Origin of the sequence: Photobacterium frigidiphilum (assembly GCF_003025615.1) — a bacterium.
In the GTDB taxonomy this organism is placed as follows: domain Bacteria; phylum Pseudomonadota; class Gammaproteobacteria; order Enterobacterales; family Vibrionaceae; genus Photobacterium; species Photobacterium frigidiphilum.
Genome location: NZ_PYMJ01000036.1, coordinates 1 through 57,671 on the forward strand (window position 1 = coordinate 1; position 57,671 = coordinate 57,671).

The 57,671-nt window shown below is 39.2% G+C and carries 53 protein-coding genes (1 of these 53 running past the window's edge); 25 read left to right on the forward strand and 28 right to left on the reverse strand.

Annotated features, from left to right (window positions below):
• Positions 1–117: 117 nt before the first annotated feature.
• Together brnQ and yjjG are read right to left on the reverse strand one after the other, a co-directional pair.
• The gene (gene brnQ / locus C9J12_RS24195) at positions 118–1,302 is read right to left on the reverse strand and encodes a branched-chain amino acid transport system II carrier protein (RefSeq protein WP_227876444.1); all 1,185 of its coding nucleotides are present in this window, start codon (positions 1,300–1,302) and stop codon (positions 118–120) included.
• Positions 1,303–1,737: 435 nt separating this feature from the next.
• Positions 1,738–2,412, reverse strand: a complete 675-nt coding sequence (gene yjjG / locus C9J12_RS24200) for a pyrimidine 5'-nucleotidase (protein WP_107245043.1) — start codon at positions 2,410–2,412, stop codon at positions 1,738–1,740.
• A gap of 225 nt (positions 2,413–2,637) precedes the next feature.
• On the opposite strand from yjjG, the gene ribA reads away from it, so the two are divergent.
• From ribA to C9J12_RS24220, 4 genes are all read left to right on the forward strand, one after another.
• Complete coding sequence (ribA, locus tag C9J12_RS24205; protein WP_107245044.1) at positions 2,638–3,690, forward strand: GTP cyclohydrolase II; 1,053 nt, start codon at positions 2,638–2,640, stop codon at positions 3,688–3,690.
• Between the two features lie 389 nt (positions 3,691–4,079).
• Positions 4,080–4,589, forward strand: coding sequence for a porin family protein (locus C9J12_RS24210; RefSeq protein WP_107245045.1), 510 nt, complete (start codon positions 4,080–4,082; stop codon positions 4,587–4,589).
• 557 nt (positions 4,590–5,146) lie between these two features.
• Complete coding sequence (locus C9J12_RS24215; RefSeq protein WP_107245046.1) at positions 5,147–6,355, forward strand: NupC/NupG family nucleoside CNT transporter; 1,209 nt, start codon at positions 5,147–5,149, stop codon at positions 6,353–6,355.
• 195 nt (positions 6,356–6,550) lie between these two features.
• Complete coding sequence (locus C9J12_RS24220) at positions 6,551–6,862, forward strand: hypothetical protein (protein WP_146150110.1); 312 nt, start codon at positions 6,551–6,553, stop codon at positions 6,860–6,862.
• Positions 6,863–6,955: 93 nt separating this feature from the next.
• Here C9J12_RS24220 and C9J12_RS24225 read toward each other — a convergent pair whose 3' ends face one another.
• Complete coding sequence (locus tag C9J12_RS24225) at positions 6,956–7,840, reverse strand: NAD(P)-dependent oxidoreductase (protein WP_107245048.1); 885 nt, start codon at positions 7,838–7,840, stop codon at positions 6,956–6,958.
• A gap of 482 nt (positions 7,841–8,322) precedes the next feature.
• On the opposite strand from C9J12_RS24225, the gene C9J12_RS24230 reads away from it, so the two are divergent.
• The 7 genes from C9J12_RS24230 to C9J12_RS24260 all read left to right on the forward strand — a co-directional run bounded on the left by C9J12_RS24230 (position 8,323) and on the right by C9J12_RS24260 (position 15,603).
• A complete protein-coding gene (locus tag C9J12_RS24230; protein WP_170111873.1) occupies positions 8,323–9,255 on the forward strand; it encodes a SphA family protein in 933 nt (310 codons plus the stop codon).
• Between the two features lie 434 nt (positions 9,256–9,689).
• Positions 9,690–10,010, forward strand: a complete 321-nt coding sequence (locus tag C9J12_RS24235; protein WP_107245050.1) for an EF-hand domain-containing protein — start codon at positions 9,690–9,692, stop codon at positions 10,008–10,010.
• A gap of 235 nt (positions 10,011–10,245) precedes the next feature.
• On the forward strand, positions 10,246–10,860 hold the full coding sequence (locus tag C9J12_RS24240) for a hypothetical protein (protein ID WP_227876445.1): 615 nt from the start codon (positions 10,246–10,248) through the stop codon (positions 10,858–10,860).
• 272 nt (positions 10,861–11,132) lie between these two features.
• Positions 11,133–12,956 carry a protein translocase subunit SecD gene (gene secD / locus C9J12_RS24245; protein ID WP_227876446.1) on the forward strand — a complete coding sequence of 608 codons (1,824 nt, stop codon included), beginning with the start codon at positions 11,133–11,135 and terminating at the stop codon, positions 12,954–12,956.
• A 4-nt stretch (positions 12,957–12,960) separates the two neighbouring features.
• Positions 12,961–13,860 (forward strand): protein translocase subunit SecF, encoded by a 900-nt coding sequence (gene secF / locus C9J12_RS24250; RefSeq protein WP_107245052.1) that lies wholly within the window; start codon positions 12,961–12,963, stop codon positions 13,858–13,860.
• Between the two features lie 307 nt (positions 13,861–14,167).
• Entirely contained in the window at positions 14,168–15,178 is a 1,011-nt protein-coding gene (locus C9J12_RS24255; RefSeq protein ID WP_170111874.1) for an alpha/beta hydrolase, read from the forward strand.
• A 182-nt stretch (positions 15,179–15,360) separates the two neighbouring features.
• Positions 15,361–15,603: a hypothetical protein gene (locus tag C9J12_RS24260; protein WP_107245054.1), complete on the forward strand. Its 243-nt coding sequence runs from the start codon at positions 15,361–15,363 to the stop codon at positions 15,601–15,603.
• A gap of 140 nt (positions 15,604–15,743) precedes the next feature.
• Here the strand turns inward: C9J12_RS24260 and C9J12_RS30840 are convergent, their stop codons facing one another.
• The 7 genes from C9J12_RS30840 to C9J12_RS24290 all read right to left on the reverse strand — a co-directional run bounded on the left by C9J12_RS30840 (position 15,744) and on the right by C9J12_RS24290 (position 24,386).
• Positions 15,744–15,908, reverse strand: a complete 165-nt coding sequence (locus C9J12_RS30840; RefSeq protein ID WP_170111875.1) for a hypothetical protein — start codon at positions 15,906–15,908, stop codon at positions 15,744–15,746.
• 285 nt (positions 15,909–16,193) lie between these two features.
• On the reverse strand, positions 16,194–16,493 hold the full coding sequence (locus tag C9J12_RS24265) for a YfcZ/YiiS family protein (RefSeq protein WP_107245055.1): 300 nt from the start codon (positions 16,491–16,493) through the stop codon (positions 16,194–16,196).
• 194 nt (positions 16,494–16,687) lie between these two features.
• Complete coding sequence (locus C9J12_RS24270) at positions 16,688–18,586, reverse strand: TRAP transporter permease (RefSeq protein WP_107245056.1); 1,899 nt, start codon at positions 18,584–18,586, stop codon at positions 16,688–16,690.
• 219 nt (positions 18,587–18,805) lie between these two features.
• Positions 18,806–19,735, reverse strand: coding sequence for a TAXI family TRAP transporter solute-binding subunit (locus tag C9J12_RS24275; protein ID WP_107245057.1), 930 nt, complete (start codon positions 19,733–19,735; stop codon positions 18,806–18,808).
• 393 nt (positions 19,736–20,128) lie between these two features.
• Entirely contained in the window at positions 20,129–20,479 is a 351-nt protein-coding gene (locus tag C9J12_RS24280; RefSeq protein ID WP_107245058.1) for a DUF3316 domain-containing protein, read from the reverse strand.
• A gap of 225 nt (positions 20,480–20,704) precedes the next feature.
• Positions 20,705–22,630: a RecQ family ATP-dependent DNA helicase gene (locus C9J12_RS24285; RefSeq protein WP_107245059.1), complete on the reverse strand. Its 1,926-nt coding sequence runs from the start codon at positions 22,628–22,630 to the stop codon at positions 20,705–20,707.
• Positions 22,631–22,829: 199 nt separating this feature from the next.
• Entirely contained in the window at positions 22,830–24,386 is a 1,557-nt protein-coding gene (locus C9J12_RS24290) for a methyl-accepting chemotaxis protein (protein WP_107245060.1), read from the reverse strand.
• A gap of 309 nt (positions 24,387–24,695) precedes the next feature.
• On the opposite strand from C9J12_RS24290, the gene C9J12_RS24295 reads away from it, so the two are divergent.
• Positions 24,696–26,339, forward strand: coding sequence for a methyl-accepting chemotaxis protein (locus C9J12_RS24295; RefSeq protein WP_107245061.1), 1,644 nt, complete (start codon positions 24,696–24,698; stop codon positions 26,337–26,339).
• A 135-nt stretch (positions 26,340–26,474) separates the two neighbouring features.
• On the opposite strand, the gene C9J12_RS24300 is transcribed toward C9J12_RS24295, so the two are convergent.
• A complete protein-coding gene (locus C9J12_RS24300) occupies positions 26,475–28,169 on the reverse strand; it encodes an AMP-binding protein (RefSeq protein WP_107245062.1) in 1,695 nt (564 codons plus the stop codon).
• A 340-nt stretch (positions 28,170–28,509) separates the two neighbouring features.
• Here C9J12_RS24300 and C9J12_RS24305 point away from each other — a divergent pair, with 340 nt between their 5' ends.
• From C9J12_RS24305 to C9J12_RS24330, 6 genes are all read left to right on the forward strand, one after another.
• Complete coding sequence (locus tag C9J12_RS24305; RefSeq protein WP_227876449.1) at positions 28,510–29,208, forward strand: L,D-transpeptidase family protein; 699 nt, start codon at positions 28,510–28,512, stop codon at positions 29,206–29,208.
• A 278-nt stretch (positions 29,209–29,486) separates the two neighbouring features.
• Positions 29,487–29,948, forward strand: coding sequence for a TetR family transcriptional regulator (locus C9J12_RS24310; RefSeq protein WP_107245064.1), 462 nt, complete (start codon positions 29,487–29,489; stop codon positions 29,946–29,948).
• A gap of 320 nt (positions 29,949–30,268) precedes the next feature.
• Positions 30,269–31,675 carry a TolC family protein gene (locus C9J12_RS24315; protein ID WP_107245065.1) on the forward strand — a complete coding sequence of 469 codons (1,407 nt, stop codon included), beginning with the start codon at positions 30,269–30,271 and terminating at the stop codon, positions 31,673–31,675.
• Positions 31,672–32,649 (forward strand): HlyD family secretion protein, encoded by a 978-nt coding sequence (locus tag C9J12_RS24320; RefSeq protein ID WP_107245066.1) that lies wholly within the window; start codon positions 31,672–31,674, stop codon positions 32,647–32,649. The genes C9J12_RS24315 and C9J12_RS24320 overlap by 4 nt, the downstream gene beginning before the upstream one ends.
• Positions 32,650–32,653: 4 nt before the next feature.
• A complete protein-coding gene (locus tag C9J12_RS24325) occupies positions 32,654–33,862 on the forward strand; it encodes an ABC transporter permease (RefSeq protein ID WP_107245067.1) in 1,209 nt (402 codons plus the stop codon).
• Positions 33,859–35,031 (forward strand): ABC transporter permease, encoded by a 1,173-nt coding sequence (locus C9J12_RS24330; RefSeq protein WP_107245068.1) that lies wholly within the window; start codon positions 33,859–33,861, stop codon positions 35,029–35,031. The genes C9J12_RS24325 and C9J12_RS24330 overlap by 4 nt, the downstream gene beginning before the upstream one ends.
• Positions 35,032–35,131: 100 nt before the next feature.
• Here C9J12_RS24330 and C9J12_RS24335 read toward each other — a convergent pair whose 3' ends face one another.
• Entirely contained in the window at positions 35,132–36,049 is a 918-nt protein-coding gene (locus C9J12_RS24335; protein WP_107245069.1) for a LysR family transcriptional regulator, read from the reverse strand.
• A 102-nt stretch (positions 36,050–36,151) separates the two neighbouring features.
• Here C9J12_RS24335 and C9J12_RS24340 point away from each other — a divergent pair, with 102 nt between their 5' ends.
• Complete coding sequence (locus C9J12_RS24340; protein WP_107245070.1) at positions 36,152–36,634, forward strand: DMT family transporter; 483 nt, start codon at positions 36,152–36,154, stop codon at positions 36,632–36,634.
• On the forward strand, positions 36,631–37,095 hold the full coding sequence (locus tag C9J12_RS24345; RefSeq protein ID WP_107245071.1) for a DMT family transporter: 465 nt from the start codon (positions 36,631–36,633) through the stop codon (positions 37,093–37,095). The genes C9J12_RS24340 and C9J12_RS24345 overlap by 4 nt, the downstream gene beginning before the upstream one ends.
• 116 nt (positions 37,096–37,211) lie before the next feature.
• On the opposite strand, the gene C9J12_RS24350 is transcribed toward C9J12_RS24345, so the two are convergent.
• Together C9J12_RS24350 and C9J12_RS24355 are read right to left on the reverse strand one after the other, a co-directional pair.
• Positions 37,212–37,679 (reverse strand): CreA family protein, encoded by a 468-nt coding sequence (locus C9J12_RS24350; protein WP_107245072.1) that lies wholly within the window; start codon positions 37,677–37,679, stop codon positions 37,212–37,214.
• A 94-nt stretch (positions 37,680–37,773) separates the two neighbouring features.
• Positions 37,774–38,673: an AraC family transcriptional regulator gene (locus C9J12_RS24355; RefSeq protein WP_107245073.1), complete on the reverse strand. Its 900-nt coding sequence runs from the start codon at positions 38,671–38,673 to the stop codon at positions 37,774–37,776.
• 192 nt (positions 38,674–38,865) lie between these two features.
• Here C9J12_RS24355 and C9J12_RS24360 point away from each other — a divergent pair, with 192 nt between their 5' ends.
• Both C9J12_RS24360 and C9J12_RS24365 read left to right on the forward strand, forming a co-directional pair.
• Positions 38,866–39,807: a DMT family transporter gene (locus C9J12_RS24360; protein WP_227876447.1), complete on the forward strand. Its 942-nt coding sequence runs from the start codon at positions 38,866–38,868 to the stop codon at positions 39,805–39,807.
• A 353-nt stretch (positions 39,808–40,160) separates the two neighbouring features.
• Positions 40,161–40,490, forward strand: coding sequence for a hypothetical protein (locus C9J12_RS24365; RefSeq protein ID WP_107245075.1), 330 nt, complete (start codon positions 40,161–40,163; stop codon positions 40,488–40,490).
• Between the two features lie 123 nt (positions 40,491–40,613).
• On the opposite strand, the gene C9J12_RS24370 is transcribed toward C9J12_RS24365, so the two are convergent.
• The 6 genes from C9J12_RS24370 to ovoA form a co-directional block, all read right to left on the reverse strand.
• The gene (locus C9J12_RS24370; protein ID WP_107245076.1) at positions 40,614–41,681 is read right to left on the reverse strand and encodes a hypothetical protein; all 1,068 of its coding nucleotides are present in this window, start codon (positions 41,679–41,681) and stop codon (positions 40,614–40,616) included.
• Positions 41,682–41,737: 56 nt separating this feature from the next.
• Positions 41,738–42,556, reverse strand: a complete 819-nt coding sequence (locus tag C9J12_RS24375) for a mechanosensitive ion channel family protein (RefSeq protein ID WP_107245077.1) — start codon at positions 42,554–42,556, stop codon at positions 41,738–41,740.
• A 211-nt stretch (positions 42,557–42,767) separates the two neighbouring features.
• A complete protein-coding gene (locus C9J12_RS24380) occupies positions 42,768–43,211 on the reverse strand; it encodes an META domain-containing protein (RefSeq protein WP_107245078.1) in 444 nt (147 codons plus the stop codon).
• A gap of 68 nt (positions 43,212–43,279) precedes the next feature.
• Positions 43,280–43,510, reverse strand: a complete 231-nt coding sequence (locus C9J12_RS24385; protein WP_107245079.1) for a hypothetical protein — start codon at positions 43,508–43,510, stop codon at positions 43,280–43,282.
• 237 nt (positions 43,511–43,747) lie between these two features.
• A complete protein-coding gene (locus C9J12_RS24390; protein ID WP_107245080.1) occupies positions 43,748–44,056 on the reverse strand; it encodes a cysteine-rich CWC family protein in 309 nt (102 codons plus the stop codon).
• 139 nt (positions 44,057–44,195) lie between these two features.
• On the reverse strand, positions 44,196–46,310 hold the full coding sequence (ovoA, locus tag C9J12_RS24395) for a 5-histidylcysteine sulfoxide synthase (protein WP_170111877.1): 2,115 nt from the start codon (positions 46,308–46,310) through the stop codon (positions 44,196–44,198).
• Positions 46,311–46,576: 266 nt separating this feature from the next.
• Between ovoA and C9J12_RS24405 the strand changes: the two genes are divergently transcribed.
• Positions 46,577–47,140, forward strand: a complete 564-nt coding sequence (locus C9J12_RS24405; protein WP_227876450.1) for a hypothetical protein — start codon at positions 46,577–46,579, stop codon at positions 47,138–47,140.
• A gap of 46 nt (positions 47,141–47,186) precedes the next feature.
• Here C9J12_RS24405 and C9J12_RS24410 read toward each other — a convergent pair whose 3' ends face one another.
• Both C9J12_RS24410 and lhgO read right to left on the reverse strand, forming a co-directional pair.
• Entirely contained in the window at positions 47,187–47,495 is a 309-nt protein-coding gene (locus C9J12_RS24410; RefSeq protein WP_006229263.1) for a hypothetical protein, read from the reverse strand.
• Positions 47,496–47,968: 473 nt separating this feature from the next.
• Positions 47,969–49,162, reverse strand: coding sequence for an L-2-hydroxyglutarate oxidase (gene lhgO / locus C9J12_RS24415; RefSeq protein WP_107245083.1), 1,194 nt, complete (start codon positions 49,160–49,162; stop codon positions 47,969–47,971).
• A gap of 223 nt (positions 49,163–49,385) precedes the next feature.
• Between lhgO and C9J12_RS24420 the strand changes: the two genes are divergently transcribed.
• Positions 49,386–49,883: a GNAT family N-acetyltransferase gene (locus C9J12_RS24420; protein ID WP_107245084.1), complete on the forward strand. Its 498-nt coding sequence runs from the start codon at positions 49,386–49,388 to the stop codon at positions 49,881–49,883.
• Between the two features lie 59 nt (positions 49,884–49,942).
• Here C9J12_RS24420 and C9J12_RS24425 read toward each other — a convergent pair whose 3' ends face one another.
• The 4 genes from C9J12_RS24425 to C9J12_RS24440 all read right to left on the reverse strand — a co-directional run bounded on the left by C9J12_RS24425 (position 49,943) and on the right by C9J12_RS24440 (position 53,964).
• A complete protein-coding gene (locus tag C9J12_RS24425) occupies positions 49,943–50,482 on the reverse strand; it encodes a GNAT family N-acetyltransferase (protein ID WP_107245085.1) in 540 nt (179 codons plus the stop codon).
• Positions 50,483–50,758: 276 nt separating this feature from the next.
• Positions 50,759–51,202: an SRPBCC family protein gene (locus C9J12_RS24430; RefSeq protein ID WP_011220613.1), complete on the reverse strand. Its 444-nt coding sequence runs from the start codon at positions 51,200–51,202 to the stop codon at positions 50,759–50,761.
• 1,018 nt (positions 51,203–52,220) lie between these two features.
• Complete coding sequence (locus C9J12_RS24435; RefSeq protein WP_107245086.1) at positions 52,221–52,799, reverse strand: hypothetical protein; 579 nt, start codon at positions 52,797–52,799, stop codon at positions 52,221–52,223.
• A gap of 406 nt (positions 52,800–53,205) precedes the next feature.
• Positions 53,206–53,964 carry a substrate-binding periplasmic protein gene (locus C9J12_RS24440; RefSeq protein WP_107245087.1) on the reverse strand — a complete coding sequence of 253 codons (759 nt, stop codon included), beginning with the start codon at positions 53,962–53,964 and terminating at the stop codon, positions 53,206–53,208.
• Between the two features lie 100 nt (positions 53,965–54,064).
• Here C9J12_RS24440 and C9J12_RS24445 point away from each other — a divergent pair, with 100 nt between their 5' ends.
• Positions 54,065–56,596 (forward strand): response regulator, encoded by a 2,532-nt coding sequence (locus C9J12_RS24445; RefSeq protein ID WP_227876448.1) that lies wholly within the window; start codon positions 54,065–54,067, stop codon positions 56,594–56,596.
• Between the two features lie 88 nt (positions 56,597–56,684).
• On the opposite strand, the gene C9J12_RS24450 is transcribed toward C9J12_RS24445, so the two are convergent.
• Entirely contained in the window at positions 56,685–56,969 is a 285-nt protein-coding gene (locus C9J12_RS24450; protein ID WP_107245089.1) for a hypothetical protein, read from the reverse strand.
• A gap of 155 nt (positions 56,970–57,124) precedes the next feature.
• Positions 57,125–57,671 carry the end of an FMN-binding glutamate synthase family protein gene (locus tag C9J12_RS24455; protein ID WP_107245090.1) on the reverse strand. The gene runs 935 nt beyond the window's last position, so only the last 547 of its 1,482 coding nucleotides appear in the window; its start codon lies beyond the right edge, outside the window; it ends in the stop codon at positions 57,125–57,127.

A 57,671-nucleotide genomic window follows, 5' to 3' on the forward strand; every position in this document is an offset into this window, starting at 1 on the left:
ATGCGAAAAAGATTAAATAAATTGACGCAAGCCGATCACGTCAGTTAGATTTTACGAAGGTCTACAATCGAATGAGATTGTGATCGCCATCGATGTTATAGAGCGATCGGCATCATGTTAATACGCATCAATAACGGTAAGTGGCAATTTGTCTAAAATACTCAGGGCATCAATCGTACCAAAGAGGGTTGCTATCAGCACAATGACAGTGTGAATCGTTGATGGTTTATTGGGTAACGGCAAAGAAACTGTTGCTAATATTAAAGCGATAGCAATAGGGCATAAGATTAAAATAGCAGGTAAACTTACTTCAATAATTGTCTCTAAGCCGAAGTTAGAAACAATCGCAGTTAATCCCAAAATAAGCGTCGCACTGATTTTAAAAGGTATACGGTAAGTGTTTTTATAATACTGGGCATTTGCATTGGTTAAACCAATCGTGGTTGTTAAACATGCCATTAACGTTATAGCCGCGAGTAATACTTGTCCTGCTTGTCCAAATTCACCTGCTGCGTAACGGGTTAAAATTTCACCGCCGTTTAATGCATTGGGTGCAATGTTTGAAGATGTAGCCCCTAAATAGCCCATCGCAAGGTAACAACTAGACATCAGTATTGCATAGATTCCCGCAATCCATCTGCTGTATTTTGCAATGGCCTTAGTCGATGTAACCCCTTTACTTTTAATGGCTTGAATGATCACCCAGCCAAATGCAACCGCAGCGATAGCATCTAATGTCATGTAACCTTGAACTAGCCCATTTACGGTTGGGGCTTGTTTATATATCTCTGTTGCAGGGCTTGTTGAGCCAAGGGGGTTAATAATGGCAGCAATAATGAGTAATGCCAGCATGCTAATGAGTGCTGGCGTCATCACTTTTCCAATGTAATCTACTAAACGGCCCGGTTTTAATGCCAATAGCAATGTAAGGGCGCAGAAGCTAATAGAGAAAATGAAGAGGTAGTTACCATTTACAAAAGGTTTTATCCCCATCTCATAGGCGACAGTAACAGCCCTAGGCAATACGAAAGCAGGCCCTAACGTTGTAAGCACTAAAATCCAAAATGAACGATCCATCCATTTGGGTAAGCTAGCGGTAAGTTTATCTGCCGATGATAAACGGCCAAGCACAATAATGGTAAGAGCAGGTAACCCAACAGCGGTTAACAAGAAGCCTGCTATAGCAAGTAACCAATACTCACCAGCTTGTTGTGCCATTAGTGGTGGAAAAATGAGATTTCCAGCACCAAGAAAAAGTGCAAAGGTCATAAACCCGATGGCGATAAGATCTTTTCTATTCAATTGACTAAACCCTTATGGTTGTTGTCAGCTGAGCTAGAGGATATGGAGAAGAGGTAATCAGTATCCGCCAGCTAAGCTGACGAAATACATTATCTGTCAGCGTAAGTGTGTGACTACGACGACGACAGAGACGACAGAAAGAATGGAATGAGATACTGAAGGTAAGTATCTTTCCATGTTGCGCGTACAAATTGTATGTTTAAGAGAATACGGCATTATTCATTTCTGTGTAAAAGTTGATAGACTTTAAACTAATGGGATATTCCGCCATTGTAAAGCCTTAATTTGGGGCTTTTAATTGTGAATGGTCACTTTATGTGGCTTTTTATATGGATACAATGAATCAGGCAGTCAATATTTCTGCCTGATTATACCTTCTTAGACAAGCCTCTGAGTATTGGCTTATTTAGATGAGGAATATCAATTTTAGGCTGCTTATTTGTGAAGCAGTGTTTGTAATTCACCTAAAGAACTAACTTGATAATGAGGCGTAATGTTCTCTGGTGTATCGTGGCCATCGACATTCAGCCAACACGTATCAAAGCCTGCATTTAACCCCCCTAAAATATCAGAATGCGGGTTATCACCCACCATAAGAACATGATGTTTTTCAGGTTGCCCCATATGTTCTAACGCATGTTCAAAAATCCCCACATGTGGCTTAGCAATACCGACTTGCTCAGAGATAATAAGTGGCGAGAAGTACTCTTTGAACCCAGTGCGTTCAAGGCGTATTTCTTGTAGTTCAGTAAAGCCATTAGTGATTATGCCCATACCCACTTTACCGTGTAGTGATGCAAGTAGCTCTTTAGCACCAGGTAGTGGGGCACAAATATCCGCCATTGCCGTTAGAAAAGCACTGTTTAATGTTTGAGTCGTCACCTCTAGTTTTTTAGCCCAGCCTTCAAAGCGGATATTCTGAAGTTGTTCTGCTGAAATTATTCCATCTTGATAGTCAACCCAAAGCGGTTTGTTTGTCGTTTGGTAAACGCCGTAATCATGTGAAGTGAAATCGACACTAAAGCGTGAAAACATCAGTTGCAAGCCTTTGAAGGCATCAAAGTGGAATAATGTTTCATCCGCATCGAACAGGATCCATTTGTACTTCATATATCTCTCCATCAGGCAATTTTTACGTATATTAATCTAGATGGCGCTTAATCCCAAATATGAATAATTTATGATATTAGCATCTACTTATTTATGACTAAGTGGTAATTATTTACCGGCTAAATGTTTATTTTTTGTTAATGTAACTATACTTCACTGTAGGAAATGAAAGGCAAAGTGTGCGCAGAGGTGCACAGGCCCGTTTAGCATCATGGAGTATAATAAATGGTTGAAGAAATAAAATTTTATGAGCCAGAAGATAATCACGGTTTTTTATCTAATTTTGCTTTAAGTCCTATAACACTGAGTGATGTAGTGTGGCCGAGTAGTGAACATTATTATCAAGCTCAAAAATTTACAGATTTAAGTATTCAAAATAAAATATTAAATGCAGAAACACCGGATGACGCTTTTAAAATTAGTCGTGATTTTGCTGATCAGGTAAAAGATGATTGGATGGAGGTTCGTGGTGCTGTAATGCGATTTATTGTATTTGAAAAATTTCGTCAGAATACATATTTTACGCACCTATTAGTCAGCACTGGTGATCATTTTATTAAAGAGCACTCGCATAAAGATGATTACTGGGGAGACGGTGGCGACGGAAGTGGCAGAAATGAGTTAGGTAAAATTCTCATGGATGTTCGAGAGTATTTTGCTAAAAAAGAACCTTTTAATCTTGTTCATTTTGTTGATAGTGCAAAATTGCCCACTCAGTGGGGTACATTTCAAATGTATGGCTTTATTGAGGTGAAGACGGGGAAAGAACATCTTGCACTTGTTTATGGTCAACCAACCCCCGACGAACCCACTCTTATCCGCTTACATTCTGAATGTTTAACGGGTGATGCATTATTTAGTCAACGTTGTGACTGCGGTTTTCAACTTGCTCGAGCAATGGAAAATATCGTCAAGAAAGGGTCCGGCGTCTTATTATATTTGAAGCAAGAAGGGCGGGGCATCGGTTTAATTAATAAGATTCGTGCTTATCATCTGCAAGACGAAGGAGCAGATACAGTAGAAGCTAACGAAAGGTTAGGCTTTGCGGCTGATATGCGTGATTATGCCTTCTGTCGAGGCATGCTAAGTTTTCTCAATATTGAATCTGTTAGTTTAATGACAAATAACCCACGTAAGATTAATGCACTGACTGATAACGGTATTAATGTTGTCGAACGTGTCACCTTGCAAGAAGGTAATAACCCTTTTAATGAAGGTTACCTTAAAACAAAATCAGCCAAACTAGGCCATATGTTTGATGCGGAATTCATCAAGTAACGAAGATCTGTAGTTAGATGGAAAAAGACGATAACTGTACAGTGTTTTATTCAGAAACATGAAAAGAAGAGCCTTTTATCGATATAAAGGCTCTTTTTTATGCGTGTTGTTTTTGAATGACATACCTTTTAAGTAAAGTTACGAGTTGATAATGAGTTCTTAATTAGAGATGAGTATTTTTTTAATCGTTTTAATGGGAATTGATTAATTAATTCGTTAATTATCCTCTATATATCATCATGGTATTCAGCGTCAATTCAGCTATAAAACATTGTTTTTTATGTTAAGGTTTGGTTCAGTTTTAAGGTGTAGAGTAGTTGTTATTGAAACGGAGCACAGCAATTTACATATTGCTTTAACTTACAATAATAATACTTAGGAGTTTCCCCATGAATAAATTTACAGTACTTTCAACTCTGATTTTAGCGTCTTCTGTTACTCTTCCCGCGTTCGCTGCTGATACTGATTGGTTTGTTGGTGGTGGCGTTGGTTATCAGCAAGACACCATTAAAGGTGCCAATGAACAAAATGGCGAAGACGCCACTTACCAATTGCGTGGCGGTGCAATCATTAATGACCACCACCGTGTAATGGGTACTTACAGCTACATGGATAAATCATCTCAAAATATGTTTCTCGCTTCTTATGATTATTTAATTCCTGTCGCTCAGAAAGTGAATTTATTTGCAGGTGTATCTGCTGGTTTAGCTGATAACAAAATTAACAATGACAGTTCTACAGATTTTGTATGGGGCGGCCAAGTAGGTGCTATGTACGAAATAAATGATAGCTGGTCTACTGATCTAACTTACCGTTACCTTGATCAAGACTACAGCGAGCAAGCAACAAAGCTTGATTATTCTCAGCAGGTTGTATGGTCTGTTGACTACAAATTCTAAACAAACGACTTATTGTGTCTGATTAACTAAAACGTTGAAGTTATTAAGAAGGGAAAATGGGCTTTTCCCTTCTTACTTTTCATTGCTTACACATATAGGATATTTCATTAGAGCAATAATCTTTCGTCTACATTGCTTATCTATACCTCTGCTCACTCTCTCACTTATAGAAAATCACCATTTTTATCATATCCGTCTATATTTTACCCAAACAAACCAAGATCACAAAAATAAGCGGTAATAGGGTTGTTAATGCGATCTATATCTCTATATACTCCGCATCCGGTCAGAACCATTGAGTTCCAGCCACCTTAGTTACAAGCTGTCACCACGGAAATGTGAACGACCCACGGAGTTGGACCGGCATGATTTTAGCTTGTTATCAAGGTGACTTGTATGTTGTTTTTATTGACGGATAATCTTTTATTTTCTAGGCTTGTTAGCTTAGTTCCTACCTATTTTGCTTTCTTCTTGAAGGCTAATGATCCCCAATGGCAGCATTCAGTAACACCTTCATTTTTCGACATCTATTTTAAAAAAAGCAGCAGGACGAAATAATGCAGTTGTTAATTAGTTTAGCCGGTATTTTGGTACTGGTTTTGTGCGCATGCGCAATTTCTGAAAACCGTAAAGCAATCAATTGGCGTACAGTCGGTGGGGCATTGTTTTTACAAGCAAGCTTCGCTGCATTGGTATTGTATGTACCCGTGGGGCAGATGATGTTGGGGGCAATGAGTAGTGGCGTTGCGAGTATATTGGGTTTTGCTGATGAAGGAATAAAGTTTTTATTTGGTGATTTAGCAACAACAGGTTTTATCTTCGCAGTTCGTGTTCTTCCTCTCGTTATCTTCATTAGTTCTCTTATTTCTCTTCTTTATTATCTTGGTGTGATGCAGTGGGTCATTAAAGTGATCGGTGGTGGCATCCAGAAATTCCTAGGTACAAGTCGTGCTGAATCATTAGTGGCGACAGGTAATATTTTTCTTTCTCAAGGTGAATCCCCACTTCTTGTTAGACCTTTCCTTCCTAAGATGACGCGTTCTGAACTATTTGCCGTAATGACAGGTGGTATGGCATCAGTTGCGGGTAGTGTATTAGGCGGCTATGCGGGTTTAGGCGTTGAATTAAAATACCTAATTGCTGCAAGTTTCATGGCTGCTCCTGGTAGTTTGTTAATGGCTAAAATTTTAGTACCAGAACAAAGCACGCCTGTAGAGCAAACAGATATCGAAATGGCGACCAGTGAACACAGTAATGCGATTGATGCATTAGCGGCTGGTGCGATGAACGGTATGAAAGTGGCTGTTGCTATCGGTACTATGCTTATTGCTTTTGTCAGTGTTATTGCAATGGCAAACGCAGGACTGGGCATGGTAGGTGAGTGGTTCGGCTTTGTTGGCTTAACAATGCAAGGTATTTTGGGCTACATTTTCTCACCATTAGCATTCATCATTGGTGTACCGGCAAATGAGATGCTGCAAGCGGGTTCATTTATCGGTCAGAAGATGATTCTAAATGAGTTTGTGGCTTTCCTTGATTTCGTCAGTATTAAAGAAACCCTGTCATCTCAGAGCCAGATTATCATTACTTTTGCACTGTGTGGTTTTGCAAATATTGGTTCAATTGCAATTCAGATCGGTTCAATCGGTATCATGGCGCCAGAGCGTCGCGGTGATGTGGCTAAGTTAGGCTTTAAAGCGGTACTTGCTGCAACACTTGCTAACTTAATGAGTGCGGCCTTAGCGGGTATCTTCATCTCGTTATAACAATGACGGCTTGATTCACCATAAGTAATAGAAGCACAAAAATGCCACACAGTACTTTCGGTGTGGCTTTTTTTATGATAAAAATTGAACATTGTTTTAAATTTCTGTTGAGATCGTATGCTGAGAAGAAAGATAACAATCCTTATTTCGATGATATTGTTCAGTTCACTGACAAGCAGCGTCGTAGCAGCAGAAATGCCGATAAGTGATCTGTTTCTGAATGCTTTGAATGAACCCGTATTGTTACTATCTGAATCGACGGTGTTCTCTAAAGAGAGTGTTTTGATTGATGACAGGTCTCGTGAGACTGACGCTAGTAATATGCTAATAACAGACTCATTCCAGAATATGTCATCGATATATACGAGTAATACACGATTCTTTGATAAGCAATTTGAAAGTAACAATAAAAACAACGCTTATGATGGTGTTGAATGTGAAGGAGAAGAGTGTGCTGTTCCTGTTGCATTGATGGCACTTGATTTTATGTTAACCAATAACCAATAACCAATAACCAATAACCAATAACCAATAACTCAAGCTAAAAAAGGCATGATATTGACCATGCCTTCAGGTTGAATATAGCGTGTGTCGCAGTTATTAACTGAAATCGGGCTTATCGAATTGTTTAATCAATACTGAAGTATCTGAACGGTTGTGTCCTCGTTGCTGTAAATCAGCATATTTGGCATCAACTTGCTTAGCCAATGGTAGCTCGACGCCTAGCTTGTCTGCTGCATCAAAACAAATACCTAAATCTTTACGCATCCAATCGATAGCAAAACCAAAATCAAATTTATCTTCAGCCATTGTTGCTGCTCGGTTTTCTAACTGCCAAGAGCCAGCTGCACCATGTTTTAATACATCCGTCATTTTTTCAATGTCTAAACCTGACGATTTAGCCAAAGTAATGGCTTCAGATAAACCTTGTAGAATACCGGCAATACAGATTTGATTCGCCATTTTTGTTACTTGACCATAGCCCACATCACCCATTAATGTCGTGGCTTTAGCAAAGCAATCAATAATCGGTTTTGCTTTCTCAAACACTGCTGGATCACCACCTACCATAACAGTTAGGCAGCCATTTATTGCACCAGCTTCGCCACCAGAAACAGGGGCGTCTAAGAACTCTGCGTGTACGGCATGTGCAGCTGCTGCGATTTCACGTGCCACTTCAGCAGAAGCTGTGGTGTTATCGACCAAAATAGCGCCCGATTTTACCGTAGAAAGAATCCCATTTTCACCGGTGTAAACATGGCGAACGTCATCATCATTACCGACACAAGTAAAAATAATGTCGGCATTTTTTGCCGCTTCTGCGGGTGTTAAAGCCAGTTGACCTTTATAGCTATTAATCCACTTTTCAGCTGTGGCTGTTGTGCGGTTATAAACGGTAACGTTGTGACCTGCATTGGCTAAGTGACCCGCCATCGGGAAGCCCATAGTGCCAAGTCCGATGAATGCGATATTGTGTGTTGTCATTGTTATTGTCACCTCGTTACATGTAACTAATACATAAAATATTGATTTTATATAATTTGAAAAAGTTACATTTTTTAAAATTTCCCAGTGTTTTTGCTATCAACACTGATAGAAGAGGCCATCAAGTCATGGCTAATTTATTGTCTGACTAAACTTTATCATATCCATCATGCATATAGGAAGGTAGTGGTAGAACGGCTTTCGTTAACACGGAACTGGAAAAAGTGAGTTAGACTCTTTACTTTATTTTAGCTTGTTATCGTTAAGTGCTTCTCACCAATAACACTTCCTTTCATTTTTCTTGTGCTAAATTTTATTATGATGACTATTTACCCAAGCTACCTCTGGATTCAGAGTGATCTCAGCGAGTTTTGTTGGGCTCTATGCGGTGTTATAAAAAGGTTTTTGATGATTAACGTATTAAGAATAGAGCAGTCGTTACTAACCCTTAACAGTTTTAAGCAGCATAGGTAGTTATGTTTATGCGCTTTATTATTATTTTCATCTTCATTGTGCATTTTTTGAATCAAAATACCATTGCTGCTGAAGGGGGATATAGTAACTATCTTCCTGGAAGTTATGGCGACTTTGGTATGGCACTTTCCCCGACAGAAACGTGGACTATACGAAATGATACATACTATTATGATGCCAGCACCAGTAGAGCTGTACAGGGAGGTAATCTCGTAACAGATTTAGATTTACAGTTTCTTATGAACTTTACCACGTTATTGTATAAACCTGAGTTCAAAATTTTTGGTGCACAATATACCACTGGTATATTTATTCCTTTTGTAAATCTTAATACTGAAGCAAGCTTAAAGGTAAAGGAGGGGAGTGGGAGTCAGGTATTAAATGCCAGAGATAGTGCCACGGGATTGGGTGATGTATCTCTGATCCCTTTTGCGCTCTTTTGGAGTGAAGGCAACATCCACAGTTCATTCGCTCACTATGTAATCATTCCAAGTGGTGATTACGACGTTAATAACTCGATTAACAATGGCTTGAACTACTGGAGTTTCGATACCAATCTCGCGATAACGTATCTGAACTTAGAAACAGGTCATGACTTTTCCTTCAATCTTGGTCATATTTATAATACTGAGAATGAAGATACTAACTATCAAACTGGTCAAGAAATACATCTTGATATAGCTCTAAACCAGTTTTTCTCCGATAGTTTTGCTGTCGGTATCCATGGTTTTTACCTCAATCAATTTACGGGTGACAGTGGCTCTGGTGCACTTTTAGGGGATTTTAAAGCAGAGGTCGTTGGCGTTGGTCCTGCCTTATTATGGAATACAAAAATATCTAATCAGGATGTTTCGTTTATCGCTAAATGGTTACATGAAGTGAAAGCTGAAAACAGATTAGAAGGTGATCATTTATTCCTAAGTTTTGCGTTTGATTGGTAAAGTATGTGGTAATTAGTCTCAATCCGCTTTAAAGCATTTAATATTAGTTCAAGTAAAATCAGAGACTAGTAATGTAGCTCTAACTTACATAAAAAATGGCACTTTAGATATTGAACTGGAGTTGCTAAATAAAGTGACGATAAGTTTTTGGGGGGAGGTCTTTATTTCTGACGTGCAACACAAAGCTATTAATAAGCAGTTAATATCAAAGAAACAATAACTAATAGACTGTAACTCATCATTTATTTGTTCGTAATTCTTCTTTTCTCCAATAAATATATGATAAGTCAAAGGTACTTAGCGCATCGAATTTGCCATGTTGAATGTTAATTGATAGTTCAGTATACAGGTGATTTAACAAAACATGATTTAACCTGACATCCATACCCCCTAAAGTGTTATTATTTAAGTGAATTACTAAGGAGGGTACTATTATGATAAACACAAAACTTGCTATTATTGCAGTTATCGGTATTAGCCTGATATCTGGCGCAAGCATGGCTGGAATGAACGAAAGGATGCAATGGAATATGCCTGAGTTCAACCAAATAGATCTCAATCATGATGAAACCATTAGCCCTGTAGAGTTCGAACAATTTCGTCAAAAAAGGATTAGCGAACGTAAGGCTGAAGGGCGTCAGATGAAAAATATGAACCAAACTAACATGTTTGATGTTATCGACCTAAATCAAGATGGTTTGGTCGATGCTGAAGAATTTAGCCTGCATCAGGCCAATAAGCGTATGACTTGGTGATAAGCATAATTGAACATAAAACTCGTTCTATGCACTCGGAATGAAAGCCTACCATTAATAGGCTTTCTGCTCTGTATTTTTTGCAACGGAATCCTGCAATATAACGGGCAGTTATGATTGATTCAACGCAGTTAAAGTGAGGTTATGCTAATTATCACTTGTATCAATTGTAATTGAACATTATTATGCGTTTGTCTCAACTTTTAATGACTAGCCTTGTCTTGATTTGTAAAATATGTTCATAAATTTATTTCGTGTATTAATGATGGTGATCTGTTTAGGAGCTTCTTTTGTCGCTCACGCTGACGCTCGTCTATTAAATGATGAAATAAATGCTGTGATTGTTTCAAGTCAAAGTGAGCGTAGTGTTTTCAATCAGGAAATCAACAGTAATGTTTTATCCGTTGTAAACACTTTTCATATTGTGACTGAAAAAATTGATGAATCATCAAACATTGAGCCTTTGTTTACTAATGCACATGGCGCAACAGAAAATGATCTTGCACTAAAAACGCATGACACGTTATTGGTTTGGAACTTCTCTCAACCGATTGAAAAAACACAGCGTAAACATTCATCTGAAGGTCGTACCTATCATCTTGGTTTAGCTAATTCTTCACGTCAGGCGAATGTTATCCGTCATGATCCCGAAGAAGTTCAGCCATATTATGAATTAGCAATAGAACTACCAGTACCGCCTGCACCTAGCTTGGTTATTGGCTACACAATACAATTTAGTGATGCATTAAACTGGATGTTAAATACTAATTCTCCCTCTTCTCGTATATCCGGTTGGAAAGAGAGTAATCTCACCTATACGCGATATCAGCAACAACTTTCTCACGCCTAATTTGTGATTGCTTATTAAGAGCATGATCCAATTGCAATCCAATATCGATCGAAAAACAACTTAATCTTCATCGATGTTGTACGTAATGACGCATGAATGTAAACCAACGGAATGATCCTCTAAAGGGTGAGTATTTCTGAGTTAACCAATATTTAGTGAATTAGCACGCTATTGGTTTTTATATTCTTATTCATGACGTCACTATTAAAACCTCAAATCACCCGATGTTGATTGTTGAACAATAATCGCGTCAGAGTGAATTGTATGGCGACTTGAGAATGAAAAAACAAATTAAACAAAAACAAATTTTTAATCATTATTCGGCATGGAAGTATATCGTGTTGGTAGTGATGGTACTTGTGATGCTGCTAAGTGCGATTCCGACTTGGTATGGTGAAGATGCCGCTGTTCAGATTAGCGCCAAAAATGCACCTGCTCCTTCTGTTTTGGCTATTCAACGCCAGTTAGAAGCGAGTGGTATCACGGTAAAACGTATTGACCAACAAGCTGATAAAACAGTTATCGTACTGGAAAATGACAACCAGCAAACGCAAGCTAAAAAAGTGTTATCCAATGTCGTGAAAGACAAATCAACACTAACGCTAGCGCTTGAACCTGCTGCGCCATTATGGCTACAAAATATGGGTTTCGAACCGATTAAACTTGGTCTTGATCTTCGTGGTGGTGTGCAGTTTTTACTTGATGTAGATATTGACCAAGTTTACAAGGCGCAAGGTGCAAGCTTAGCGGATGAATTGCGTCAATTATTCCGCAAAGAAGGCATTCGAGGGGCACGTGTTGAGCAATCGGATGCTGACCACCTAACGGTAAAGGTGAATAACTCTGAGGCAAACAGCGCTGTTCGTAAGTTTGTCAAAACACAATACCCACAATGGCAAGCAACCAATGGCGATGGTAACAGCGTTCGCTTAGCCATGAAAGATGCAGAAAAAACAGAGTTACGTAACTTAACCGTTCAGCAAAACTTACAAACAATGCGTAGTCGTATTGAAGAGTTAGGTATTACTGAAGCATTGGTTCAGCGCCAAGGTGAAAACCGTATTCGTATCGAGCTACCTGGTGTGCAAGATCCTGCTGCAGCGAAGAATGTTATTGGCGCAACGGCAAGCTTGGCTTTTTATGCTGTGAAAGAGCAGGGCACTGGCAGCACGATGGAGCTGAAAAACAAACAAGGCCAGCCTGTACGAGTAGGGCGCAATCCTATCTTAGGTGGTGACCATATTGTTGATGCCCGTGCGAGCTTTGGCGAAATGGGTATGGCTGAAGTAAATATTACCCTCGATTCATCGGGCGGTAAGATCATGTCTGACTTCTCTCGCGATAATGTTGGTAAGCCAATGGCTACCTCATACAGTGAGTACGGACGTGATAGCGAAGGCAAAACAACCCAAACCAATGAAATTATCAGTGTTGCAACGATTCAATCTCAGCTTGGTATGCGTTTTCGTATAACAGGTACTGGCTCAATGGAAGAAGCACAGCAGTTGGCGTTGTTACTGCGGGCGGGTTCACTAACTGCTCCTGTAACGATTGTTGAAGAACGTACAATTGGTCCTACATTAGGGGCTGAAAATATTGAAAATGGGTTTGCTGCGCTTGGTTTAGGCTTGGGCGTTACGTTGTTATTTATGGCAGTGTGGTATCGCCGTTTAGGCTGGGTTGCGAACGTAGCTTTGATTTCCAATATGATCATGTTATTTGGCTTATTGGCATTAATTCCTGGTGCTGTTTTAACCTTGCCTGGTATTGCAGGGTTAGTACTTACTGTTGGTATGGCCGTTGATACGAATGTACTTATATTTGAACGAATTAAAGATAAGCTAAAAGAAGGGCGCAGTATGGCTCAAGCGATTGATCGCGGCTTTAGTAGCGCTATCGGTACTATCTTTGATGCCAACTTCACCACTATGATCACAGCGGTTGTGTTATACGCCATTGGTAATGGTCCTATTCAGGGCTTTGCATTAACACTCGGTTTAGGTCTTTTAACCAGTATGTTCACTGGTATTTTTGCTTCTCGCGCCATCATTAATTTGGTGTGGGGTCGTGATTCTCGTCGTAATATAAGAGTGTAGTGCCATGATTATTAATATGAAAAATGCAACAAAGTGGCGTTACTTTACGAGTGCCGTGTCTATAACATTGATGCTTGTCTCTATTCTTTTAGTGGCGACTAAAGGGCTAAATTGGGGTTTAGACTTCACTGGTGGTGTTGTCAGTGAAGTGCAATTAAGCAGCAAAATTACCAGCAGTGAAATCGAACCATTATTGAAGGCTGGTCTTCATCAAGATGTCGCTGTTATCGCATCGGGTGAACCAGGGCGTTGGGTACTTCGTTATGCAATACCAGAAGCGGGCCAAGAATTGCCATCAATAACAGAAATGTTGGCACCTATTTCAACCGATATTACGGTTCTGAACACCAGTATTGTTGGGCCGCAGGTAGGGCAAGAATTGGCAGATCAAGGTGGATTAGCATTACTCGTATGTATGCTGTGTATTCTAGGTTATTTAAGCTACCGCTTTGAGTGGCGCCTCGCATCAGGGTCTTTGTTTGCGTTGCTACATGACGTGGTTTTTGTGTTGGGTTTCTTTGCATTAACCCAAATGGAATTCAACTTAACGGTATTAGCTGCAGTGCTGGCGATTTTAGGTTATTCATTGAATGATTCAATTATTATCGCCGACCGTATTCGTGAATTGTTGATTGCGAAACCTAAATGGTCGGTTCAAAAAATAAATAATGAAGCGATTGCTGCAACATTCTCACGCACTATGGTGACTTCAGGTACAACGTTAATGACTGTGGGCGCACTATGGTTACTAGGTGGTGGACCGCTAGAAGGGTTCGCAATTGCTATGTTCATCGGTATTATTACAGGTACATGGTCATCCATCTCTGTGGGTACAACGTTGCCTGAATTGTTTGGCTTGAAACCTGAGCATTACTTACCAAAAGTGGTTACAGAAGAGCCCTAGTAAGATGAATTAGTCTGATGGCTAATCAGTATTAATTAATTATTTTTATGTGAATGCCAGTTAGTTAATCTGACTGGCATTTTTTATACCCACCCCAAACATCCTGAAGATGCTCGTCGAGATAGAGAGTGACAAAGATCTTATATATGAATGTAATACTTGTTGCATATAGGTTCATATTCGTAATCACCTCTACAAATAATCGAATTCGAACGTTATTGTGCTCATTCGAGCTGATTTGTGAGTGGTTGCCATGCTAAGTTACCCCTAGCTGTTGTGTTGAACAGTTTTAATAAGGAGGTTAATTTTGACAAAAATCTTGGGTTTTATTCTATTTTCTTTTAGCTTTCTGAATATCGCTTATGCGACAGATTGGGTTGCTGATACTGAATTAGCGGGCTTTGAAAAAACGACACTATTATTACAAGATGATTATGATGGCGAAGCTAGCGCAACGCTAATCAGGTTGAAAAGTGTTGAACAGAGTCAAAAGGCAGTACTGTATATCCATGGGTACTCTGACTATTTCTTTCAGGAAGAAATGGCACAGCAGTACATAGATCATGGTTATAATTTCTATGCCATCGATCTTCGTAAATATGGACGTTCTATATCAGAAAATACAGCTCATCCAAATATGATGAAGAAAATTGATGAGTACGACGAAGAAATCACAAAGGCTATTTCACTGATTCGAGGTGAAGAAGAAAATACAAAACTATTGCTTGCGGCTCACTCAACGGGCGGTTTAATTGGTGCCATTTACGCAGATAAATACCAGGCAACTAAGACAATTGATGCCGTGTTTTTTAATAGCCCTTACTTAAATAAAGTGCCAGTTGGTGGCTCTGCTATCATCGCGCTTGGTTTGACTTGTCCATTCTGTGAGTTACCAACCCCTCCGAATCTTAAAGTGTATGGTGAATCTGTAAGTGACAAATATCACGGTGAATGGAACTTCAATCTTGAGTGGAAACCCGTAGGAAGGGATGGTGGAGATATTCCTGTTTACGCTGGTTGGTTACGTTCTGTGTATCTAGCCCAGAAGCAAGTAAAAGCAGGCTTAGATATTCAAGTGCCCATTTTAGTTATGCACTCGAAGTACAGTTATAAGCCTCTTTTTTATACAGATAAAGCTTCCACTATGGATACAGTTTTAGTCGTGGATGAAATTAATGAGTATGCAGATTATCTTGGTGATCATGTAACGAAAATCCGTGTCGATGGTGGTTTGCACGATTTAGTACTTTCAAAGAGTGATGTCCGTACGAAGGTTTATACGGAACTGTTCCGTTGGCTTGATGCTTACATGAAGTAAATAAACAATGATTAGGCATAATGTTAAGCAGCCATAGGTTCGACTGAATATCGATTCATGGCTGCTTTTTTGTGTTATTCGTCCTATGGCTTTTCTTTTCCTGTCTTTTTTGTTCAGGATTGATTCATTTAAGGTGTTATAGACTGCATTCTATTGAAGAGAAATAAAGAAAGGGCTAAGTCATGAAAAATTTTATAGCTAGCGTTGTTGCTCTTGTGATCGGATTTTTTACCATTACCTTCGCTGCGGTAATGGGGTTATTTATTGGTATTGCAGCACTGATTGCTAAACCGTTTATTAAAAAGCGAATGACAGCGGCTTATGAAGAAGCTTTAAAGCAGCAAGGGTATCAAACCCAGCAGCAATCAGGTTCGACTATTGATGGTGAATTTGAAGATGTAACAAAAAGACCAGCAATGCAGTAATCCTGAAAGTCTATTGAGAATGTTGAATCCGAGTGTATTTATACACTCGGATTTTTTGTATCTTCAGATTGAGCCTTAGAAAACAAAAACGCAGTGTAAACCACTGCGCTTTACATCTCTCATAGAGGGAAGAAAGATGTCTATCGAATAACGCGTCCAGAGTTAGGTGCAACTTTACCGGTACCACCTTGGTGATGCTCTGTTGTTACTCCCATTTCAGTCATTAACAGCTCTTTCATTGCTGCTGACTCACGTGGGTTAGTTGGCTTCCAGCTAGAAATTATTTTCGCTTTATTGTCTTTCATTGAATATCTCCTTTTCAATACTCGCGACAGTGCGTATTAAATGATTTTTTACGAAATTTTTATATGCGATCATTCTCATACAAAACTAAGTGCATTACCAGAGAAAATTCGTATAAAGTATTTGAATGCTTATTGTAATACCTAGCGCAATTTTGCATAACGACTCAAAATGAAAAGACTACAGTGCATAGCTATAAAGCATGTCGTATTAAATATAGTTTAAATTATCAATAAAAAAGCCGACTTCTGATAGAAGTCGGCTTTTCATTCAAAATATAGCGAAGATTATTTTGCTAAAGAACGGCTCTTTAATTCAAAAATCAACTTTTCTGCACTGCATTCAAATTTGATGTGTGCTGTTAATTCTGTGCTTTCTTCTGTTAGTTCTGATGCTTGATACTCGAAGTTAGCATTCACTTCCTTGGCTAGTGCAAGGTAGTTGTTGAATTCATTTTCTAAAGCAACTTTGCTCTGAGCGAAGATTGATACTTCAGCTACATCGTCACCTTCTTTGATAATAAAGCCCATTTCTGCAGAAACGCCGCAAGCGTCGCAGGCTTGGAATTCTTGTTCTTCGTTTGTCATGACTTTAATCCCTATTGGTTTTATGGGCTTATTCTAAAACTTCGTGACCTAGATCGCTATTCATAAATGATGAAAAGTAGGTTTTACTATTTTTAATCATAGGATGCACTGTTCCTGGGGATTACGTGTTGATTCATAAAAAAGTACTTAAAGCATAGCTTCAGGTACTTAGTTGTATTCTTACGGTTGTTTATTCAATCATTAGAGGTAGCAAGATTGTTATTTTGAGATCGCATATTAAACAACACAATGGCGGCGATAATGGCAACTCCGACTATACGTATCCAGCTATCTGTAAAAATAATTCCACCAGCTAACACGAATAAAATTCCCCGCTCTATCAATGATAATGGATTAATAAGACGTCCTTCAATACTGCCAGCAAAGGCTAGAATTAGCCCGATAGTGGTTATAATGGCAAAGACAAATCCAGACATGTTATCACCGCTGTAAATGAGCCCCGAGAAAGCCATCATGGTTGGAATAAGGAAGAAACCTTGTGCGAGCTTAAAGGCTTGAACCGCAGATTTCATGGGGGAAGCATTGGCGATTCCTGCACCCGCAAATGCTGCGAGAGCGATAGGGGGAGTAACATTTGATGTTTGCGATAACCAAAAAACAATCATATGAGCGGTAAGTAAACCCAAACCAAGATCAGTTAAGGCAGGTACGGCCATTATGGATAAAACGATGTACGCGGCTGTTACAGGTAACCCCATACCAAGAATAACGGCAGCGATGGCTATCAAGCCTAAAACAGACCATAAATGACCGCCAGAAAGAGCAATCAAAAATTGGGTGAACTGCAAACCAATACCCGTTTGGCCAACCACACCAACAACAATACCAGCCGTTGCACATGCAACCGAAATAGGTAGTGCTAAAAGAGCGCCTTCTTTCATGCCCTGTAAGAAAACCCGAAAAGTCAGTCGACTGTGTTTTCGGCACATTGCTGCGGTAAGAATAGCTGCACACCCTGCGACACCAACTAAAACAGGGGAGTAGCTCATTAACAGTAACGTCGTTATAAAAATTAACGGGACTAAAAAGTGCCAACCTTGTTTAAGTACCACACTTAATTTTTCAACGGTATCCATGCCTTGCAAACCGAGTTTACACGCCATTAAATGGACATAAAGCAGTGTACAGGCAAAATATAAAATGGCAGGTGCAATCGAAACGAGTAAGATCTCACTGTATGGAATGCCTGTAAATTGTGCCATAACAAAAGCACCAGCTCCCATTACAGGTGGCATAATTTGACCACCGGTAGATGCTGCTGCCTCAATACCTGCCGCTTGCTCAGGTTTATACCCAAGCTTCTTCATCATCGGAATCGTTAGTGAACCTGTGGTGACGGTGTTTGCAATGGCTGAACCAGATATTGACCCCAATGCAGCAGATGCAATGACACTTGCTTTTGCAGGTCCTCCTCGATATTTCCCTGCCACCGAAAATGCACCATCAATGAAGAACTGACCCGCACCACTGACTTGTAAAAAAGCGCCAAATAACACAAAAATAAAAACAACCCCGGCCGCAATAGCCAGAGGGGCACCGAAAACGCCATTGGTTGAAAAAATATGAAAACGAATAATTTCTTCTACCGAGAACCCTTTACTCGCGACTACGTCAGGCAATATGTCGCCAAATAAAGCATACCCAAGAAAAAATATCGCGATAGCGACCATCACGAGCCCAACGGTTCGGCGGGTTGCCTCCAGTAGCAAAGCGATAATAATCACCCCTGCCAGTTGATCGGCACTGCTTAGCCCATCAAGTAAGAAGCCAATATCATCGTAATCAAATTGGATAACTCGAAGTACAGCCCACATAGTGAGGCCTGCAAAAGTAATATCAATTAAACGAGCGGGTAAATAGAGGCGGGGGGGTTTGTTTATATGAACTAGAGGCTTTACAAGAAAGACTAAAACAAGCACCCAACTAAGATGAATAGGTCGGAAAATAGGGGCAGAAAGCTCTGCTGTAATACCTTGCCATATTTGAAATACAGATAGAATAATCGCTGCGATTGTTGCAACGAACATAATTTTGTCTGCCAAAATTTGGCGGAATGAAGAGGTTGTCGTCATCGCTTACTCCGTGCAATTAAACGAGTGAACCGAAAATGTAGAACGAATAGTCATTTTTATATCCACAATAATAAGTATTTGCTCTGTGTTATTCACATAGGATTAGTTTGTGTCTTTACTATTTTTGTACGAATAGAGCACTTGTATCATTAACAAGTGCTCTTATTATCGAACGAATTACCTCTGTTCAGTTAGCTTGAACTAACCGAACGAAAGGATTTATTTGGTTTGTTCGTTTAAATATTTTTGAGCACCAGGGTGAAGAGGAATCCCCTTTAGTTGCCCCATATTTTCAATTGTCGTGAATTTAGTCACACCAATCACTTGTCGAATTTTCTCGATATTATCGAAAGCGGCTTTTGTCATATCGTAAGCTAGCTCTTCGTCCATTTTGTTGTTTGCAACAAGTACGTTCCATACCGCTGGCGCTTTAAATTCAGGCACGTTTTTATATGTATCAGCTGGTACATCAAGGCTTTGGTAGGAAGGGTTAGTTTCAACGATCTTCGCTAGTTCAGCATCAGTGAATGACAGAATACGGATATTACGGGTTAAGGCTAATTCTGTAATCGCGCCCACACCTAGGCTACCAACAATAACACCAGCATCAATCTGACCATTCGCTAATGCATTGGTTGTTGCGGTGTAATTTAGGGCTTGGCCATTTACATCACTTTCTTCAATACCTAATGTTTTTAAAATATTAATGGCACTCACTCGTGTACCTGAACCCGGTGCACCCAGTGATACGCGTTTGCCTTTTAACTGCTCTATTGACGTGATGTCTGAGTCGGCAGGTACCAAGAATTGAACCACATTTGGGTAAAGGGCAAAGAGTACCGATACATCCATTTTTCGTGGGAAAGGTTTTGTTCCTTCATAGGCTTGTAAAACTACATTACCCATAGCAATACCCGCTAACTGCTTATTGCTTGATACTTTAATAACATTTTCTACCGATGCCGCTGTTACTTCAGCACGCATGTTGAAGTCATCGATACTGTCACTCCACACTTTTGCAAGAATGCCGCCTAACGGGTAATAAGTACCGCTTTGGCTTCCAGTGCCAATTGTGTAATTTTCAGCAGCAGCAGGTAGCGATACTGCCAATGTTAATGCAAGAAGCCCTGTTTTGAGAGATTGATACATTGTGCGTAAACTCCTTTTTAAATTGAAATGTATTTATCTTGTTAGACAGCTAACCTAGTAACGCATAACTGCTATGTAGCGAATATGAGTATGTAGGTGCTGAGTTTTTTACACTCTGAATGTTATGGGCTTGTTATTGTTAATGGTCAATGTTGAAGCGGCGGAAATGAGACATCACCGAAGTAGATTATTGAATAGGCGTACTTCTTCCAGTTCTGCATATTGAAAATATGTAAAAATCTCAGTAATTCAATCTAGTGAAGAAATGGAAGGGATGAAATAGAAAAACAGGAAGCCAATGCGTGGGCTTCCTGTTCGTGCTGGTGTTAAAGTTAGGTTAATGGCTTGATGTTATTGTTGTGGTGTTCTTGTTGTGTTGTTTTTTTATCGACACTAACGACTATTTGGACCAGTTACATCATAGCTATAATTTATATTGACCATTGCACGGTATTTAACTTGTCCTTTTGCTGTTGAAATTTCGTCAACCTCCACATGTGAACTTTCAACTTTTATCGAATTAGTTTCTAGCCCATATTCATATATTCCTAACGTTCTTTTTAATTTATTAGGTGATTCTTTCTGAATGTTTGAGGCAAAATTATGACCTAAATTGTACGCCCCTTCTTTTGAATCACTGATCCCTGCTGTTAGGTTTCGGGTTTCTTCTTTTGAGTCCCAAGAGAAGGCAAAAGTACTTGAACTGAATATAAGTGCTATGAATAGCAAAGCTAACTTTTTCATCGTTCATTCCTCAAATTAGATAACATAGTTATTGACCATATCTAGCCATAAAATGATTGGGTACCTAATCTAAAAGACCTGCTTACATTGCATTTATTTCATGAAATACGCTTTTTCTGTTGAACAATTGCCGTGCAAAAGATAAACGTTGAATACCACAAAGAAAAACGCCAGCATAATTGCTGGCGTTGTCTGTAAAGATGGATGAGTTGTTATAACGAATGTTTATTCTTGAAGTGAATAGACCTTGCAAACTAGCGCACGAGTCTCGCCAAACGGATAGGCTTCTAGCTGCCCAAATCCATTCATTTGTCTGGCTTTTACTTTGGTGTTTAATGGTGATGTCATACCATTTAAAAAGCGAGTAATAGCGGCGGCTGATGGTGTAGTTGTACATGCAGCTAAAAATGGGTCACACCAAGCCTTAAGTACATTGTCAGATGTTTCTGGTAGGGGAAGTGCTGGTGGAAGAACAGCAATATCACCACGGCAGACCGAGCAATGACCGCATTGCTTGGGGGCATTATTATCGGCGAAGTAACTCGCAAGATCATGACTTAAACAGTGCGTATTTTCAAAGAAATTGATCATCTTATTAATACGTTTGATTTCACTGCTTTCTTTTTGACGAAATAAATCAAACAGCTTCTTCGCTTCTTCATTCACATCATATTGATTGTTAACCACACGATAAACATCGGTCATTTGTTTACTTTCTAATGTAATCCAACCTTTTTCACTAAAATAATCGATAGCGGTTATTACTCGTTTACGATCAGCATGGCAGCTGTTCCAAAGTGCTTCAAAATCAACCGTGTACCAAGTGCGAGCTTTAGACGAGCAAGCGAAAATATTGTCAACAAATTGGCGTCGCTCACCTTGAAAATGTGCAAAGATCTCTTGAGGTGTTAGATTACATTTGAATCTATAGTCAGCAAAATACGTAAATTTTGGCTCGATGATTTTATGAATTTCGAGGTAAACCAGCAGTGTTTTAAGCGGTAATAAACGCACATTACTGTCTTTAGAAAGACGAGTTAGCATTACCTCCCACGCGGCGGGCTGATTTTTAATTTCATTTAATATATATGCAATAGCATCTAGATCGGGTGTATCACCATAAACGAAATTCTCTAAAACATTCAGCCCCGCTTTATTCGCTATAACGGTGCATTCAGCGTTTTCACCGTCTCGTCCTGCACGTCCAATCTCTTGGCTGTAATTTTCTATCGATTTAGGTAGATCAAAGTGAACCACTTTACGAATATTAGACTTATCTATGCCCATACCAAATGCGATGGTGGCGACTATGCAATTGATATTACCGCTCATAAATTCATGTTGAATCGCTTGGCGTCGGTCGTTATCCATTCCTGCATGATAAGCTTGCGCTTGGTAGCCTTGTTGATTAAGTGCAACGGCAACGGCTTCTGCGGTTTGTTGAAGCGTGACATAGATAATGGTTGGCTGATCATTGTGATGCCCCAGCACTTTATAAAGCGTTGGTAGCTTATTCTCATCTTCGGCTGCCAAAATTGTAAGGTCTAAGTTCGGGCGATAGAAGCCAGTTACAATGATATCTTGTTCAGCAATACCGAATTTTGTACTCATATCTTGAATAACATTTGGCGTTGCTGTTGCTGTGAGTAGCAATACTTGAGGAATGTTAAGTAGCTGACGGTAATATGGCAGTTTCAGGTAATCGGGGCGGAAGTTATGTCCCCATTCTGAAATACAGTGTGCTTCATCAACCACTAATAGAGAAACTTGCACCTGAGAGATAAACTGACGGAAGCGCTCGTTTTTCAGGCGCTCTACAGAAATCATTAATACCTTGGTTTCTCCGTTTCTAACGCCTTGCATAACTTGTTGGCTCTCGTCCCATGTTTGACTGGAGTCAATAGATGCCGCTGGGATCTTTTTGGATCGCAAGAAATCGAGTTGATCTTTCATTAATGCTAAAAGAGGAGAGATCACAAGTGTTAAGTGAGGTAGCTGAACTGCAGGCAATTGATAGCATAAAGATTTACCTGATCCAGTCGGAAAAATAGCAGCAGCAGATTGCCCGTTAAGAACACGAGTAATAACGTCTTCTTGTCCTTTACGTAAACTATCGAAGCCAAAGTAATCTTTAAGTGTTTGATGATACATACAGAGTGCGCGCTCACTTTACAAATGAACGGCAATAATAGCCTAACTGACAATAAGATAGTAAGCGTAGTGAGCCAATAGGTAGAACTTTTAGAAGTAAGGCGAGTTTTCTTGCAAGGTTACTTGGGTATAATGCCAATACGCACCTGAGTTGAATAAGGTTTCGTAAAAAACAGGTCGTATTAGCATTTTTTCGGTATTACTTATCTTCAAATTGTTGAGCTAAATGATGAAAATCATCCACCTTATCTTTTAGTGTCGAGCCTGTTTTTTCTACGTCAGCAACATCTTGAAGATTCTGTTCAGAAGCATCGGCAATGGAGTGGATATGTTGACCAATTTCACTCGATAAGTTTTCTTGTTGGGTAGCAGAAGAAGAAACTTGAGAGATTAACTGGTTAATCGTTAGCATATTACTTTCTACTTTTTGCAAACATTCAGCGCCTTTCTCTGCGATATTCACACATTCGTTCGTCTTATCACGATTGCTTTCGATCAGATTTTGCCAATTTTCAATTGTGGTTAGCATTTGCTCTATGCTGGTCTGGATTTGTTCTGTCGCATTTTGTGTTCGAGAAGAAAGAGCACGTACTTCATCGGCAACAACCGCAAAACCTCGGCCGTGTTCGCCTGCGCGTGCAGCTTCAATGGCTGCATTCAAAGCCAGTAAGTTGGTTTGTGCGGCAATACCGCTTATTTCAGACATTACAGTACTGACTTTACCGGCTTCGCTACTAAGCTGGTGTGTTGCTGAGGTTGCTTGTTCGGCTTGCGTTGAGAGTTGCTGTAAGCTTTCTTGTGTTGAATCAAGTTGCACGCGGGTTTTATCGCAGTGAAAACGGGTTTCATCTAATAATGAATGGGTTTCACTGGCATGATTTGAGACTGTTCGTGCAGAATCAGACATCTCATTCACTGCATTCGCGACATGATGAATATTGTCATTTTGCGAGCTAATAGCATGCGTTACTCGGCTGGCTGTATCGCTGAGTTGATCTGCTAAATCATGCAAAGGCTCTGCTGAATCTGTCATTCGACCAAGTACCGTACGAATACGTGCAGACATCATTTTTAAATGAAAATCGGCTACCGAAAATTTGTCATTACCAGAAAAAATCAATCGACTGACACTGTCATAGCGTGATTGAAGTTGTTTCAGTTGGCGTGGTGTATTAATGAGTTCTTGACGGAAAAACAAACCAATAACGGCAGCAGGTGCAATGCTTAATATGCTTTGTAGGCTCATGCCTGTGTGCATTATGCTTGCTGTAACGGGTAGTGCGCAGGCTGTTGCTAATGCTGTAAATTTAATGCTATCTGGTAAAGAGAACGCGATTTTTCGTCCTTTCTTCTCGGCATTTAGTAATTGCTTATAGGCTGATGTTGCAACGTTAACCCATTGTGCTTTGGGTTTAACACGAACAGATTGGAAACCGATGATTTTTCCATGTTCGTGAATTGGTGTGACGTATGCATCTACCCAATAGAAACCGCCATCTTTGGTTTTATTTTTTACAATGCCTCTCCATGCTTTTCCATCTCGCAAGCATTGCCATAAATCAGCAAATGCAGCTTTAGGCATGTCAGGGTGGCGGATAATGTTGTGGTTTTGACCGATGAGCTCTTCGGGACTATAACCAGCCACCCGACAAAAAAGCGGGTTACAGTAAGTAATTACACCTTTTGTATCTGTCGTAGAAACTAATTGTTCGTTATCAGAAAAGGTAGATTCTTTATTTATGAGGGTGGCTGACACGGAATGACCTTATTTTTAGTATGTTATTATTGTGTGTCAATGAAACCACATTATTGCATTAAATATCAATAGATTAATGGGATGTTTCTGTTTGTTGCTGGTACCGGCGGTAAAATAATAAAAACAACATGTTTATTTTTGCTTACATTATCAGCAAGGGAAATATTAAATGTGTCAGTATTATCACAATGAATGTTTTACGACAGAAATAAAGTGATCGCATATCGAGAATATGAGGTGCAGCTTGTTTCATACCTGTGCATTTCTGATATTAAGCACTGGTGATAAAACAATAATCAAAGGAAATATATGTCGTGGTTCTATAATCTTAGTTTTCGTTGGAAGCTTGCGTTGCCTACTGGGCTTGTTGTTGTTGTATTCATGGCTATTTTGAGTATGGTTTTATCTGTGTTCAACGATTTAGCACGAACAGATGCATTGCAAAGTGATGAAGTGCAACCTGTGCTAAATGAAATGGAAGAAGGTTATCGTGATCTTTACCAGGTTATAACTGCAGGGCAAGGGGTGATCTTAGCTGCAGGAGATCAAGATAGGATAAAATATAATCAGCAAGAATTTTACGATGACAGCAGTAAAACATTAACTCGTTTTAAATCACCTACATTATTACTTGATAATGGTTTTATTAATGCGTCGGGTCGTGTATCGGTACAAACTTTACCTACCCTTTACAGTCAATGGTTAACGCATTACGCCTATATTGTCGAAAATCCTGATAGTGCTGCTGATTATTATCAAAACAATCAGAAACAGATCCAGCAAGAATTTAATCAGTTGCAAGCAGCATATAAAGATATTCGTATTCAAATAGAGCAGGCACAACTTGAACTTAAAGAGCAGATGAATGATGAGATTAGTCTTACCATTATTGTGTTAGAAGTGGGTGCATTTGTAGCCATTACTTTATCTATTGTGATTACATGGTTTGTATCTAGGCTTATTCTTGCGCCTTTACAGCGGCTTTCTACAACAATGGAAAATATTGCCTCGGGTGAAGGTGACCTAACGCAACGAGTGCCTGTCGAGAGTCGTGATGAAATAGGGCAATTCGCCGCTTCCTTTAATCAGTTTGTATCAAAAATCCACGCTACGATCACGGAAGTGTCGGTAACAATGAAATCTGTGCGTGAAGAAACGCAACAGATTCAAAAAGAAACACAAGGTGTCGTGTTAAACGCATCAGAACAACAAGCTGAAAGCGCGCACGTTGCCACCGCAGTACATGAGATGAGTGCAACAAGTGATAGCGTGAGCTCACATGCAAATGAGGCCGCTAGCGCGAGCCAATCTGCAGCAGATGAATCAAATGCAGCGAAAAGAATTCTTGGTAATACGGTGACGTCTATTCATCAATTAGCGGATGATATTGAAACATCGAGCGGCGTTATTACGAATCTTGAGCTAGATGTCAGTAACATTGCCTCTATTTTAGATGTTATTCGTGGCATTGCAGACCAAACCAATTTATTGGCATTAAACGCTGCCATTGAAGCAGCACGAGCGGGTGAGCAGGGGCGTGGTTTTGCGGTTGTTGCTGATGAGGTGCGTTCTTTAGCCAGTAAAACTCAAGATAGTACTGGCGAAATACAAGTGATGATTGAGCGTTTACAACGTGGTGCGCATGATGCTGTTCAAGCGATGGCAAGAAGCCAAGCAAGTGGTACAGCAACTGTTGATCAGGCGAATAGTGCTAATGAGTCGTTAGATGCAATTAGCCAGTCGATTGAAGTGATTAATGAAATGAATATGCAGATTGCGACAGCGGCCAATCAACAAAGCCAAGTCAGTGAAGATATTAATCAAAATATTCAGAAAATCGCAGATAAGAGTCAAGAGGTTGTCTTTAAAGTTCAATCGTCAGAAAAAGCATTTGCAGCATTAGCCAGTGATTGTAAGCAGTTAGATACACTCATTGGTCAATTCAAAATATAAGTTCTATTAGTTACCTGTATGAAGCAGTAACGTAAATTAAAAAGCCGGAGCACTCATTTTCAGTGTGCTTCGGCTTTCGTCATTAGATGAACGCAGTTTGCAGCTTTAATGTGGAACTAGCTGACTATATTACTGCTATTTCTCCCACTGAATTAACGTGCCTTTTGGCCAGTCATCACCAAGACCTTGGTATTTATTCTCTAAAATATGTCGTTTGATCTTTAGTGTTGGTGTCAGGATACCGTTTTCAATGGTCCATGGTTCTTTCACCATGAGTACACCTTTGATTTTAGCGTGTGATTCTAACTCTTTATTGATTGTTTCGATGGTACGTTCAATTTTATGTTCGTAACGTTTAGGGTCAAAGTTAGGGAATTCATGAGGAATTGCTAACAAGATAGGTGCTGGCATTCCTGAACCAATAACACACATTGTTTCAATGTTACACAGCTCGAATAAGCGTTTCTCAATGGGTACTGGTGAAACAAATTTACCTTTGGCTGTTTTAAAGGTGTCTTTAAGGCGTCCTTGAATGGTCAAATAGCCATCTTCATCAAGAAAACCTTTATCACCAGTATATAACCAACCATCTTCATCGAAACTTTCTTGTGTAGCTTTTTCGTTCTTGTAATAACCAGAGAAAATACCCATACCTCGAACAAGTATTTCGTCACCATTTGAAATTTTAATTTCGACGCCTGGGCCAGCATTACCGACAGTACCAATCTTATCGCTACGGAACGGGTGATTAATCGTGCTATAGGCAAAAGATTCTGTCATGCCCCATGCTTCGGTAATATTGAGTCCAATGTTTTCATACCAGCGAAGTAGTGCTGGTGATACTGGCGCTGAACCACAACCAAGCATACGTGCTTTATCTAACCCTAAGCCATCGGCAAGCTTGCGTTTGATAACACCCGAAATGAATGGGATTTTAAGCAGTATATTCAGTTTCGCTTGTGGCAATTTATCAAGAATTCGCTGCTGGAATAACGTCCATAAGCGCGGAACAGAAATGAATAACGTTGGACGATGCATTTTTACATCATCGATAAAGGTGTCGAGTGATTCAGGAAAGGCAACCTGCATACCCGCTAGGATAGAAGCACCGAAAATGTAAACGCGCTCTGTAATATGCGCAAGTGGTAAGTAAGAGAACAAGCGCTCGCCATCACGCATTCCAATGTGATCGACAATGCGTTGGGCTGACCATGAAAATGAGCCGTATGTGAGCATCGCACCCTTAGGTAAACCAGATGTACCTGACGTGTATACAATTGACATTAATGCGTCTTGAGCATGTTTTGGACGCTCTTCGCTTGGCAAACTTTTTGCTATCACCGTATTGAACTCATGGGTACAAGTCGGTGTACCTGGGTAGGCAAAAGATATCGTCGGTAAGTCAGGGTACTTTTCAACCACGGCATTAACCGCTTTTGCATCATCCAGTTTACCAACAATAAGGATTTTTGATTCGCTGTGTGTCACACAGTGCTCAACCGTATCTGCTCCTGCTGTTGGAAATACAGGTACACTAATATAACTACCAAGCATTAAGGCTAAGTCAGTAATAAACCACTCAGCACAATTTTTGGACATTAGGGCGACTTTATCACCGGGCTGAATACCCATGTCGCGTAAAGCACTGACTAAACGTAGCGCTTTATCGGCGACTTCTGCAAACGTATAATCAACGAATTGTCTGTTGATTATTTGTCGAAGATATACCTCATTGGGGCGTTCACTCGCCCACTTTAAGATCATTTCATTAGGTAAAGGCTGAGCCATAAGCGTTTCCTTTAAACGTTCGGTCTGCAGAGGTAATGTCATATTCATCGCGTCCTTGTGTATGTTATTATTGTGTTAAATTTAAGGCTTTCTTAACTGGTCCGTCAAGTCTAAATTCTAGTCGTGTTTCTGATGGTTAGCATAATTATTAGTGATTTATTTTGTATTCTTTTAGCTATCCTTAAGAAAAGTAACAATAAATTTTAAACGAGCGTATAATTTTTTTGTGTTTAGTAAGTTTTTGAAATAACTAAAATTCTTATTATATTGCTATTTGTTATTTAATGCTCAGTGCAATTGGTTGATTATTGCTTCAGAAAGCATTCACTAAAGGAATGAATGGCGACTGGTGAATGTATTGTATAGCAAGAATATGGATGGTATGGATGTGTTAAAGTATAAGGCTATATTTACCGCGCTTCTAACGATGACAACCACGTTAGTACAAGCAAACTGGGATTACCCTAAAAAGGGCTATCGAACTATTAATGATATCGTTCAGCATTATTCTCCTATATTAGAGCCCCGTATTTCACTTATGTTCGAACAGGTTGGCGTTCAATATCCACCAGAAAAAGTTGCGCTATTTGCCTTAAAAGAAGAAATGCAAGTTGAGTTATGGGCAAAAGATGGAGAGGCTTGGGTTTATATTAAACGGTATGATATCGCGAAAATTAGCGGTAAATCCGGCCCTAAGTTACGCGAGGGTGATCATCAAGTTCCTGAAGGCATATACCAAGTAATCGGCCTGAACCCTAATAGTAAGTACCACCTTTCAATGCAATTAAATTACCCCAATGAATTTGATTTAAAATATGCACAGTTAGAAAAGCGTAATCGACCTGGTGCTAATATTTTCATTCATGGTAAAGCAAAGTCTGTCGGTTGTTTAGCTATGGGGGATATTGCCATTGAAGAGTTATTTCTTTTGGTTGAACGGTCTCAAATTCAGAATGTGCAAGTTGTTATTAGCCCTTCAGATCCTCGTAAGGGGCCACTTGTTCCTGCATATGGACAACCTTTTTGGGTTACGCAGCTCTACCGAAATATTGAAAAGGAAGCCCAAAAATTTGGACGCTAGAGTCTATTGAAATATTAATAGGTTTAGCCTTTGATGCTAACTACTAACAATGAATGCCCAATTTTCCGTTTATAAAGTGTGATGTTTTACGAAGATTTTCATTTTTGACAGCTTTTTAGTTATGGTTTTGATAAAAAATGATAATGATACTAGTTAACGGAATATCATTTTGTAATACTAGCCAAAGATACTAACTAAAAGAACATCACATTAGCTATTTGGGCCTGCACTCAATAGAAGCTGTTGATTAAAACATCTAGATACAGAGCCAACTAATTATGCCAAAGCGTAGTAAAGAAGATACAGAGATAACTATCCAAACAATTATGGATGCCGTTGTTGATCAAATTTTACGATTAGGTTACGACAAAATGTCGTATACAACATTGAGTAAGCAAACAGGGATTTCTCGTACTGGCATCAGCCACCATTTCCCCAAAAAGCAAGATTTTGCTAACGCACTTGATGGTAGGATCTTTCGTTTGTTTGTTGAAAGATTGAATCTTGACAATGGTCTTGATGCGTTTGTGGCTAGCTGGGTTGAAGCGCTTGAAGATGAAAAATTTAGTGCTATCTTACGTTTACTATTTCACCATATCGTTTCAGCTGAAAATTCAAGCGAATTTGCTTTGCGTGGTATTGAGCGTTTATATGCTCTGTGTAAAGAACGCTACGGAGACGATAGCATTAAAGAGTTAGAATGGTTATTGGGTAAATCGCTAATTAGCCTTGCTCGTTAATCTCGTCTCTATAAGCGCGAGTTAAACAAGCCTCAAGAACTACGCAATGAATAATAAAAAACGGTCTACATGAGTAGACCGTTTTTTGTTTGTTTTTATCTTATCTGTTTCTGAAATACGGATAAAATCGGCTGCGTTCAATGATCTAGAGATAGTTAGTTTCGCAATTTAATTCTTAAGTACTCTGTTCTAGTCATTTGGTAAGCATCAATTATTTATTGAAAGACTATTAACCCTATCAATAGTAAGTTGTATTGTAGAGTTAATGCTCTAAAATAGGAATGAGTCAGCCAAATACAAAGGCTTAAAAGGGTTTGAAAATGAAAATAAAGCCATTTGCACTAAAGCAATTGGCCGTTGCTATTTTGGTCTTATCACCAAGTGTTCAAGCTGCATCAGTCAGCTTTAATGATGCATGGCAAACGGTTTTAACAAGCAGTGATGCACTAGCAGCAGAGCGAGCAAATGTAGATAAAGCTAGGCACTTACAAGATGCAACGAGCGATCTGTATTTACCTGATATAAGTGTATCTGCTAACTACACGAGGCTTGATAAGCCTGTCGAAATTTCACCGTCTGATTTGCTGGGTAGTATGCCTGCTGGTGAGTCAATAGCGGCTATTCTTGGTACTAATGCTGCCTCGTTAGATAAGCTGTTTACCTCACAATTAACCGACCGTGATATTTTCACCAGCTCAATTCGTGCTATTTGGCCTATTTTTACTGGTGGGCGTATTAATGCCGCACAAGAAATCGCGAAGGGTAAAAGCGAAGAAGCTAAATATATGCTTGTTATGCAACAGCAAGCTAAATTTGAAGATTTAACAAAATTCTATTTTGGTGTCGTGCTAACCGAACAAGTGCTGCAGACTCGGATTGATGTAGAGCAAGGCCTGAAAAAGCACCTAGATCATGCACAGAAAATGGAACAACAGGGGCAAATTGCCAAAGTTGAACGCCTTCAGGCTGAAGCCTCTTATGATAAGGCGCGTGTCGATCGTCAAAAATCAGCGCGTGATTTAGAAATCGCGCAGGTGGCGTTAACCAAACTTCTGAAATTAAATTCTCCTGCGATGCCATCGACGACTCTTTTTACCAATGAATCGCTACCGCCGATGGATGCATTTATTGATAAAACCCTTGCAGACTACCCTGGCTTGAGCATTTTAGACGCAAAGAAAAAACAAGCGAGTGGCGTTATTGATGTCGAGAAAGGAAAGTATTACCCCGAAGTGTACCTATACGGTAACTACAGCTTGTATGAAGACGATACATTAGCCAGCAAGACGGCACCGGATTGGGCGGTTGGGGTTGGCGTGAATATTCCTATTGTCGATACATCGGGCCGTTCAGGAAAAGTAAAAGCAGCACACAGTGCAGTAACACAAGTGAACTACCTTCGTGCGCAAGCAGAGCAAGATCTCTCTGTATTGGTTGAAAAAACGTACCGAGAAGCGAATCAATCATTAGAAGAATACAACGGATTGAAATCGAGCCTTGCACTTGCCGAAGAAAATGTACGATTGCGTGAAAAAGCATTTAGTCAGGGGTTATCAACGTCGCTTGATGTTGTTGATGCCGAAATGTATTTAGCGGGAGTGAAAACGCAACGATTGGCTGCTGCATATCAGTATGTTATTTCGTTATCGCGTTTATTGGCAGTAAGTGGTGAAATGAACAGTTTCAATCAGTATCAACAATATCAAGGTCTTGAGGTTAAACAATGAATAAGTTAAAGCCATTAGCGGTAGTGATACCTGCTGTCGCATTAGTCGGTTGGTTAGGTTACACCTTCTGGCAGGCTTATCAGCCTCAAGCAGAACGCATGCAAGGTCAGATTGAAGCACAACAATATAATATTTCATCGAAAGTACCGGGACGTGTTGATGAAGTCTTAGTACGAAAAGGTGATCAGGTTGAGCGTGGGCAGCTAATCTTTACGCTACTTAGCCCAGAAATCGACGCGAAATTAATGCAAGCCAAAGCGGGCCAACAAGCTGCGGGCGCGATGGCAGAGCAAGCTGAAAAAGGGGCTCGAGTACAAGAAATAGCCGCCGCACGGGATCAGTGGCAAAAAGCTAAAGCGGCATCTTCTTTAATGAAAAAAACCTATAAGCGTATCGACAATCTTTATAAAGACGGCGTGATTGCAGAGCAAAAGCGCGATGAAGCGTACACCCAATGGCAAGCCTCGCGTTATACCGAACAAGCTGCTTATCAAATGTTTGGTATGGCAAGTGAAGGAGCGCGTGTTGAAACCAAACGTGCGGCGATGGAAAAAGAAAGAATGGCTGCGGGTGCTGTAGCTGAAGTTGAAGCGTATGCGGCTGATACTAAGATTACTAGTTGGCATAACGGTGAAGTGACACAGGTTTTATTGCACGGTGGCGAGCTTGCCCCACAAGGATTCCCTGTTGTAAGTGTTATTGACATGAACGATGCGTGGGCTGTATTTCACGTACGCGAAGACCGTTTAAGTGAATTTAATCAAGGTACGATTGTTGATGCTACGATTCCAGCATTGGGTGATGAGGCATATAGCTTCAAGGTAACACATGTTGCCGTAATGGGTGATTTTGCCACATGGCGTGCAACAGATGCTTCACAAGGGTTTGATATGCGTACATTTGAGGTTGAAGCACGTCCAATGGAAGCCATAGAAGGCTTACGTGTTGGTATGAGTGTCATTTTAGAGCAGTAATTTTATGGCTTTTTCTACACAATGTTACCGTGAGTGGCGAATACTTCTATCCGATAGTTGGCTAAAAGCCATGGTCTTTTGGCTGCCTGTCGTATTGTTTTTTAGTATGTGGCTGATTTTCTCTGCGGGTATAGCGCGTGATCTTCCTATTGGTGTTGTTGATCTAGACCATAGCCGCTTGTCTCGCGGTTTAGTGCGTTATTATGACGCGAGCCCAACATTGGCTGTCACTAATGTCTATACCTCTGCGACAGAGGGGAGTCATGCTCTTAAAAATGCAGATATATATGCGTTGATTGTACTGCCAGCCCAATTAGAGAAAGATACGTTATTAGGGCGTGCTCCTGAAGTAACGGCTTTTTATAATAGCCAATATATATTAGTGGGTAAGCTGATTAATTCTGCGATGGTGCAAGCACAAGGGACTTATACCGCAGGAATCGACACGCTAAAAAACATGGCAAATGGTTCACCGGTTCCATTGCAAGCATTGGGTCAAGCTGTTCCTATCCAAAGCCAGATTACGCCATTATTTAATAGTAATAGTCACTACGGGCAATTCTTGGTTTCTGCCGCAATACCTGCTATCTGGCAGATATTGATAGTAGCCACTACGGTATTGGCTATGTCTGCGGAATTTCGGCAAAAAGGTATATCGGCATGGCTAGCAAATAGTCCGATTAATCACGTTATTGCAAAACTACTGCCCTATACCCTGTTGTTTTGGTTACAAGGCTTTATATTCTTGTGGGCAATGTACGGTGTACTTGAATGGCCGATGCACGGTAGTTGGTTTATTTTGAGTTTGTCGCAATTACTTATGGTTGTGGCTTGCCAAAGTATGGGGGCTGCTTTCTTTCTGCTAACTCTCGATTCAACACGCGCAATAAGCTTAGTAGCTGGATTTACAGCGCCAGCCTTTGCGTTTATGGGGGTTACTTTTCCAGCTACGGATATGCCGTTCTTAGCGCAGTTATGGCGAGCGATGTTACCTGTTAGTCATTATATAGAAATTCAAATCCAGCAGGTTGATTATGGTGCTTCATTAGCTGGCGCCATACCCAATATGATTGCATTAGCGTGTTTCGGGTTTGTTTTATTGGTTGCGATGATGAAAGCGAAAAAAATTGCCACAGTCTCTAATAGCGCTGTAAATGCAGTTACTAAGAATGCTGTGTCGAAACATTCTGATAATAAAGGAACGCAAGCATGAGTTGGCGTACGCTTTTCAAGTTTGAATTGACGGCAATTTTCACTAATCCATCACTGCTTTTTACTGTATTTGGTGGTGTGCTAATTTATTCGTTTCTTTATCCCTTGCCGTATTCTCAGCAGTTACCACGCGAGCAAACTATCGCGGTAGTGAATTTGGATAATAGCCAAATGAGCAGAGAACTAGAGCGTATGGTTGATGCTACGCCTCAAGTAAATATTACCAAGCATGTTTATAGTATTGAAGAAGCTAAGTCATTACTGATTAAAGGTGATGTACATGGTTTGATGGTGATACCCACTAATTTTTATCGTGATGTACTATTGGGTAAAAGCCCAACGGTTGCGTACGCAGGCGATGCTTCATATTTCTTAGTGTATGGTACAATCGTTGAAGGTTTAGCAACTGCTGGTGGCACATTGGGGGCTAAAGCTAAAGTCTCTCGTATGGTGATGTCAGGTGATAACCTTGTATTAGCATCAGAGCAGTATTCGGCAATGAAGTTGAATATGCGCCCAGTATTTAACCCTACTATGGGGTACATCAACTATGTTGTGCCTGCGGTATTTGTGTTGATCTTGCATCAAACATTGATGATTGCAGCGGGAATTCTGGGTGGTGGTCAGAATGAGCATCGCTTACAAGGTGGTACAGGGTATTGGTTACGTTACAGTGCATGGAAAATCGTACTGGTTCGTACCCTCTTATTGGTGTTGATATATATCCCGCTTGTTGCCTATTATTTTGGTTATAGCTTCTCTAACTATCATATAAGCCGCTTAGCTTCGATATCTGATTTAGTCGCAATGACTATTCCATTTTTGCTGGCGGTTATTTTTGTTGGAATAATCATTGGTCAGCTTATTCCTCGTCGTGAGTTGGCAACATTAATTATCTTGTTAAGTTCATTACCTTTAGTTTTTGCTGCGGGATTTATTTGGCCTGTATCGGCAATTCCTGCTCCGATTAATGCACTTGCTCAGTTAGTACCATCAACCCCCGCTATAAACGGATTTTTGCGGTTGAATCAAATGGGCGCGAGCTTTGAACAGGTGATTAATTGGTGGGGGCAGTTATGGCTGCAAGCACTCGTATACGGTTGTATCGCGGTGTTTCTTGTTAAGCGAAATCAAGAACAAGGAAGTGTGAAACAAGTGCCATCGGAATAATCAGAAGTTGTTATAACACTGTTTGTAATGATCTAAAATAGAAAGCCTGATGAGATAATCATCAGGCTTTTTTTTAGATGTTCAGCCCCTTCGATGGTTGCTATAAGCTTTGATTTAAATCCCAAGACGCTGACTTTTCATCAATATAAGTTTTTAGGTACGCTAAGAAGATACTTATTTTTGCTGGAATATGTTTTCTCTCTGGCAGCATCGCATAGATGGCATGTTTGGGCAGTTCATATTCAGGTATTAGCGAAATCAAGTTACCTTGTTCGATCGCAGAACCAACAATGAAGGTTGGCATCTGACAAACACCTAATCCAGCCAATAATCCTTCAAATAAAGCATCACTATTATTAACGCTGTAGTTACCTTTTGGCACGACACTAATTGGTCCTTCTGGGCCATTAAAGCGCCATTCAGATCCTGCTTGAAAATAGGAATAGCTTAAACAGTTATGATGAGCAAGATCGAGGGGTGTACTTGGTGTGCCATGTTTTTTAAGGTAATCGGGGGATGCACATAACACGCTATGGCAGGGAGCGATACGCTTAGCTATAAGACTTGAATCAGGTAATTTTCCAATACGTATTGCGATATCGAAACTGCCAGATATTAAATCGACGACCTTGTCATCCATTATCATCTCGACTTTGATCTTCGGATTGTCCTGCAAGAATTTTGGAATCATAGGCGCAATGTGCAAGCGTCCGAATACCATAGGAACATTGAGCCTTAATGTACCTTGCGGCTGCTCTTGCAGCATTGATATCGCATCTTCGCCTTCATTAGCAATTGTCAGGGCATTGCGAGCATAATCGAAATATTTTTCACCAGCTTCAGTTAAGCTTAAACGTCTTGTCGTGCGTTGTAATAGCTGTATGCCAAGCTTGGCTTCGAGCTGGCTTATTCGTTTACTGACTGCAGACTTGGTTACTCCTAACTTTTCTCCCGCTAGAGAAAAACTGCCACATTCTACCACTGCTACAAAGACTGGGATTGCAGAGAAAACATCCATACTGTCAACATATACTCAACTATGATTTTCCAAACGATATATTATCAATAAAATAATAACAATATAAAATGCAGCCATTGTAACTTATGTGGTGAATAACCGATGGCTGTACCTAATTTTAATATTGTTCTTGCTCTTATTGGCGGTGCCTTATTAGCCCTTATGATTAAATTGAATAGCGCTTTAGCCTTTTTTACATCGCCAGTCGCTGCCTCTTGGACTGCACACCTAGTGGGTACCATCATTGCACTTTTATTGATGGCAATAGTAAGTAAAACAATTCAGCCTAAAGCTGTGAATATAAACCAAAGTGTTACTAATGTTTCTGCCCCTTTGTGGAGCTACCTTGGCGGTATTCCTGGTGCTTTAGTCGTGATGTTGGCAGCTGTAACGGTAAATAGTGAATTAGGCTTGGCGGGTACTTTAGTTTTGGGCTTATTAGGTCAAGTCTGTTTTGGCCTGACATGTGATTATTTTGGTTTGTTTGGTGTGATGAAAAAAGAGTTAAAACGCGATCAATTATTTACTATCTTACCTATTCTTGCTGGCAGTTTTTTGATTATATTTTTTAGGGGCACAGTATGATCTGGATGATATTGTTAGCTTTATGCAATGGTCTATTAATTGGTTTTTGCCGAGCCCTTAATGGACGTTTAAGCCAAGATAAAGGACCATTTACGGCATCATTTTACAATCACGCTATTGGGGCTTTACTGCTTACATTTATTGTTATTATATTTAGCGTTGCTTCAATTATTCCACTTACGTTATCCAATGCTTGGTTAGAGGTTTCATCATCAGGCTGGCAGGAAGCTCCATTTTTAACTTATTTAGGCGGTATTATTGGTGCTTTGTATGTGGCAATTAACAGTCATGTTCTTACCCGTATCGGAGCGTTAAAAACGGCTTTATTTGTAATCAGTGGTCAAATGATTACGGGGGTGATATTTGATATTAGTGAGCAGTCTGTGACGGCATCGATAGCACAGGTGCTAGGCGTCGGACTGATTATTATTGGTATTTATCGCTCACAGCATCGGAGCTGATTATACGAATTAGTTTGAAATTGTCTCTTTTTCAACGTCAGTAAACACACTTATGTTTAGTTGAAAAAGAGACAGAATCAAATTTTGGAGTGGGTATATCAATTGTGAATGTTATTTTATGGTTGTACTACAGGCGCTTGGTATGCTTTAGTTCCCCACAAAGGTACCGTCGAAAGGCTGTGTTTAAAGCTACCCTCAGTTTCTTTGGTCGTGTAAGACAAATAGAGCAGGGTTTGATTATTTGCATCGTAGATACGTCTAACCTTCATCGTTTTGAAGAAAATACTTTTAGATTTCTTAAACACGACTTCCCCAGATTTACTCTTGTCGATAGTTGCGATCATCTCTGGTGTTATATCACCTGTTTGACGGCAAGAAATTGAGCTATCACTTGGATCAGAAAGGCTTAAATTGGCTTCAACTGATGCGATGTGACAGGTTATACCTGGAATTTTATCATCATCCAAATTCGAAATTTTTATATCCTTCATGGTGAACATTCCCAAGGATACATCACCAACTTCATTGTCAGAACAACCAACGAGTAGGGTAGCCAGGCCAATTGCGAAGAGGAGCTTCTTCATAAAACAAATCCTTTTAAATAGAGAGCGATATTACATCGATTGTAGGGTATTAACTCTATGAATGAAACGAGCATTTTGAGGTTACTTGGGTATGTTAACGCTGTTGCTGACGATATTTAGCCGGAGTTATTGAAAAAAATGCTTTAAATTGCAGTGTAAAATGGGGCTGTGAAGAAAAGCCACATTGTATGGCGATATCAGCCAGAGGGTGCTGGGTTGTCTTTAATAACATTGCGGCGAGCTGTGTACGTAGTTTGAGTACATATTGATGAGGAGGGGATCCGAATGACTGATGAAACATGCGAGAGAAGTGAAATTCACTTAATTCAGCTATATTCGCTAATTGCTCAATAGTAATCTTTGAATCTAAATGGTCATGAATATATTCATTGATACGCTTTGCGACAATGGGTGACAAGCCACCTGTAATATTGGGTATGTTAACTTGAACATTACAGTGATTTTTTAATAAATGTACGTAAACAATTTGCTGAATGTGCGTAAAAGCGAGAGCGTCTGAACGATCATGCCAGTTCAGCGGTAATAAGGTGTGATGGATTATATTGCTTAAGTAGCTGTCATCAACAAATGTTTGATCCATTAATTCAATATTTCGACCTTCTTTATCGAATGCTTTTTCGAATGTGCTTTGCAGATGGTTATGTCCAAAGTAGAGATGTAAAAACTTAAAGCGAGAGCTAAATCGCCACTGAGATTGATGCTCTGCAGGCATTAAACAGAGCTTATCAGGGGCACCATATAAAGGTTTAGCTTGATTGTATAATCGATGGGTTTTTTCACCACCATCAAGATAAAAACTTAAGGTGTGGTGATCAGGTTTAAAGTAATTTGCCTGACCATTCTCATTGCTCCATATAGCAGCCCCACTGCCATTTGGTAACCATAATTGGTTATGAAGGGTAGCGGTATTGTTTTGTAATGTATTGAAAATAGCGTTATTTTCTGTTTTATTACTGTCACTTTTTCCTATCAATGCAAAACCTTAATGTCGTGATAATCAGTAATTTCGAGGAGTAATGATACAAGTTTCTAACAACTTTTATATATTATGTGTGAATTAACCGCAAGAACATATAATTCCCCGCAGTAACCTGTAATTCATTTTTTCCTTAGCTGTGTATCTTGATTCTGTCGTTACTGTCACGATGTTATTAAGAAGGAATAAATGATGAATTTGATACTGTATTTTTCAACGGTGTTAATTTGGGGCACTACGTGGTTAGCCATTGCCTTTCAAATAGGGGATGCGCCCGTTACTTTGTCTGTTAGCTATCGGTTTGGATTAGCTGCTGTAGTCTTGATGCTGTTATTAGTATTAAAAGGCGTATCACTTAAAATTTCGAAGAAAAATCATTTGTTTGCCTTATCGCTCGGTGGCTTTTTATTTTCGACGAACTTTATCTGTTTTTATTATGCGACCTATTACATTCCCAGTGGCCTTAATGCGGTTATCTTCTCGCTAGCACCATTGTTGAATGCGTTTAATGGTTGGCTTTTTTTACGAAACACACCCGACAAACGTGTTATTCAGGGCGGTATTGTTGGTGTTATTGGCGTCTTGTTATTATTCCTTCCACAAATATTATCAACGGAAACCAATCAACTGGCGATTTTTGGGTTAGTTCTTTCTCTTGCCGGTACTTATTGTTTTTCATGTGGGAATTTTATTTCATCTAAAGCACAGTCACTGTACATGCCTTTGTTACCGACAACGGCTTGGGGGATGGCATATGGTAGTGGATTCTTATTAATACTTACCGTTGCAATGGGCAATGAAATTTTACTGCCAATGGATAAAGATTACTTATTATCATTGTTATACCTTGCCATTTTTGGTTCTGTAATCGGTTTTAATACGTACTTATTACTGGTGGGGCGTATTGGCCCGCAAAAAGCAGCCTACTGCACCGTGTTGTTTCCTATCATCGCGCTAATGCTGTCGACTTGGTTTGAAGGGTACAAGTGGGAGTGGCCTGCAGTACTGGGTGTTGTTATGGTGATTATGGGTAATTTGCGTGTGTTTGGCATAGATAGCCAATGGTTGAATCGATACCGCCTTTTCAGACAACGTTTAGTAGATACATCAAGTTTAAAAAAGCCGACTTGAGAAAGTCGGCAAGAGACGCAGTAAAAAATACATATGCTTACGTCATGTAATTTGCTTAACAAACATTATTACGCGCTAAACCGTCAATATGATCACTTTAGTGTTTAAATTTTAAAGCTTTAAATGATACTCAATCATTTTGCGTGTAAGCCATTGAACTTGAGGGTTATTTTTGCGGTTTTTCATGAAGGTAATTATTCTCTTATTCGTCAATAAGGTGTTTTTTTTAAGAAAATGGTAATTTGAACTTTTATTTAACAAAAAATACACATAGGATAAAGAATACTTTAAGTTAGTTAGGAGGGGTGTTTTTGGGGGAGAATCTTTACACATAAAAAATTCTGGAGGATAAGATGTCGAATATCATAGCTTTTCCAGTAAAAGAGCAGCCAAAAGAATTGTCACCACTAGAAGTAGTTGTTGAACAGGAACTACTCGATATAGGTGCAGACCCAATGATGGCGAGAGTAATAGTAGAGCGCATGGAAAAGTTCTTAGTATTAGCCTCATTTGAGTTTGATATGACCATGTCGGTGTCGAAAGAATGTGTAGATGAAATGCGTGAATCTGTATTTCCAGCCATTACAAAAATGGAGACCAATATTAAAGATGCAATGAGTGAACTAATGACAGAAAGAGTGTTGCACGAAATTCAGTTGTACCGACTTGAGCAACAAGCCTAATCAACCAGCGTCATGTATTCGAAGTTAGTAATACGATCCGCAGTTAAACAGACAAAATATAATGAATAGTTCAATTTGAATGCCGCTGCCATTATCGCAGCGGTTTTTCGTTCATGCTTGTATTTATTGATGCTTCATTGGGGTTGGTTCGTTGCCTGCAGAGTGCTCGCCTATTTGCCATAATTTCTCCGCTTTAGAGCCTATAGCCCAGAAGCTAAGCGCTAAAACAGCAAAAAATATTGCTTTATGCGACGATTCCCAAAAGTATTCAAAATAGCGAGTATAAAAATTAATAAGAAGAAAGGTGATACCAAAACTACGACTTAATGTGTCATTGAATTTAATGCCGACATAAATCGCAACTAAACAAAAAAGAACAGCCAAGATAGACCAATGAAGCAACTCAATTTGTTTAATTTGAGACCAAGCAGCGATATCACCATAATTACCAAAAATAGAAAGCAGCCACAGCGACATAAACAGGTAAAGCAACCCAACAAACCGGGTAGGTTCTTGTAAGCGCTCGTGTTTAGGGTATTTAGGGAACAATAGGCTTAACGCAGTAATTGCTGCACCAACAAAAACAAAGCGCAGAGGGTGGTTCATACCTAAAAAGTAGGCATCCCAATCAGATAAAAAGCTTGTTTCTGTTAACACCCAGACACCAAAAGTGAACAATGCAAATAGCCAAATCAAGATTGATGATAAGCGTAACCCAAGAACCGCATAAATGGATGTTAGCAGTAAAAGCAGTAGGGCATCATGGGTATCACCGTATAAAGATGTTGCACCTAAAAAGCCGACAGAGACTGCTGTCATTAAGACACCAAAGAAAAATGTCGCTTCATTACTGATATTTTTTTCTGGATATTTACGTCGGCGGCGAATACCTACTGCATATAATCCCACAGCTATAATCGCGGTTACTATTGATATTACACCAGCAGGAGCGTCAAAGATCTTGGCGAGTAAGTCTAATAGATAATCATCGGCAAGTAAGACTCCTACCGAGATAATGAGGCATGTAATCGCAATCCAAAACGAATATACAGCCAATAACTTCCAATCAAAGCCGACAATCTGCATGCTTTGTCGTAATGTATTAGCTTGCTCTGTACTGATCGTGAGTTTTTCTTCCCAAGAATCAATAGCATTGTTTAGTATTTGCGCTTTCTTTTTACTTACTTTCATTATCACGGCCTGTTATTAATCCGTTGTAATGTAGCGAAACCCACCTTGAATGTAAATTATGGCCCGTAAACCAGCCTCATAAAATCTGATGTTATGTGTTGCTCTAATTCGGCTGCTTGCTCTGTTGGGCAAAATATTGTGATATGCATTACGCTTTCACCGGTACAATTTGTACCAATATGAATGTGTGGTTCTGCGCCAGGTAAATCAACACCAGCATGTCGTTCAATAACACTGTTGTAGCGTCGTGCAACCTCAATAAATTCTTCGCTATAGTCGTTGATATTGCTGATTAGCTCATCATGGTACGAGAACAAATTACGCTCTTTTGGCCCAACAATCGTGAAGTTATGATAAACGTAGCGTTTCATAAAGTTCATATTTTTGATGGTGTGTGAAAAGAACATGCTATTGGGCAGTGTTAGTGTTTTTCCCGTGTAATCGTAACGGTTATGCGCGATATCAATTTCCTGAATCTTCGTTGATAGCATTGTATGCTCAATCACTTCGCCGCGAAGATCACCGACTTCGATCCAGTCTCCGATTGTAAAGGAGCTAGATGATGCGCGATGTATCGATCCTGTTATACAAAGAATCATTTCTTTAGAGGCAATAACAACGGCCATAGCAATAGCCGTTAAAGACAGTGCGAACTCTTTTATTTCTGAGTTCCAAATACCAAAAATAGTGATAATAATGAGAATCGCAAAACCATTTTTTGTACGAGACATCCATTGGCGTTGTTTTTCACTAATGAAATTGTGATCGCCTCTGATGATTTTTAACACTAATACTCGTAGTAATAATAAAGTCGTGATTATGACTAGGGTTGTAATGATTTTGTGCTCAATGGCGAAAGTTAAGAGTTCAAGCATTGCTGTGCTAAGTGCCTTGTTAATGTTCAGAAAGAGTATGGATGTGTAGAAAAGATGCGCAGTATACGCTTGGATTTCGAACAGTAAAGTGTTTTTGTGATGAAAAATAAACAAAAAATGAAATATGAAAATTACGTCATCTAATTCGGCTGATTAAGCACATTATTGACGTAAAAAATGTAGGGCTAAGTGTACTTTTTGAGTGCAAATATTACTGGTCGTTATCTTCTAAAATATCTTCAGGCATAAAGGTTAAAATATGCTGTTCTGATGTTAGTGTTAACACATCATTTTCTAATGCTATGCTGCTCCATTCCTGCAGAGATACCGTCATTACTGATTCAGTTGTTGCTTGATCATCTTGAATACAAGCCATTTTTGTCGAACTCAGAGTGTCGATTTTAAACTTATTGTCTTTGACTTCCGCTTGTCCAAAAAAGCGATTACAGCCACCAAATCCAGATACCTTAAGGTCAGAATCGATAGCCATATTGGGAATAACTCTTGGCTCCTTTATGGTGATTTCTTTTCCATCGATGTTAGTTAAAACCCAGTTTTGCTGTAGGTTTTTGCTGGAAAAGCCAATTTGTTCACTATCCTCACAACCTGCAAGCAATAATGGTGTAAAGATACTTGCTAGTAACCATTTTCTCATTGTGAGCACCTTTGTTTTATTTATCTCAAATTTTTCAGGTAATGTTATTTTAGCAGCATTATCAATGGCTATTTAAATGGGTTTCGACCGAAGTAGTTGTCTTGACCTTTATGTAAACGAAGTCCGTTATCGTTTTCTTGTGCGTAGGCTTCCATTGCATCGCAGTAACTTTCGTTTTCATTAAAAGCGTCACGTGTAATGTCGATGGTACGTTCAGCAATCTGTCTTTCCTGTAGCGCAATGGTACTGTCACTATAAATAATCTGCTGATTAACAATGAGTCGCTCAAGATTTTTCATGCAAGCTTGTTCGTTCTGCATAACTGTTGTGACGTTATTTGAAGCGTACGAGAAAAATGATAGAGAAAGTGTAACGATAATAAAAAAAACATTAGGCATAAGTGCAGGTAACTAGTCGTTTGATGGGAATATTATATATGTTTGGCTATATATATCAATAGGTTATATATTTGCTGGCCGACTATTACCACAGAAGATCACATTATAAGTAATTAAATACGCTAGACTTTGTGAAAATTAATCTTGAAGAGGTAAGGAGGATAAACACGCTCGACAAACGCAACTTCCAGCTTCTAGGTTTGATGTGTCGCGTTTGGTTAGCTCAAAACACCAACATGTTGATTTTCCTGCGCTGATCTCACAGTAAGCAGGCTTTCCGCATAGGCTGCAGGCATGTGTGGTGCGTAATCCTTTGATCTCATCGATTGTTTTGACATGTTCATCATCAGACATTTGACGCCATTCTCCTACTTCACTCATTGTGCGTAAACAGCCACTGCACACACCATCGTTATTTTTACATTTACCAACACAAGGTGTTTTCACTGTTTAATCCAATCTTGAGTACTAAGAGCGCGTAATGTATCAGAATAAAAGCGCAACCTACAGTCTGTAAGTTGCACTTGTTGCTTGAATTCAGCTGCGATATCCCCAAGTTACCTCAAGATGCTGGATTAAGAGAGCATCAGCGTTTTCGCCAAATTGTCATTTCAGACAAGCTGTGTTGAAATTTGCGTTTTGTTTCTCTAATCACAAAAGGAATTTCTTTTACTGCAATAAGCTCAAATCGGCTGATTAAGTGTTCTGTTAGTCCATCTAAGGTTGTAAAGTTCTCGCCATGTACTTTTGTGCCTCCTAACCAGTTATCTTTATTTGTGTAATCTTCTAACCAAGTATATGGAGAGGTAATCACTAAATAACCACCCGTATTAATGCGATCATAGATCGAAGATAAAAATTGCTTAGGATCACCAAGGCGATCAATCAAATTAGAGGCATAAATAAGATCATAGCCAGTATATTGAGATTTCAAGTTGCAGGCGTCTCCTTGCATAAAGCTGACTTTATCGGCTATTTCGATATAGTTAAGTTCAGCTAACGTTATGCTTTTAAATTCAACTAAATCACCTTCTGTTCGGATGGTATATCGCTTTTCACCTTGTTCAATAAGCGTGCAGGCTTGCTGAATAAAACGAGCAGAAAAATCTAACCCATCAACATGGTCAAATGTTTTGGCGAGTTCAAACGTAGCACGGCCAACAGAACAACCGATATCAAGGGCTTTGCTTCTATGAGTGAGTTGCAGTTCTTGTAAGCATTGCTTCACACCATTAACGCAGAAGTTTTCAACCGAAAAATATTCAGAACCATAGTGAAATTCAAGGTACTGTGAAATAAGTTCATCGGTTTCATATACGTTGATTTGCGCCATCTCTTCTGGTTTTTGGTTTGATTCTACGTAGCGAAACCCTGCATGCTGATAAAAATGTCGGCGGAAAGCATAACGAGACGCTTTAATAGACTCGTTGCCGGTTGAGATCCAAGATCCCCCTTTAATTAAGTTATGTAGGCCATCAAATGTAGGGGTAGAGAAGTCATCATATAAAGGATGAACCTGAAAGCCGTTAAAGCCGTCTATAGGGGTTTCTGTCCATTGCCATACATTACCTATCACATCGTACAGGCCGTTATGTTCAAAGCGATTCACAGGGCAAGAAGATGCAAAGTATTCTAAATGGATATTCCCCGGTGCTTCAGACCAATACGGAGAATCGGTATCGATGTTATCGCGTAATAGATACCATTCGGCTTCAGTCAGCAAGCGAATGTTAGTATTGCTTTGTTCTGCTTTCCAATTGCAAAACGCTTTTGCTTCTAGTTGATTAACTTCAACTGGCCAGTTTAAAGGTAAGGGGATCTCACTTGATAGGTTACGCTGTAACAACTTATTTTCTTCTAATCGCCAAAAACGGGGCATTGTTGCTTTGGTGTAAGCTAACCAACCTTTTCCCTCTTCATTCCAGTATCGTGGTTGTTGATAGCCATCAGCCTTCACAAATTCAAGATACTCCTGATTAGAAACAAGGAATTTAGCGGCTTTAAAGTTATCGATAGTAAAAGATTGTTCACCAAACTCATTATCCCAACCGTATGTTTGGTCATTATCTTGTCTACCTAATAACATGCTTTTCCCTGCAATACTCAACAAACTGTTGTTGGGTGATTCACCATCGTCAAGGCAGGGCATCCAATAATCATGAGGCGTTACATCAGCCAGAGGTAGCTGGCGAATAATGACGGAAGAGGTTTCTAGGTGAATGCGTTCATGCTCAATGCCCATTAAAATGATCCAGGCTGGATCTGATTGAGTGATGGGTAAGGATAGGGGCATCTCATTAATAAATTGGTTGACTAGCGAACACACTTTTTTGCGATAATCTTTAACGGTATCAACCTTTGGCCAGTCATAATGGGCTGCATCAAGATCATCCCACGACATTTCATCTACACCAATGGCGAACATCGATTCAAAGTGGGTGTTTATGCGTGAATCAATGTACTTTCCAAGTTTCAACTTATTGATATAAAAGGTTGCTGTATGCCCAAAGTAAAAAATGAGAGGATGGCGTAATGGCTCTGCCTTTTTGAAATAAGCCTCATCATTATTTACAATTTCGAAGAGTGACTCGTAAAGAGTCCATGTTTGATTGAAGTAGTCTTTTAGCTCCTGTCGTTTATGCTGTTCAGATGTGCCTGTTAATAGAACGGTTTGAGTATTTATTATTGTTTTATTGTGCATGCCTTAGCAAAGCTCCATATCAAGAGATCGTTGTCTTAGAATTGCGTGAACTTCGAATGGTATTTTTATATGCCGATGAGGCTTTCAGGTTGTTATTAAGTCTAGTAAAAATAACCAAATTTGCAGTGCTATCGAAGTCACTGCGAACTATTTGTTTTCAGAACGGTAATTACGCAACTGGAAATGAAAAAGAAGAGTATTTTTTTGCCATACTTAATGTACAACTTAGCCAATGAAGCAAGTGATAAAGGATGAGCGATTTGAAAATGGCGTGGCGAATACCAACATGGATTTTGGTTGGTATTGGTTTATTACTCAATATAGTCTCAGCCGTGATGACCAACTTTTACATTGATGATTCCACACGACAAATAAATAGTCAGATTCAACAGCAAGCAAGTAATGCCAAATTAATTACATTAATTTGGCAACAAGTTGAAACGGTAGAACGTAAAAAAGAACATATTTTAGAACTTCTTGCAAATAGTGAATATATGAGTAAGCCATTAATCCCAGAAATTAAAAATCAAGTAGTGAAAGACCTAAGCTATTGGTTAGGTGAAGATGTTGCATCATTATCTATTACAGAACTGCCTAATTTGATGGGCAAGATAAATAATGTTCAATTTGAGCAAAGAGAAAAAATAAATCAGCTGTATCTAGATAACTTGGAGTTGATTGATAGTTATACTAGTGAGATGGAATATATATCACAGCTTAGAAGTTTGGCGTTGTTTTTGCAGGTAATTGGGCTTGGGCTCGTTTTATCCAGAGATTTAAATCGTCGTGATTATGATAAAAAAAACCATGGTAAATTTACCGACAAATAAAATAAAAGCCCCGAATTAATCAGGGCTTAAAAAACTTTATGACCACTTACTTATTTGTAGAGTGGAAGGCGAAACGTGATGATTTTTTACCAGTTTCTGTGGTTGCTTTGTATTTTACTGAACGTGAATTTTCTAATGTTAATGGAATAAATACACGACCATTTTCATCTGTTTGGTAGCTTTGTTTTTGTTGAGGCACGTTGGCTACAGATACTGAAGCATTAGCAGCTGGAGCGCCATTTTCAGTTACGGTGATCCACGCACCATTGTGTGTATCTGCGACTCGAATATCTGCTAATACGGAAGTAGACATTAAAATCACTGCTGTTGCTGTAATTACTTTCAAGCTAGACATAATCCTCACCTCATCGTTTGGCTATATTGCCATTTTTATAAGAGTTTGTATTCACATCACCTTATAAGACCTGTCCTTCATAAAAAATATTTCAAAATAATAATAATAAATCTAAATTTCTATTATTACAGTATGTTAGGTTGCAATGATAAAACTGAGTTCTCATGTTAGTGAAAGTAAACCTTCTGTTTATTTCCTTATATAGCCAAGTATCAAGGCTTATATGTCTTTGGTTTGTTACTTCACTACTGATATCAGTATAGTACCTAGCAATAATTGTACGGAGGTTTTTCAAGTTGGATCAGTTTTAATGATTAAATTTTTATTTAATACTTGATTTCTTAAATATGATTCAATATATCAAAATGTTCTATCTGTATTGGCGTTATTGTTTTTAAATATTAGCCTTGTTGAAGGTTCGTCTTATAAAATAAAGAAATAAAGATGGTTTTTTATAAGACGAAATATGAATCTTAGCTAGCATTCAATTGTTCAACAATATAATCCGCGATAGGGAAGCATGAAGTTGCAGCAGGTGAAGGAGCATTACAGACAATTAAACAATGTTTAGTACGATGAAATAGAAAATCGTCTATTAACTCACCTTCTTGGTTAACCGCCTGAGCACGAATACCTGAAGGGTAGGGAAGTAAATCATCGCGACGAAGTGTCGGGCAATATTTTTGAATAAGTTGTAGATATCCAGATTTCCACACACTATTTTTCAATTCGATCAACGCAGAGTAAAAGTGTTGGCGAATGACTTTACGAAACCCTGGATAGGTAATCATTTCAGCACAGTCTTTTAGGTGAATATGATGCTTGTCGTAGTGTTCACGAGAGAAGTTAATAACAGCATTAGGCCCAACAGTTACGCTACCATCAATCATTCGTGTTAAATGTACGCCAAGAAAGGGTAACTCAGGATCGGGTATTGGATAGATTAGGTGGTGAATTAAATTATTATGCTGTTTAGGTAATTGATAATAATCTCCTCTGAATGGCACAATTTGGAAATTTGGCTCATCACCCAGCATTCGAACCAGCCTATCTGCTGTTAATCCACCACAAGCGATCAGAGAGTTAGCATGGAAGGTCGTGTTACTTGTTATCACTGTTACACCAGTCTCAGACTCATCTAGGTAGGTAACCTGATGATCGAAGAGCACTTGTCCGCCTGCTTGTTCAATAAGCTCGACAAGTTTTACACAAATTTCTTTATAACTCACAATACCAGTGGTTGGCACATAAATGGCTGCTAGTCCTTCGATATTAGGCTCACGCTCTCTTAATGATTGCTTATCAAGAACTTCAAATTGAATGCCGTTTAATCTTGCGCGTTCACCAAGGGCTTCCATTCTCTCTAATTCAGCATCGGATGTTGCAACAAGTAGTTTTCCGCATTCATCAAAGGGAATTTGGTACTTTTCACAAAATTGTTTTATTTCAATATTACCACGGCAACAAAATTGAGATTTTAAAGTACCGGGTGTGTAGTAAATGCCCGCATGTATCACACCACTATTGTGACCTGTTTGGTGATAAGCCGGCGTCATCTCTTTTTCGACCACAATGATTTGACTCTCGGGGTAGCGTTTTTGCAGTTCCCACGCGGTGCTTAGCCCGATAATTCCTGCACCAATGATCAAATAATCACAATGAACCATGCAAAGTCCTTTTAGCATATTGAAATGGGTTTATACCATGTTAAAAGAAGCGGATGGGTATAACTGTGTGCTGAGCTAAAAATAAGAGATAAATGTTTACCACAAAGGCATATTTAGTGAGTCGTGGTCAGTAAGTTATCTTTGATATAGATATTTGTTTTTATTGCTTAAATGCCATGTTAATGCGATTTTAAAAGAAACTAAATTGAATAGGGAGTAAGGGATGGAAGTGATTATTCGACATCTAGAATCGAAAGATATTGAGCAAGTTAAAAATCTGTACGCAGGAAAGAATGCTTATAGTGGAACACTTCAATTACCGCTGCCTTCGCTAGATGCATGGAATAAGCGCCTAAGTGACTTACCTGCGGGTGTGCATTCATTGGTTGCCGAGAAAGAAGGCGTCATAGTGGGACAGCTAGGCTTTGAAGTTTGTCAGAATGCGAGACGTAGGCATGTTGCTTCATTTGGTATGGCTGTACATGATGATTACCAAAAACAAGGAATAGGCAGCCAATTGCTTAGTGAGATTATCGATCTTGCTGAAAATTGGCTTAATGTGCAGCGTATTGAACTGACAGTTTATACTGACAATCACTCTGCTATCGCATTATATGAAAAGCATGGTTTCGTGATAGAAGGCGAATCAGTTAATTATGCATTTCGTAATGGGTGCTACGTTAACGTGTATCAAATGGCAAGAGTCAAAAAGCAGCGGTAGAGACTTGCTCTGTAGTCGTTCACTGATAATGAAGAATCTTATGCAGTTTAGCTCGCACATTACGCTTCTATGAGTACGCCTAACTCATAGTATTCGACATTTTCAGTAATCATATTGACGCGGGCAGCATCGTTTTTGGTCGTTATATGGCGCATGCCTATTTTTTGCATGACTTTACCTGGGGCTGAATCACGACTGAGGTGGCGCGCATAAAGCAGCTGAAGATTTAGTCGTCTAAAGCCAAACTCGACAATGCGTGCAGATGCCTCAGTACAATAGCCTTTGCCCCAATAGGGCACTCCAATCCAAAATCCTAATTGTGCAGTTTCACCTTCTATATTATGTAGGCCTATGCAGCCAACGAGTTGGTTGTTAGATTTAAGTGTGATCGCAAAAATTGCAGACTTTTGGCTTTGCCACCCAGCAATGTTTTTACCAATCCATTGCCCTGCGACACCATCATCATAGGGGTGAGGAACGTTGATCGTACCATTCGCTATATTAGGGTCGCCTGCAAATTGTTGAATTTTTGGCGCATCTGATAGTTCTAAAGGGCGTAAAACCAATCTTTCAGTTGTAAGTAGAGGCTGCTGTCTCATGTATCACTATCCTGAGTAATTGTAATCTGCTGTATTTATTAGACCTGTTTCATATTTGAGGCGATAGCGAGTAGATCAATATTCTGTTCGATATTTATTCAATAACAACCATTTTCCAGCATCAGATAACATAATAGACAAGGAGTTTGGAGGGATAATAGTGAGTGACGGCAAGTAGTGAACACTCAATGAACAGTGCAGGAAGAAAAAAGCAAGTTCGTGCTTGAGTCAAACTTGCTGATTAGGAGGGTATGTTGAAAGAGCAACAGACCATAATCAACGCTTCCATTCGGATTCACCCAGTTGAGCAATTGTCGACAATGCTTTTCGTACATCTTTTTCAATAAGGTACTTAATAAGCCAGCCTGTACCGCTTATCTTTGGAGAGAACTTAATACGATAGTGGATAAGGCTTTGAGTCGCATTGATGCTTTGAAAGCGAATCCAACTACCGTGTTCTTTCATTGGACCTCCGTTTATGATTTTGTAATGGAGGTGTTCATTCTCTTTGTAATCGATAATCTGTTCTTGGAACCTAAAAGGACCTGTGGTCACTTCTCTGACAGCACCAATTCCGTTGGTGTCTGGCTTTCCTTGTCTAACTAAAGAAAAATCAGCATAAAAAAAACGGCCCAATTTTTCATGATCAGAGAGTAGGTGAAATAGAATTTTTTTTGGCACATTAGCGGTCTGTTCTAATGTGATGGTATGAATTCCCATTTTCCTGACCTCTCAGCAAAATACAACAATATGTTAACAAGTTGTGAGGTGGTGTCAAGTTTTAGCATTATCTCTTAGTTGGTAATTTTTTGTTATCAATCATTAAATTAGTGAAAAAAATATCATTTGTTGTGATTGTTTTTATTAGAACTTAACCAGCTTTTGGTGTTGTTCACACACAAGAATTAGCCGTGGGTAAAAGAATTTAGGCGCGAAAAAATTCAAATCAAGATATTCATTGGTAAGCAAGGTGTTAAGCACAATAGTAAACTTCATGTTACGGTATTAGTGCACTTAATCGTGATATTTATCTCAAAATATATTCAATAGATGCTTGTAAAAAACTAAAAACCCTCTTATATTAGTTCTGAAGATATAAATCGTATGGTGAAAAATATAGAAAGCTTGGTTAACCTTACTCCATTCAAATAAGGTAACTTCTGAACATAGCCCCCACGAAAATATCTCATTGTCCATTTATTCCTAGACATAATGAAAAATAGACAACGAATTGTTGTTGATTTTGTTTTTGTCAATTAAATAGGGATTCAAGGGCCGTTTACTTTTATCTGGCTTGTAATATGTTCGTCATAATTCGCTGGGTATAGTAGAACAAATAGAGAGTGAGAACGGTATTAAATTATAAGTAATATCAAGCTTACTCATTGTTGATAATGAGAGGTATATAATGAAAACTCAAAATCGTCGTAAGTGGTTTTACTACAAAAATCAAACGACTAAAACACAAGTTAAGTAATAAAGTACGCATTCGAGCGTAAGGTTGGCTTATTACCAATCAACTGAAAGTTGTGCCCCGATAGCTTTCAGTACCCGAGTAGCCAGAGGCAATAAGATTAAGTAATCATGTTTCTGGCTAACTAAAACCTTCCAATCTATTATTTTTAAATCGAGCTAAACGCCTTATTTAAATATAATTTATCGTGATATTAAATCCCCCAAGGTAAAGCAATCGTTCGCTATTCTGTTTGATGTTTATTATTTATAAGACTGAATATGATTATTGGTAGATATTACCGCGAATAGTCGCTTTCTCCGGAATAGATTGCACCGGCGCCCCCCCTAAATAAACATTACCTTCTACAACGAGGAAAGTGGAAAGTTCTTTTATTGCTGTATTTGCAAGGTATAAATTGCCACCGACATACAAATAGGGAGGGAGTGTGGTCAATTGGGTACCCATTAAGCTTAAATCACTTTTTACCTGTAACCCGTTTGTGAGGTAGGTAATTTTCGAATGAGCAAGATTTATATGTCCACCTACATTCAAAATTCTTGGTAGTTCGGTAACGTCGCTATAAGCTAAATTTAGACTACCTGTAACAGTCAATTTTTTTGGCAAACGTTGAATACGACTATTTTCTAAATCAAGGTTGCCAGTTACAAGCATTGGATCTGGCAGAGTAAGGTTTTTTGCATTTCTTAAAGACACATTCCCATAAGAGTCGGTGTAGTTGAGTAACTTTAATTCTGAGATATACTGATTAGCATAAGCGACATGTGTTGTTTGAAGGATTAGTAATAAAAATAGTGCTTTACACTTTATTTTCAATGGATTAGATAAAAAAAATTTTGCCATTATTTCTTTGTTCCCCTCCGAAACAGCGTACTGACCATGATTTCATATCGAGATATTGAGCCATAATGCCTTACTCAAGTATATACCCAAGTTACCTCAAGATGCTCGTTTCAGCGAGAATTGGTTGAGCTCTAGGCAAGGCACTTATTTATAGACCTAGTCGTTCTACGTTGAAAATAAGTAACACTGCATAGAGCCCAACAAAACTCGCCCTTCGGGAGTGATTCAGCGTATCTACTTCCGTGTCAAATGTGCTTGAAAGGGAAAGCCATTCCTACACACATTTTCCTTGAATTAAACACGCTGAGATCACTCTGAATCCTGCATCTTGAGGTAGCTTGGGTATACTGTCAATTAAAAAACCTCAGCAATTATACTGAGGTTTGGGAGGTTTTTGTCTTAGACACTAGATATAGTTATGAATTATATCGTCGAGTTTACCTGTGCTTTTTAATGTTTTAAGGCGTTCATTGATAAAGGCTTGTATATCTGCATCCATTTTTGGATCAAAGGCGAGGTAAATTGGATAGTCTGGAATCACACTGCTGAAGGATTGCACTCGATAGGCGTCGGTGTTTAATTTTTGTTGGCTGAGGTTGTATTTAATACGTGATTGCATTTCAACAAAAGCCGTCTCTCCTGGTAGTTTTTTTATGACACGAAATGCTGCTTTGTAGTCTTTAACTCTCAATTCCTCGACGTTGCCATTGTCAAAGTAAGGAACAAGTTGAGGGTAGTTAAAACCATGAAGAAGAACGATAACTTTCTCATCCATATCTTTCATCGAGTTGAAGTCAAACGTGTTATTCATACTTGTAACGAGTGAATGCTTAACATTATAAATAGGCATCTCCGATAGGTTTTCGGCTTGAACGCCTCCCCAATTAGGACTGCCATAGGTTATCCAATTCGCTTCGCCACCTTGTTCTAATAAAGATATCATTCGGTTAAAAGGGTAAACATGGTAATCGATATCGTATTTACTGCCGTTAAATACCGCTTTTACAATATCTGTCACTATTCCTTTGTGTGTTTTATCTGGTGATTCAATTTGGAACGGAGTGGCTTGTTTTGCGATAACGTAATAATTAATTGTCTCAGATGATGCTTGAAAACTGGCACAACTTAACATTATTGCGGTTGATATAGAAAAAAGTCCTTTCATTTTACATCCTTATCTTAACTATCCCTGTGAAGTGGCTATTATTATGGTAGTAGAATAACAATAAGATGCGAGTTTAAGGATGAATGAGACGTATCGCAATATGTACAAAAAGAAAAAAATCGGATTAGCAAAGCAGCTTCTGTTTTTTATCTTACTTATGAGTACAGTGTTCACCTTAATTATTACAGGGCTGAATTTATACCGTGATTATAAGGAAGATTTAGCGAGTATCGATGAACGAATGACACAAATTGAAGGCAGCTTTTTATCAAGCCTTACCGCGAGTTTGTGGGTGGAGGATCGTGAACTATTACTGACGCAGGCTGAAGGTATAATGCATTTGCCTAGCATTCATTATCTATCGATTATAGATTCTGACGGTACTGTTGTTCAGTTAGGCAGCGAATTACAGGAATATAAACACGAAAAAGTGTGGGAGATGCAACATACTGTTGGCAAAAGGCAGTACACGTTAGCTACGCTTACGGTTCAATCTGATCTGTACACTGTTTATCAAGGGTTGTTTGATAAGTTTATTTTTCTATTGGTTTCTCAAACGATCAAAATCTTCTTGTTCGCTATTTTCATCTTGTATTTTGCTTATCGTATCGTTGTACGGCCACTTACGTTGATGTCTTTGGCTGTCAGTAATTTTGATGATGATAAAGTACCACAGCGTATTAATTTAGAAGGCAGGCGTTTTGATGATGAAATATCGACGCTAACTGAAACATATAATAGTTCTGTTAACCGAATAAGAGATCATTACGAAGAACTTGAATTAGCAAGAGAGGAAGCTGAAGAAGCTAACCGTAAGAAAAGTGAGTTCTTGGCAAACATGAGCCACGAAATTAGAACACCAATGAATGGGATTATTGGCTTATCATCTTTATTGCAAGAGATGGACATGCCAAAAGACCAAAAAGAATATATCCAGATGTTAAATATATCGTCTCTTTCATTACTTGATTTGATCAATGACATTCTCGATTTCTCTAAAATTGAAGCAGGGCGTTTAGAGTTAGAACATACATCGCTGAATTTGTTTGAATTGAATAAAGAAGTGGAATCTATATTCTTAGTAAAAGCGTCAGAAAAAAGTATTGCCTTCCAATGCTCTATTGATAAACGTATACCACCAATGTTGCTTGGTGATGCAACTCAACTTCGACAAGTGCTGAATAATTTAGTGAGTAATGCCATTAAATTTACCCATACAGGCTATGTTCACCTTCATACTCAATTAGAAACAGATACGGATACTGAAACAACAATACGATTTGAAGTAATAGACAGTGGTATTGGTGTTTCAGCAGATAAGCATGAAGCTGTGTTTGATAAGTTTCAACAAGCTGATGGTAGTACTACGCGTAAATACGGTGGTACAGGGTTAGGTTTATCGATTTGTCGTCAAATAGTTCATTTGATGGGGGGAGAGATAAAGATAAGCAGTGAAGTAGATAAGGGTAGCACCTTTTACTTTACGATAACGTTTGAAAAAAATGTATTAGTGTCGGCTTCGTTGGAAGACAGTAAAGCACTATCGGAGATATCCGTTTTACTGGTCGATGATAGTATGCTGAATATGCGGATCACTTCTGCTCAGTTAAACAATTTCGGCGCTAAATCGACCTGTTGTGACGATGCGACACAAACAATCGATATTGTTAAGCAAGCTATTGCGAATCAAAGCCCGTTTGATTTAGTTATCATTGATAAAATTATGCCACACCTTGATGGTTTTGAACTGGCACAATTACTGACTAAAGAATTGGGTCTGGATTGTCCTCGCATGATGATGATTTCTGCTGGCCCTCAGATGGGCGATGATCTAAAGGCGAAACAAGCTGGCATTTTAGCGTGTTTATCGAGACCGTATAAAGAAAGCAATCTAAAGTGGACGGTTAAGCGCGTTATTATGATGACTTCAGATGAAGTCATTGCGATTCCTCTAAATTGTAAACGGAGTCTAAACGGTACAGAGGCATCTCAGGCGTTAAGCAATGCAACATCACCAGTCATGACACCTGAAATGACAACACCTGAAAATTTTTTACAATCAGTACACCATGCCAACATGCCTCAAGCGAGTGAAATTAATTTCTTACCGAAGTCGAATGCCGAGGTCAAAAAAGCAAGCTCACCTGAAGAATCTGGTGTAATAACAAATGATTCAACTGCTGCTTTAACCCGTGAATTGGACCCTGAAGCATCAACACCAAGAGCGAAAGTTTTGGTGGTTGAAGATGCTGTTGTGAACCAAAAAGTGGCAAAAATGATGCTTGAAAAGTTGGGTGTTGAAGTCATGATTGCAAGTAACGGTCAAATTGGTGTCGATATGTATCAAAAACATGATTTTGATATGATATTTATGGATTGTCAGATGCCAGTTCTTGATGGTTTTGGGGCGACAAAAGCAATACGAAATCTTGAACAAAATGCATCACGCATTCCTATTATTGCTTTAACGGCAAATGTTGTTAAAGAAGAAAAGGATAAATGCTATGAAGCAGGAATGGATGACTTTGTGTCTAAACCGGTAAGCAAAAAAGTATTATCAGCGGTGCTGGAGAAACATTTGGCTATAGTTCTTTTAGCGAAAAAAGAAAACGCCATAAAGAAAAATACCTAGTTAAGCGAATGTATTCGCGATTGTCATAAAGACGAGGTCAATGTTGCCTCATCTTTTTTTTGAACATTAAACGTTTCTTTGGCCCGTTTTATGCCGTGTGTTCACGTTTATACAAATTCACGATGATAGTTAGTGTATTAGCTTGGGTATCTTCAGATATATCTTTAATTGAATAGTAATCGATGGTTTTATGCGCAAGATATCTATCCACTAAGCTGGTTAGGCTATCGTTAATATCGCCCGTTATTTGGATGGTTTCAATTAACGCTAATTGTCCATATTGAGCTTCTGATTGAGGTATCAATTCTGGCGCGGCTAACGTGGATAACGACGCGGTTATAAGTGTAAGGGATAGAGCTGCGCGCTTGATCATTTTGGGTCTCTTGGAACGTGTATGGTCATAAATTATAACGACTCCGATTTGAGTCAACTTAAGTCTGGCATGCTGGTGTTTTGATTTGTCAGCGTTAAGTCAAATTCAAATTCAAATTCAAATAAGATAGCGGTGTCTGCCTATACACATAATGGTTAATGGTGATTTTCATAGAGTTTATCTAGGGCAACAGATAAGCCATTTTCAGTCACAATACGAATATGGCTTTTATTGATGTCTCGTGCGTTAGTGACGCCACAAGAGTGAGCTAAAAGCCCTATACCATAATGAATATATTTATTATAATTTGCGACTCTCTGGGTTTTATCTTGAACATTAAGACCTTGTTGTAAGCGTTTATTGTGCGTTGTAATACCCGTAGGGCATGTGTCTTTGTTACATTGAAGTGCTTGAATACAGCCTAACGCAAACATATGTCCACGAGCTGAAACAACAAAATCCGCACCCAATGCAATTGCCCAAGCAACTTTTGAAGGGGTAATCAATTTACCAGAAGCAATGACTTTGATTTGTTCTTTTAAGTTATGTTTTTTCAAACGTTCCACGACCAGTGGTAAGCTTTCTTTTAAGGGTAATCCAACGTAATCCATTAAAGGTTGTGGTGCTGCACCTGTGCCGCCATCGGCACTATCTATTGTAATAAAATCAGGCGCGCTATCTTTACCACGTTGCTCTATTTCA

Coding starts and splice junctions, on each gene's coding strand:
- C9J12_RS24340 (WP_107245070.1), top strand. CDS start 36,152: ATGGCTGTACCTAATTTTAATATTGTTCTTGCTCTTATTGGCGGTGCC.
- C9J12_RS24435 (WP_107245086.1), bottom strand. CDS start 52,799: ATGGCAAAATTTTTTTTATCTAATCCATTGAAAATAAAGTGTAAAGCA.
- C9J12_RS24305 (WP_227876449.1), top strand. CDS start 28,510: ATGGATGTGTTAAAGTATAAGGCTATATTTACCGCGCTTCTAACGATG.
- C9J12_RS24430 (WP_011220613.1), bottom strand. CDS start 51,202: ATGGGAATTCATACCATCACATTAGAACAGACCGCTAATGTGCCAAAA.
- C9J12_RS24280 (WP_107245058.1), bottom strand. CDS start 20,479: ATGAAAAAGTTAGCTTTGCTATTCATAGCACTTATATTCAGTTCAAGT.
- C9J12_RS24335 (WP_107245069.1), bottom strand. CDS start 36,049: ATGGATGTTTTCTCTGCAATCCCAGTCTTTGTAGCAGTGGTAGAATGT.
- C9J12_RS24260 (WP_107245054.1), top strand. CDS start 15,361: ATGAAAAATTTTATAGCTAGCGTTGTTGCTCTTGTGATCGGATTTTTT.
- C9J12_RS24320 (WP_107245066.1), top strand. CDS start 31,672: ATGAATAAGTTAAAGCCATTAGCGGTAGTGATACCTGCTGTCGCATTA.
- secF (WP_107245052.1), top strand. CDS start 12,961: ATGATTATTAATATGAAAAATGCAACAAAGTGGCGTTACTTTACGAGT.
- ribA (WP_107245044.1), top strand. CDS start 2,638: ATGGTTGAAGAAATAAAATTTTATGAGCCAGAAGATAATCACGGTTTT.
- C9J12_RS24375 (WP_107245077.1), bottom strand. CDS start 42,556: ATGCTTGAACTCTTAACTTTCGCCATTGAGCACAAAATCATTACAACC.
- C9J12_RS24420 (WP_107245084.1), top strand. CDS start 49,386: ATGGAAGTGATTATTCGACATCTAGAATCGAAAGATATTGAGCAAGTT.
- C9J12_RS24445 (WP_227876448.1), top strand. CDS start 54,065: ATGTACAAAAAGAAAAAAATCGGATTAGCAAAGCAGCTTCTGTTTTTT.
- C9J12_RS24360 (WP_227876447.1), top strand. CDS start 38,866: ATGATGAATTTGATACTGTATTTTTCAACGGTGTTAATTTGGGGCACT.
- C9J12_RS24300 (WP_107245062.1), bottom strand. CDS start 28,169: ATGACATTACCTCTGCAGACCGAACGTTTAAAGGAAACGCTTATGGCT.
- C9J12_RS24295 (WP_107245061.1), top strand. CDS start 24,696: ATGTCGTGGTTCTATAATCTTAGTTTTCGTTGGAAGCTTGCGTTGCCT.
- C9J12_RS24350 (WP_107245072.1), bottom strand. CDS start 37,679: ATGAAGAAGCTCCTCTTCGCAATTGGCCTGGCTACCCTACTCGTTGGT.
- C9J12_RS24345 (WP_107245071.1), top strand. CDS start 36,631: ATGATCTGGATGATATTGTTAGCTTTATGCAATGGTCTATTAATTGGT.
- ovoA (WP_170111877.1), bottom strand. CDS start 46,310: ATGCACAATAAAACAATAATAAATACTCAAACCGTTCTATTAACAGGC.
- C9J12_RS24275 (WP_107245057.1), bottom strand. CDS start 19,735: ATGTATCAATCTCTCAAAACAGGGCTTCTTGCATTAACATTGGCAGTA.
- C9J12_RS24235 (WP_107245050.1), top strand. CDS start 9,690: ATGATAAACACAAAACTTGCTATTATTGCAGTTATCGGTATTAGCCTG.
- C9J12_RS24310 (WP_107245064.1), top strand. CDS start 29,487: ATGCCAAAGCGTAGTAAAGAAGATACAGAGATAACTATCCAAACAATT.
- C9J12_RS24425 (WP_107245085.1), bottom strand. CDS start 50,482: ATGAGACAGCAGCCTCTACTTACAACTGAAAGATTGGTTTTACGCCCT.
- C9J12_RS24385 (WP_107245079.1), bottom strand. CDS start 43,510: ATGAAAAATCTTGAGCGACTCATTGTTAATCAGCAGATTATTTATAGT.
- C9J12_RS24440 (WP_107245087.1), bottom strand. CDS start 53,964: ATGAAAGGACTTTTTTCTATATCAACCGCAATAATGTTAAGTTGTGCC.
- C9J12_RS24405 (WP_227876450.1), top strand. CDS start 46,577: ATGGCGTGGCGAATACCAACATGGATTTTGGTTGGTATTGGTTTATTA.
- C9J12_RS24450 (WP_107245089.1), bottom strand. CDS start 56,969: ATGATCAAGCGCGCAGCTCTATCCCTTACACTTATAACCGCGTCGTTA.
- yjjG (WP_107245043.1), bottom strand. CDS start 2,412: ATGAAGTACAAATGGATCCTGTTCGATGCGGATGAAACATTATTCCAC.
- C9J12_RS24325 (WP_107245067.1), top strand. CDS start 32,654: ATGGCTTTTTCTACACAATGTTACCGTGAGTGGCGAATACTTCTATCC.
- C9J12_RS24410 (WP_006229263.1), bottom strand. CDS start 47,495: ATGTCTAGCTTGAAAGTAATTACAGCAACAGCAGTGATTTTAATGTCT.
- C9J12_RS24380 (WP_107245078.1), bottom strand. CDS start 43,211: ATGAGAAAATGGTTACTAGCAAGTATCTTTACACCATTATTGCTTGCA.
- C9J12_RS30840 (WP_170111875.1), bottom strand. CDS start 15,908: ATGAAAGACAATAAAGCGAAAATAATTTCTAGCTGGAAGCCAACTAAC.
- C9J12_RS24210 (WP_107245045.1), top strand. CDS start 4,080: ATGAATAAATTTACAGTACTTTCAACTCTGATTTTAGCGTCTTCTGTT.
- C9J12_RS24365 (WP_107245075.1), top strand. CDS start 40,161: ATGTCGAATATCATAGCTTTTCCAGTAAAAGAGCAGCCAAAAGAATTG.
- C9J12_RS24240 (WP_227876445.1), top strand. CDS start 10,246: ATGTTCATAAATTTATTTCGTGTATTAATGATGGTGATCTGTTTAGGA.
- C9J12_RS24330 (WP_107245068.1), top strand. CDS start 33,859: ATGAGTTGGCGTACGCTTTTCAAGTTTGAATTGACGGCAATTTTCACT.
- lhgO (WP_107245083.1), bottom strand. CDS start 49,162: ATGGTTCATTGTGATTATTTGATCATTGGTGCAGGAATTATCGGGCTA.
- C9J12_RS24225 (WP_107245048.1), bottom strand. CDS start 7,840: ATGACAACACACAATATCGCATTCATCGGACTTGGCACTATGGGCTTC.
- C9J12_RS24370 (WP_107245076.1), bottom strand. CDS start 41,681: ATGAAAGTAAGTAAAAAGAAAGCGCAAATACTAAACAATGCTATTGAT.
- C9J12_RS24315 (WP_107245065.1), top strand. CDS start 30,269: ATGAAAATAAAGCCATTTGCACTAAAGCAATTGGCCGTTGCTATTTTG.
- C9J12_RS24270 (WP_107245056.1), bottom strand. CDS start 18,586: ATGACGACAACCTCTTCATTCCGCCAAATTTTGGCAGACAAAATTATG.
- C9J12_RS24265 (WP_107245055.1), bottom strand. CDS start 16,493: ATGACAAACGAAGAACAAGAATTCCAAGCCTGCGACGCTTGCGGCGTT.
- C9J12_RS24285 (WP_107245059.1), bottom strand. CDS start 22,630: ATGTATCATCAAACACTTAAAGATTACTTTGGCTTCGATAGTTTACGT.
- C9J12_RS24230 (WP_170111873.1), top strand. CDS start 8,323: ATGCGCTTTATTATTATTTTCATCTTCATTGTGCATTTTTTGAATCAA.
- C9J12_RS24220 (WP_146150110.1), top strand. CDS start 6,551: ATGCCGATAAGTGATCTGTTTCTGAATGCTTTGAATGAACCCGTATTG.
- C9J12_RS24215 (WP_107245046.1), top strand. CDS start 5,147: ATGCAGTTGTTAATTAGTTTAGCCGGTATTTTGGTACTGGTTTTGTGC.